Below are 57371 nucleotides of genomic sequence, written 5' to 3'. Positions count from 1 at the left end.
TTCGCCAAACCGACGGTGACTCTCGATATCGACCAGCGCCACCGCCTGGTGCAGGAAGAAATCTTTGGCCCGGTACTGGTGGCGATGCCGTTCGATGACCTCGACGAGTCGAGGTCGAACATGACTCAAAAAGCGTTATGACCTTGATCCGCCAACCAGCGTCGCAGCATGGCTTGCTGCTCTATTGGCCAAGGCGCTAATGCCTCTTGTAAAGCCATACCCGACTGGATGCGCTGCACGAGTGGCGCCAACTCCACCCCCTGCAAATGCCACACTCCCAACGGCTGGTCCGCCGTCACCACCACCTCGGCCTCATCCACCAGCCCATCACGCAGTACAGGCCGCCGCTCTACCCGTACTGCGTTCCAATCAGCGGCCAGGTGCATTGGCTGCGCATCCGGCCAGCCCTGGCGCTGATCCCAGAACGGCTGCCCCGCCCGACTCTGCTCCTGCCCGTAGAAATCCCGCCCGATCCGGGCAAAGCGCAAGAACAGCTGCTCCACCCGCTGCTGGTGAAACTGCCGCGCCAGCTCTGCCCGCTCAGGCCTGCGCAGCAACGTATTGATCACCACCGGCGCCTGCAACGCCGAAGACAGCGACTGGAAAATCCCGTTGCCCGACAGCGGATCAACCGCCATCGCGGCATCACCCACCCGTATCCAGTCCTGCCCGACACACTCACCGGCCAGGATCGCGGTGCTGCTACGTGCATGCACTTGTGCTGGCGCCAGTGCCTGCTGATCGAACAGCTCGGCCACCAGCGTGCTGCAGCCACGCCGGGCCGCACAGTAATCCGCCAACCCGGCCTTGCCCGGCAATCCAGCAGCGTCCAGGGTGACCTGCCAGTAGCAGCGACCATCTTCCAGCCGCGCCATCCACGCCCAGCCATCCGCAAGGCTTTCCACCGCTGATGCTGGTGCCCCAGGACTGCCCTGCCAGACATTGAGCAGGCTGACCGTCTCCGGCCCACGAAGGCGGTCTGCCGCCAATGGAGCCTGGCGGCCTCGGGCCTCGACCAGGAAGTCGGCCTCCAGCACCTGCCCATCCTCCAGACGAACACGATGACCACCTTCGTGAGCGACCTCGCGCACCCGCCCCTCGACCACGCTCACGCCCGCGCGTTGAAGGTCGCCCCGCAACGCCCGGTCAAACCGTTGCCGGTCCAGCAAAAATTCCTGGTTCATTTGCAGGTGTTGGCCGTTCCAGCGTACCTGTCTGCTGGCCGGCATGGCCGCCTGGCTCAAGGCCCCGCCAAGGCCTGCGTGACGCAAGCCTTCCAGTACCCGCTGGGATACCCCTTCGACTGCCGCAAAGCGGCGCCAATCCGACACCACCGTTACGGCGTATCCTAGCCGACGCAGGCCAACAGCAGTAGCTGCACCGGCAGGGCCGGCGCCCAGCACCACAATGCGCGGCTCAGGCATGGCCGGCTCCTCGTCGCTCGGGGCCAGTGAAGGCCGCATGGTCACGCAACCAGTCATGCACCTGCTGGCGGTTCATGCACGGTTGAGCACACAGCAAGGCTGCAATCCTGCCGCTCAAGGCCGCACAGCCGAGGCTCGCCCCCGCCCTGCCGCCCTCGCCCACGTAACCGCCAAAATCCGCTTGCCGAGTACCCAGCCACGACCATTGGCCCGGTGTACAGCGGGCATCGCCGGTAACCCGGATGATCCCGGGGTAGCTGGCCGGGAATACCGGCCCACCCTGCGCCGGGCTGGAAGCGCACAACAGCACACCGGCGGCCAGCGCTTCGGCACAGGCCTGGTGCAGCACCGGCCGGTCCTGTTGCAGGCCAAGGCTAAGGTTGACCAGCGTAGCGCCCGCCTCCACCAGCCACAGCAAGGCAGCTGCCACCTGCAAGGCGCTGGTACTGGCCTGGGCGCTGAACACCTGGGCCATCAGTACCGGCACCGCCCCGGCCTCACGTTGCACGCCGGCAAGCACCGCACTGCCATGCCCCAGCTGGTCAGGCAGCATATCCCCTTCACGCAGATGGCCACCTTCCAGCCAGAAACGGCGGGCGGCGAGCAAGCCGCTGGCCTGCTCCGGCGAGCAGCCACTGTCGATGACGCCGATGCGCACGTCAGTGTCCATGCTGGGTTGCCTCCTGCGGCAGCACCTGCAACTGGCCCTCATGCAAGTACAGGTGCAGGTCGGCATCGGCCAAGGTCGAAGCGCGGTGGCTGATCAGAATGCGCGTGCGGCCGGCGAACAGTTGGTCAATGGCCGCGATCACTTCGCGCTCGGTGGCTTCGTCCACCGCCGATGTGGCCTCGTCCAGCACCAGGATCGCCGGGGCCTGCAGCACCGCACGGGCGATGGCAATGCGTTGTTTCTGCCCGCCGGACAGCTGCTGGCCACGCTCGCCCAGCAGGCCATCCAGTCCCAGCGGCAGGCTGTCGACCAGGTTGTCCAGGCGCGCCAGGCGCACCACCCGCTCCAGCTCCTCACGGCTGGCCTCAGGCACGCCGTAGGCCAGGTTCTGCGCCAGGGTGCCGCGGAACAGCACGATGTCCTGGCTGACCACCGCAATGCGCCGACGCAGCGCGGCCAGGTCCAGTTCGCGAAGGTCTGTGCCATCCAGCAAAATGCGCCCGGCGTCCGGGTCATAGAAGCGCTGCAGCAGGTCGATCAGGGTCGACTTGCCCACCCCCGAGGCACCGCTGATGGCTACCTTGAGGCCACCCGGCACGCACACCTGCACGTTGTTCAGCACTGCGCCCTGGCGCCCCTCATGGGCAAAGCTCAGCGCCTCCAGACGCAATTCGCCTGGGCCATCGGGTATAGGCTGCGGGTTGACCGCCTGATGCACGGCAACCACCTCCTGCTTCAGTTCCATCACCCGCCCCAGGCTCACGGCCATGCGCTGCACCGCCACGTACAACCCCAGCAGGCTTTGTACCGGGCCCACCGCCATGCCCATGTAGGTGGAAAACGCGATCAGCGCGCCCAACTGCCAGGTGCCCTGGATCACCCACCAGCCGCCGACCAGGAACGCGCAGGCGCGGCACCAGGAAGTCAGCGTGCCAGGGATGGCCTGGGTGAAGAATTCGGTCACCTGCACTTTCAGCAACTGGCGCATGTAGCCCTGGCCCAGCTGGTCCAGGCGCCCCGCCTCGCGGCCTTGCTGGCCGGCCGCCTGGATGAACTTCATCGCTGGCAGGGTCTCGACCAGGAACGACGACACATCCGCCGAGCGTTCGCGCAGGTTGCGCACTTCGCGCTCCACCTTGCGCCGCATCCAGCGCAGCCACAGCACTTCGATCGGCACCAGCAGCGCCAGCAGCAGCGATAGCTGCCACGACAGCATCAGCATCAACGCCACCGCGCCAACCAGGCCGATCACCGCCGAAACCGCCGAGAACAGCGAGTCCACGGCAAAGCGCTGGATCTCCGCCACATCGCCGTCCAGCCGCGAAAGAATGTCGCCGATGCGCCGCCGTCCGTAGAACGTCGGCGACAACTGCTGCAGGTGGCGGTAAAGGTCATCGCGCAGGGCAAACAGGATTCGCCCCGACAAACGTGTATGCAGGTAGCGGTTGACCCCGGCCAGCATGGTACCCAACAGGCCCGCACCGATCATGATCGCCGCCATGTGCCAGAGGGTGTGGTAATCCTTGGCCAGCAGCCCCTCGTCGATCAGGGTCTTGACCAGCCAGGGTTGCGCCAGCGCCAGCAACGAGGCACCCAGCGACAAACCGAGCAACAGGCCGATGGCACGTCGATGGGGGCGCACGAAACCATACAGCCAGGCCAACGCCTGGCGCATGAGTACAGGGTCGCTGGATTCCACCAGCCGGGCGAACAGGCCGCCCATGTCAGCCGCGCAACTGTTTGAGCTTGCGGTACAGCGTCGCTCGGCTGATACCCAGCGCCTCGGCCGCCGCGGACACGTTGCCCTGATGGCGCGCCAAGGCGCCACGGATCAGCTCCAGTTCGTTGTCCTTGAGGCTGCCGGAGGGTGCCGTACCGCTGGCCAGTTCGTCCAGCAGGCAGTCAGTGAGGTGATCGAGGGTCAACACCTGCTCACCGTCCTCGCGCATGGCCAGCGCCGTGCGCACGACCATTTCCAGCTGGCGGATGTTGCCCGGCCAGTCGAAGCCTTCGAGCAGCGCAGTCAGGGCCGGGTCCAGGGTCACGCCCCTGGCTTCAGACTTGTCCAGCAGGCCCTGGATGATCGCCGCCAGGTCGTCGCGCTCGCGCAATGCCGGCAGGCGCAGCGATACGCCGTTGACCCGGTAGTACAGGTCTTCGCGGAAGTGCTGCTCCTGCACCAGGCGCTTGAGGTCGCGGTGGGTGGCGCAGATCAGCGCCACGTCGATGTCCTGTTCTTCCCCTGCACCCAACGGGGCCACCCGCCGCTCCTGCAATACGCGCAGCAGGCGCGCCTGCAGGGCCAGCGGCATGTCGCCGATCTCATCGAGGAACAGCGTGCCGCCATGGGCCTGCATCAGCCGCCCGACCATGCCGCCCCGGCGCGAGCCGGTAAAGGCGCCCTCGCGGTAACCGAACAGTTCGGATTCGATCAGGCCTTCAGGGATTGCGGCGCAGTTGACTGCCACGAACGGTTTGTCGGCTCGCGGGCTGGCCTGGTGCAAGGCCCGGGCAACCACTTCTTTACCGGTGCCCGTCTCACCCAGCAACAACACCGGCAAGCCATTACCCCAACCCTTGGCGGGCCATGCGCAGGTTGCGTGCGAGCCGTGTGTCGCCACCAGCCAGCGCATCAAGTGCAGGCGACTGCTTGCTCAGCGTCGGCTTGCTGACCGGCGTGCTGCCGTTGACCCGGCCATGGCGCGGCAACTGCAGTGCGCGGAAGTAGAACTCGCCTTTGGCCGTTTGCACGCTGCTCACCCCACCCTGCCACAGGCGCGCGATGAAGGCCGGTGAACGCTCCCCCAGCAAATCGCTGCTGCGCCGGCCCAACAGCTCATGGCGCGGCACCTGCAACAGCTGGCAGGCACTGTCGTTGGCCGCCAGCACTTCGCCGTCCAGGCTCAGCGCCAGCAGGCCATGCCAGGCGCTGTTGAGGTATTGCGGGCGGCTATGGAAGGCCAACACCAATTGCTCCGGGTGGCACAAGCCAAACATCCGGCTTTCGATGTTGCCGGCCGCCAGCATGAGTGTCGACAGGCTGTCTTGTGGTTGCGCCATTACCCCTTCGCGGGTGATGTCGAGCACACCGATCACCTCGCCACGCGGGTCGCGCAGGGGTACCGAGGTGCAGGAGAACGGGCTGAGGCGGTCGAGGTAGTGCTCGCCGCAGTTGATCAAGGTCGGCCGGCCTTCTACTACGGCAGTGCCGATGGCGTTGGTGCCACGCAATGATTCGCTCCAGCAGCTGCCCGGGTGCAGGTCGCGCAGGCCTTCGCGTTGCAGCACGTGCTTCTGCCCTTCGATGGCCAGCACGTTGGCCTGGGCATCGCCGAGGATGACGATGCCGGCCTTGCCCTGGCGCGCCACCAGGTAGTCCAGTTCGGGAGTAACGGCGTCGACCAGCAGGCGGTTGCGCTCCAGCAGCACGCGCAGGTCATGGCCCTGTTCCAGGCCCAGGCCGACTTGCTCGCCTTGCAGGCAGTCCAGGCCATGGCCCAGGCTGCGGCGCCAGGAGGCGTCGATCTCCTCGCGCAGCATGCCCAGCGGCAGCTCGCCTTCGCTGGCCATAGTTTCAGACGGGCCTGGCGGGAATCGTGCAGCGGGTCGTGGGCGTTTGTTATGAGTTGTCGCGCCATTTTCTACTCCGGCTGTGCCCCGCAAGGTGGCGGGGAACGGGCTTGGGAATTTTCCGCAGTGTGCGGGAGAAATGGCTAGGCGTCATCTGGTTGATGGTTTCGGGGAGGCGCCGGGGTGTACGGCTTGGATTTTGCGCGGGGGCTGAAACCGAGCGCCGCCCGCGCGGCGCTTCGCGGGACAAGCCCGCTCCCACATTTGTTGCAACGTGCCGAACCTGTCAGGCCATGGTTGCCAGCTTGGTGAGGCTGGCTGGATTTCTGAGTTGGCACCAATGCCGCCCCACCTGTCTCAAGCCTTGCACCAAGGCTGACAAAGCCTCTCCCACAGGCATGGCCACGTTGCAACAAATGTGGGAGCGGGCTTGTCCCGCGAAGCGCCGCGCGGGCGGTGCTCGATCCCACAGGCGCCAAAACTCTATCGCCAGGCACCTCGAAACTAATCACAGGACCCAGGCCAGCGCGCCCTCCAGCTAAGGAGCCTTCCCCCGGCCAGCCAGCTGCTGCCTCTCCACCCCATCCAGCAACGCCTCCACCACCGCCTTGGCCGAATCCAGCCCATGATCATTGCTCAACAACAGATCACGACAGGTCCCCTTGGCCAGCTCCAGCGCCTTGAGATCGGTCGCAAACGCACCTTTGAGCAGCGTGGACAGGTGCACCAGCGCATTTTCGTAGTCCACCCCCGAACGCACGGCAAACAACGGCGGATGGCTGCATTCGCAGGTGGAGAAACTGGAGGACGCCGTGGTGGCGCGTACGGGAGGATCAGATAAGCCTTTTGTCTGCGCTTCCTCACCCGCTGGCGCAGTCGATGGAAGAGCGGTCTTGCCGAGGCGCCGGACCGGTCGAAAAGGGCCGCTAAGAGAACTGAACAGTCCGTCTTCATTGCCCCCACTGATAAAACTGCCAGTTCTCCAAGGCGACTTCGCCACCTTAACCTACGCACACTACATCGGTTCAGGACGTTGACACATGACTATCGACATCCGCTACTTCTATCAGGGGACACAACCCAACGTTGCGGCGCGCTTCAGGGTGGTAACGCGCTTTCTCCGCGCAGGGTCGTTGCCACTGGCTGAAACAGAACATGAAGCTCTGCAAGCTCAAGCCACCCTTCTGACCGCCGATAACAACCACTCAGTATTGAATCGGCAAGACGGAGATTCAAAACCCTCAAGTGAAATCAGCTACACCGCCTATGGGCTCGACGGCACCCTTCTGCCACTACAGCAAAGCTTCAATGGACTACTAAAAAACGTCGTCCATTCCTTATACAGCTTAGGCAATGGCGCCCGTACTTACAGCCCCGCACGCATGCGTTTCTACCAAGCAGATGCTTATAGTCCATTCGGGGCAGGCGGTATTAACGCTTATGTCTACTGCCACAACGACCCCATAAATTTTATAGACCCCTCTGGCCATGTTCGAGGCAGGTCTCCCTCCCGACTGAACACTCCGCCCTTGAGTCCTGTAACTACTCGCCGCCCCCTTCCGTCGCCAGTTTCTACGCCTGACTGGGGCAGCGTTTTTGAGTTTACACAGGAACGTAGCCGTTCTAGATCTCCCATCACTGTGCAGGGCTCGCCAAAAACGTCCTCCGCCTCTCCTGCACCGCCACAATCAAGCTTGGCGGAGTACCCTATTAACCCAGGAAACGGCGACAGAGTCTTGGCGAAGCAGATCTTTCAAAACCTGCCCAGGGCTTCTAGGCCCCGAATCTCTTCAACATTGACTCTCTCACTAGATGAGGCTGTGGATCTAAGCTTGAAGAATACGGCTGAGTTCAACGCTTACCGTAGCGAGAGCGCGAAGAAAATCGCTATTTTTCGACAGGCTTTGATATATAGCAGATACACAAACCTAGGCATAACAAAGATTACAAACTCTATGCTAATCGAATACAATTATGCAGATATGAGAAACACATCAGCGGGATTTTCCTACTGGGTGAACCAAAATATCCGCGGCCAGTAAAACAGGCGCTTACTTATTAGCAAGCCAGCCGCCACCTCAGCGCAAATTCTGAGGTGGCGGCTGGCTTCATGAGCCTCTTTTACGGCCGCTGATTCTGGCTCAAATACTTGTCCACCGTAGCCTGCCCTGCCCCCGCATCCCCCGCCACCTGCCACAACCGCCGCTCGATCCCCTGCGCCAGCAAATGCCCCACCGCCGCCTCGATCGCCGACAACACGTACAGCTGCGCCGGCTCGTTGGTGGTGTACCCCACCTCGGCCTCCAGCAACTTCTTGAACTCGATGAACTTGAACACCCGGGCACTGCGCCCGACCGAGTAGATGGTCTTGCTGGTCATGACGTTGACCAGCAGTGGAATCATAACTATCGAAGTTAAACTCAGCCTCAAGCGTAATCGACCGCCAAGATCTGCGAGTCGGCCTGTACCGCATAAAATGAATGCGGGACCCAAGAATCAATGAAAATCGAGTCTCCAGTCGACAGTACATCAGTGCGGCGGTGCCCCGCTCTGCCGGACCACAGGACGCCAACCACACCTGAAAGGACGTACACAAACTCTTTCACCTGATGGCCGCCGTTTAGCGGGGCATCATCGACTCTGGTGAAGAGTGGAGAGGTTCGGAGCACCATCAGATGCTTGTCTGCCATCGTTTTCATCACATGCCGATACAAGTAGGCCGGCTGATCTTGCACACCCACAACCCTCAAGCGCTCGAACTGCGCCTGTTTGCGACAAATTTTCACTTTGTCCCGTAGGTCATCACCCTCTCCGCCAAGCTCATGAACGGCATGTGCCAAGGGAACATCCAGCATCTTAGCCAGACGAGTGAGTTGGCCAAAACCGATGCGAACCATGCTGCCTGCGTCATGATAAAACTCCTGGGCGTTCTCCAGCGTCATCTTGCGGGTTTGCAACAGCAGGGCCAACGCCTGCCTACTGACCGTTAACGTGGCTTGCATCGGGACTCCTTCAATTCAACGTCGAATGCAACAGTGCCACATCATCAAAGCTCAAAGCGCGCGACTTGATCATCGATACCTCGCGCACTAACTGCAGCAGTCTTGGAAGCTCATCCTCCACATAAGCGACTTGTAGATAATCCAACGCATATTTCAATGAGGCCCGCCCAGAATGCTTGCCCACCACGATCTGCCTATCACGCCCCAATAGCTCCGGCGCGAATGGCTCGAATGCACCACCGTTGTTGATCGTGCCGTTGGCATGAATACCCGACTCGTGGGCGAAGACATTGGCACCCACCACAGGCTGCCAAGGGTAAATGCGAGAATTGGTGGCCTCAGCTACGACCGCGCTCAAATGCTGCAGTTTTTCAAGCTTGATTCCGAGATCGACGCCATATTGTACCTTCAAGGACATCAGCACTTGGGCAATATCAGGCATACCTGCTCGCTCGCCGACACCATTGACAGTGACATGGAAGTACCGCGCGCCCGCCAACCAACCCAGAAATCGTGTTGCTGACTGCATAACCGAAGTCATTGTGCGCATGACACTGCGTGTCAATAGACGTCTGCGTCGAAACAACCTTGACCACATGATGGTACTGCTGCGGCGTCATCACGCCAACGGTATCGGACAACCGAAGCCTATCAGCCCCGGCCGCCTGAACATGCCCGGCATATTCAACAACGAAGGAAAGATCGGAACGCCCTACATCCTCGGCACTGATCGAGACGAAGGCGCCCCGCTGCTTTGCATAATCGATCAAGTCACAGGCCTGCTGGATCAGCCAGCTTTTTGACTTGTTGATACTGTCCTTGAGGTGGACATCCGAAGTTGGCAGACCGATATGAACGTACTTATACCCCAGATCCAAAGTCTTCCTGATATCTTCCTTCACCCCTCGATTCCAACCGACCAGATTGATGTCCGTCGCCTCGGTTCGCTCCAGCATCTCGCGCAGGGTACGAGTCTCGCTGCCACCCATAGCGTTTATACCACCCTCAATCCACCTGACCCCCGCGTCCACCAGTGCATCAAAGATTCTCAGCTTAGTTTCTCTGTCGAAAGAAACGCCTGGGGCCTGCTCGCCATCGCGTAACGTAGTATCCTCGATGATCACATCATTGCGAATATTCATGACGCCCTCCTTGCTTTGTTGTTGGATAGAATGAGAAATATTGGCACTGGTCTCCTTGCTCACCGCACACCTGCTTAACCTTGTGAAAGGTCGTCATCGCCAAGTTTGAAAACGGATATTCCTGACCGCTCGGCAATCGCTCCTGCGCCAAGTCTAAGTCCTTACAGCGCACGGTAAGGCTGACATTACTGGTTGCACCACCCGACAGTGCATAACCTAGCGCGACATCCATATACGCAGACCGCCCTCGGCAGGACGTGAAAACTTCTGCCATGGACTTCAGATCTAGTCCTTGGGCCAATCCTTGGCTAATGACCTCTATAGCACCTGCAAGGTTGATGCTTTCAGCCAAGTTATTGAGGATCTTCAGACGCTGCGCCTTACCTGGCTCCGTCACATAGGAGACCGTCGCACAAAAGACCTTGAGTAGCGGCTGCACCAACTCATAAGCCTCTGCCCTGCCCGATACTATGGCACTCAATGTCCCTGCGAGCGCTCCCTCCACACCGCCTGAAACTGGGCACTCGATGTAATCCGACCCCTGCTCGACAAAAGCAGCATGCAATGCTTTGGCTGCTTCGGGCGCGAGCGTGCCGATGTCAACTACTACACTGCCAGCTCCCAGACAAGAAAGCAGGCCCAGATCGCGAGCATAGTAAACGTCCTGCACCGCCTCGCTACCGGATGTGCAGATGAACAGGAGTCGTACTTCTCTCACCAGAGCAACCATATCCGTTGCCCAAATTGCACCCTGCCGTATCAGATCAACAGACTTTTCCTTCGTTCGATTATGAATGTGCACGGGCACCTGGTTGGCCAGCAACCGTTGACAGATAGCCTGCCCCATACGCCCCAGTCCCGATGAGACCCACTGAGCGGTTCATCAGCAATCCCTCAGTAAGGGAATCAGAATTTCCCTCAGGGCAGCGGAGACGATGGGCTCTGACTGGTTGGCATCGATAATCGTCCAGCCCATACTCTTCGACCATCGATCCATCAATCCCTTCAGCCCCGTTTGGTGCATGCAGAAAGCCTCTCGGCTCACGGCGTTCCGCCCGCACTCATAAGGGGTATAAGCTTGCTTTCTGACGCTAGTGCGTGAAACATCGACGTTGAAATAGAGCACTTTATCGACAGGCGGCAAGACCGATGCCAGCCCCAGCAGCCATTCTTCGTCATTGCCGTACAATATCTCGGACGCCATGTGTTTCATCCAATAGCCGTCGAGAATGTAAATCTGCTCTGAGTTATCCTCGCACTGCTTCATCACAGTTGCGATTGACCACATCAGAAACAATGCACGGGAAGCCCCCTGCATTTGTGCAATACATGTCCTCAACTGTTCAAGGTCCGACTTTAGAAACCGACATTCTGGAAACGTGTCCTCCTTCAAAATCTCCCACTTATCGATGACTTTGACACGCAACCCCTTGGACACCAGAAAGCGTTTAAGGTGTCGGCATTGCGTGGACTTTCCAGACCCATCAACACCAGCAAGTGCAATTAACATATGGCATCACCCGCTCGAAAATAACGTCCCAAATTGACACAGCCCGCATAGAGACATATCCACTTCTTCAAAAAAATCGAAGGAGAGAACTTCGGACACAACCCCCCGACTCGCGAGCAACCGCTGCTGCATAAACTTATTGCGCATACCGCCGGTCAAATCCGTCAAGGACGAGCCACTTACGAACCTCTCAACTTCTGAAGCATTGGCATCATCCACCATGGAAATTAAATTACCAGCCCCATCATAAACGCCAGAAACATCAGAGTAGTACAGCACCCTACGGACCTCAAAGTCCACCGTAAGTAGCGCAGCAATATTGTCACTAGAATAAATTTCCGCCCGCCGCTCACCCTGCAGCAATAAGTCACCTGTCAGCAAAGGTATGTATCCCGCCGCCATAGCAGCAGTTAGCGAGCGCGTGTTAATCATAATTTGACCGCGTTCATCAACCCCCAGTAAGGCACCGCTTTGAAATGGATACACACGAAGCGAATGCTCGACAAATATCCGTGTGATATCTAACAACATCGAAAACATCACAGATGTCATCATCGGCAGATTGGCGGAAGGCAACCCTACCTGCTGCTCAAATATTCGATAATCAGTGGGAGCCACATTCCCGAATGACCCTCCTCCAAAAATCAAAATTACAGGCAAATCAATATACGCCAGCTTGGCTTTCAATACCGATGCGATCTTAGAGATCACATCGCACCTCAATACATAGCGCTCCCGCTTTTCCGTTGTAACGCTTCCTCCCAGCTTTATCACATAACAGCGCGGACTCATATAGCTGCCTCCCAAACCGAGCAGCGCTCAACGATAATTGATGGCAATAATCTCGGACTTTTCACCTGCTATATGATTGGTGAAACTATGGGCGACATTTGGCAGGATAAAAATAGAGTCCCCCTCACTCAACACATCTTCTTTAAGCTCATCATTGTCACCCAGCCAGCAAACGCGAACAACGCCCCGTGCCACATAAACGATTTCTTTGGAACAGTGCCCTTCATTCAGACGCAAGGGCTGATCATCGTCACTATGCAAATCCAGACGCAACGCCATCAAACCGGGATCCTGGTTAGTCTTGACCAGATGCTCGTAAGTGTAATAGTGCACACCATCCCTAATTTCCTCGCGCTTGAACGAGCCATTGCGCCTCGCAATTTTTACTCCATCATCCAGATCGCTTTCCGTCTGCCCCACAAAGAACTCACTCAACGGAACAGCCAAATGCTCGGCCACCTCGCTCAAGTGCCCAAAACCACAAAAATAAACATACGTTGCGTCATAACTTAGATCCTGAAAATATTCAAGCGTCATCTTCCTGGCGGCCAGGATTTCTTCAAGATGGGCTTTTCGTACAGGCAGATTGCAAGCATTAAAGTTCATACTATTAACCTATCAGTGATTGACGATATATATTAGACATAGCTACTAAACGCGGAGCCTGCTCGGTATAAAAGTGGCTGGTCTTCTTGCTTGCAATCCATTGCTGTGCTGTGCAACCCCGAACAGTCTCCGGCGCCTCGAAAACGGTGTGGCATGCCCCTACCTGAATGAAAGTATGTGCATCAGACCCGCCCGTGGTGTCGAGCCTGAGCGTCTCGGCAAGCGATACATATTTTTCAACATTCAGAAGATCCTTGGCCGGAACTTCAATAGCATCCACATATTGAGCCAACTCCTTAAGGTCGTCGCACGTCTTACCCGGCCAGAATATGTGGTGAACCACCAATTTAAAGGGCTTCCCCTTTTGCACCAAGGCTGTATGAATACCCTCGAGAGTGTATGCACCCGCCTCACGGTCCAGCACCATCAAAACATCCAAGTCAGCATGCACACCCACATTGCACCTGTTGGCCAACTCAAGTTCTGCACCGGGAAAAATTGCCACCCCCTTATAGGTTAGCCTGCCGTCTTCCCTTGAACTACCTTCCAGGCTTTCATCTACGAACAATCCCTCCATCAATGCTTGATAGGCATTGGCCTCGATATGCTCTGTAATACATAACGCATCCAGGCCAATGAGCGCTGCCACATCCAGCACTCGCCTCACCGAATCCCAGTCGGGCACTTTCTGTTTCTTGCTCAACAATAAGTGGACATGCGAATCTACAGATTTTTTTGGCATAATCACCTCATAACTGATACGACGATTGATTCATACCATAAGTAAGGCGACAGGGTTTCTCCATTGAATGGCACGTCGTCAAACTGTCTGACGAGCAACGCACTTTCAAAATGCTCGGCGCGACGAAATTCAGAGACTTCCTCTGACGTCATCACTCCCCCCTGATTGTTTAGACTCTGCAGCGAGCCAGCCCCAAGACGCTGGCGGTAATCGGCATCGACAGTCACCAGGTAGCGCTTGGCATCGACATGCAGCTCGACTGGGGCGCACACCGCCAGTGGAAACCAGCGAGCCAGCCATCGCGCCCCTAGCGTTGCGTGTTCGCGATCCCTGTGATAGTCCGCTAACTCTGGATCACCAGCACATAGGTAGTGCCCTATATCGTGAAACAGCGCAGCCACAACAACCGGGCTATCACAGTGTGCGTTCATCGCTTGGTGCGCACACCATAGCGCGTGATTAAGCACAGTTTCACCGTCACTTAGTTTGATACTCGCACAACCTTCCATCGCCATGCGAAGCACTTTCAACGTCGACTGAGAGTCTGCGCTACTGCCCATACATTCGCTCGGCAGTTTTCAACTCGTCGTAATCAAGTAGAGAAAAAACCTCTTCTAGCGAGGAAATATCCGAATTTATCGCACTTATGCTATTATCTTTTCTTATCTGCCCGGCCACCTTACGCATTGCGTGAATAGAGGCCCGCATCATATGATTTGCACAGATATAAATAGAAACACCAGCCTGCTCCAGCAACGCCAATGGTGTGTCAATATAAGTCGTTGGAGCGACGACCAACGGTGATCGTTTCCCCCACTGCCTACCAAACTCCAGAACATCCAACCCATCGACAGCCTTGGAGTGAATAAATATTCCATCAGCCCCTGCCTCGTGATAGCACTCGGCTCTTTTCAGCGCGGCTTCGACACCCAGCCCCGCAATCAATGCTTCCGTGCGAGCAATGACCGTGAAATTGCAGTCGCACTTTGAGTCCTGGGCAGCTTTTATCTTCCCACAGTATTCATCCACTGAACTCAGCGCTTGCGCACCAGCAATGAACGAATTCATTTTCGGAAATAGTTTATCCTCAAGCGAGATGCCAGCGATCCCGTAATGCGAAAGCCGCTTGACGACATGCCTGACATTATTAAAGTTCCCAAACCCTGAATCACCATCGAACAGTATAGGAATGCTGACGGCGTCATGAATCGACTGCGCAACTTCAACAATCTGACTCCATGATGCCTCATTGCAATCCCTCACCCCTAGCGCCGAAGCAATGGATAAGCCCGATGCCCATATTGCTGAGAAGCCAGCCTCCTCCACAATGCGTGCTGACATCCCATTGTGCGCTTCCAAAATCAGCTCCAATTTACCATCCAGCAAAGTTCGCCGAAACCTCTTTGCGTATGACATTGTGAATACCTACCCCCGACATCAGCATTGCGACACCCAATTAGTCTTAGCTAACACGAACACGAATTTCAACCCCTTTTTTCCGCCACCCAACAGCAGCCCTGAGCAACTCCCTCTCGACAACCGCTCACAATTTCCTACAAATATTTCTTACAATGAACACCTCACGAATACTTCCTACATCCCTTTCCTACAAATACGCGCACACAATAAACACCCAAGACTCGAATTGAACATCTAAAGTTGACAATCACAAATCAAGTTCCTAGCCTGACTCCTGCCTAACCCTAGGCGATCTCAATCTCCAGGAGAACTTATGAAAATCGTAATTTCTAGCAGCATTCCCGCCGTGACCTCCAATGGTGTACAAGTTCGCAGCGCTGGCGGAGGCTCAGCACCTTTGAAGTAACAAATAAACCTCAGCCTTACGGCGGGGCCCTAACCCCGTCGTAAGTCCAATCACTTCAAGGTAATGACATAGTCATGGAATACGTCATTGAGCTCTATCGTGGGTGGCCAGAATCCCCATTACCCACCCCAGCCCAAATCGAGCTGGCAGGAAACATTCCCACCCGGGCGCACCAGTATTGCGAACCCTTTTTGGTGGCTAACAGCATGGGCTACCTAGTTTACCCACCAATCGATTTTAATTTGTACTGGGACGGTACGCAGACGCTGATCCAATTTGAAGGAATCAGCGACTGGATCATCGTGGACAGAATTTTCCTGCCCAATTCGATGGCACACTGGTGTGGAAACGTCGACACCGAACTGGTGGACACCCTGCCCGTTTTTTTGGAGTCGTTTCCCGAGCGCGGAGTGCTACAGGTATGGTCAGGCTATTTTGCAAGCACACCACCTGGCTCCAGTCTGTGGATTCGAAGCCCAATCAATCGCGCATCCTCTTCTGCCTACACGATCATCGAAGGGATTGTGGAAACGGACTGGTGGGCCGGCCCACTGTTCACAAATATCGAAATCACCAAGACAGATGTTCCTATCGCGTTTCGGAAAGACAAGCCATTTCTGCAAGTCTTTTTGATCCCTCGGGATTTCCACCAACGCGATAAACGTCCCCCCCTTTTGGTCAGCGACCTATCCTCGAGCACCCCGAGCCCCTTCCTAGAACGGATGAAGGAAACGGCAACCAGACGGAACACGCAGAAACCAGGTTCTTATCGAAAATGCGCAAAGCAAATGAGGACATAATGGCCAACCCAGAGAATTTAATTACTTTCTTGCCAGGCTTGCTCGACTCGATCGCACTAAATCGCCCCGTCATCATTGAAGGCATGGAAGAAAAGCAACTAGTTGCGATGCTACCAACACTCATTCGCCACAAAGTAGAAAGCATCGCGTTGCTTTCAATACCTGCAACGGCCGGAATGAACGATTTTTATCTGGAAACATACCGTGCACAGTTCTCGGCAGTTGAATCCAAGCTCGCTAAAACATTAAAAATGCACAACTGCATGTTCTTACAGGGGTTTCCGAGATGCTTGGAACACGCGACCTTCTTCACCCCCGGCATGCGCACCGACATTGACATATATGTACCTGCGGCGGCCCACCGCTCTGTGTGTGCCGCAGCGAAACGAGTAGACTTCGACTACTACGGCTTTGACAGCGAGCGCATATTCATCATCACTGACCAGCAAGCTAATGCACTGACGGCGCGACATTGGGCCAATAAAGACGTTGCATTGACGCTGCTCAAGGAAGTCGAGCTCCCAGCAAGCCTACCCATCGAGATCCAAGATTGCTATCTGCCCTACGTTCTACGCAATGGCAAGGTCTACCTATTTGTCTCGCTAGAGATACATCACCTGTATACAGATCACTCAGATATTGCCGTCCTGGAAGCGAACCGCGAGCCTTGGAGAGAAATGGGCGTGGACCGCTGCAATGCCGAAGCCACGCTGTATTTCAATCTCATCAGGCTCCACCGCGGGGTGCTTGCTGGCGAGGCGCGCATGCGTCTGATATTGGACACAGCATGCCTCATTACCAACAAACCTCACCCACTTGACATGGTTCGATTCTGGCAACTGGTCGACACCTCTCCCTGTAAAGCGGCCATCATTGCTGTCTGCAACGCACTCGCAACGCTTCACACTCTGTTTGAGGCGCTTGCCCAAGCTTACCCTGAACACCGCGACAGCTCTCTTAGCCAACAGTGGCTAAGACAACTGCGGCACAGCTTGCAGGTGGGCTCTGACGATGAGTAAGCTCAACCCGCTACACCTGCTGATCTCAGCGTTCGGCATCGAGATCTTCTGTACTCAAGTGCTTTTCATCTACACCCCGCTCTTTTTTATCTTCAACGGCGGTGACGGCGTGCTTGGATCATTTCTGCGCGCACTCGCATACATCGGCCCCGTGCTTTTCGGCTATTGCATTGGCGTTTTGGTAGACCGTTTCGAGAAACGCCGACTTGGCTGCACCATCGCCATCGCACTTTTCGGTGCGTCGGCGTGCTACAGCATGCGACTGCCAGATCAGACGATCGCTGAGACGTTCATCTTTCTCACCGCCATATCAATCGGCACGTACTTCCTCAACAACCTGCGCTCATCAGTTCTGCCAAGTGTTGCCCAGGCTTCACAACTCCCCAAACTGAACGCCACATTACTGGTCACTGAAAACATCGCACTGATTTTCGCCCCTTTGATCGCCTCGCTACTCCTGTCACTGAGCAGTCCCAAGATAGGCTTTTTCGGGATCGCAGGTCTGTTCTGCATCTCTGGACTGATCTACCTGCTCGCACTGCCCAGCAGCCAGCCCACCTCTCACCCGAGACAACGGAGAGGCTCTTTCTTGGAAAGCATCGGCATCCTGACAAGCAACAAACCACTGCTCCGCCTTGTCCTTGTGGTCATGGGTAACAATGCCTTCACCGGAGTGTACTTGCTGAATGTGCTCATCTACGCAGTGGGGACCGGCCATTTCAGCGCCCAGAACGCACCTAATCTCTTGGTGTGGCTCGCCGCAGGCGCAATCATCTCGGGGCTGACAGCATCAAGGGCAATTGCATTTTTTGGCAATCGCAAACTTGCACTCCTGTGCTGCCTGCTAATGGCCGTATCCGGCGCACTGCCACTGCTCCTGCCCAACCAAGCTGTGTTTTTCACCTCGTGCTTTCTCGTCGGTTTTTTCGAGTCCTACGTAGTGATTGCGGTTTGGACACTTCGCCAAACCGTCGTCCCAGCCGATGTGTTGGGCAGGGTCACCGGTATAACCAGCGCGCTTTTCAAAGTGTCAATGGTGATCGCCATTCCTGTAGCAGGACTGCTCGCCGAGTATTACACCAGCGCAGTTGCGATCCTGTTCGGCATCGGCACCACTCTCCTCGGCGCCACCCCCTTGGCGCTCAGCCTGCTTCACGACTTCATCAAGAAATACCGGAAAACACAGGCGCCAGACCTGGCTACTGCCAGGCGGCGCAAGGCCGCTACAGAGGCGAGCAAGCAATGAGGTCATCCCCGCCGCCAAGGGTATCAACAGTGATGAAAATAATGTGTCGCCTGTACCGGGCTCTTCGCGGGCTTGCCCGCTCCCACAGGAATCGCGCCAAGCCTGAGGCCAGCGCGGTACCTGTGGGAGCGGGCAAGCCCGCGAAGAGGCCCTCAAGCTCAATCACGGCTGCTGATTCTGGCTCAAATACTTGTCCACCGTAGCCTGCCCCTCCCCAACATCCCCCGCCACCTGCCACAGCCGCCGTTCAATCCCCTGTGCCAGCAAGTGCCCCACCGCCGCCTCGATCGCCGACAGCACGCACAGCTGCGCCGGCTCGTTGGTGGTGTACCCCACCTCAGCCTCCAGCAGTTTCTTGAACTCGATGAACTTGAACACCCCGGCACTGCGCCCTACCGAGTAGATGGTCTTGCTGGTCATCACGTTGGCCAGCACCTGCCCGGTGCGCACGTCCACCGCGCGCAGGTTCACGGTCACCTGGTCGACCCGGTACTCGCGGGAGATGTCTATCCCTAAGTAGCGGGCGCCTTCCCCACCGCTGCGCACGTTGGTGTCGTAGGCGATGATGCCGCCCTCCAGCATCAGGTTGGCGGCCTGCAGCGGCGGCAGCTCGCCCATGATGTTTTCCGGCACGTCGGGCTTTTTCTGCGAAGCACGGATGATCTTGCGCTCGGTCAGCAGGTTCTGCAGGCCTTCACGCTCCAGTACCACGAACCAGCCACTGGCGTTCAGGGCGTCCATCAGCATGCTGGCCGCGCCTTGGGTGACGCTGGTCGAGAACGAGCTGGCCGGGGTCGGCTTGTACTGCCCGGTCTGGTCGCGGAAGCCGTACACCACCGCCATCAACCGGCCCTTGGGCCGTGGCATGTTGATCAGGTCGTAGTAGGTCGAGGCCCGGGGGGTCAAGGTCGGGGTTTCCGAGTCCTGTTCGGCGGGCATCGGTTCGCGCAGGCCACAACCGTGCAAACCCAGGGCGGTGAGGATCAGCAGCGTGCTCAGCAGACGTTTCATGGTGTTCACTCCCCAACGAAAAGCCTTCCCCCCTCAGGGGTTCAGGCCACTGACCTCAATGATCGAAATTTCTCCTGTGGCGCGATCGGTGACCTTGATACTCAAGGCCCCGGAATCGTCGATGACGTCGATGAGAAACGCATCGGTCGCCATGCTGCCGGTGTTGCCGTTACTGATGTTGTCCAGCAACTGCGACAACATCCGCGACTCCAGCTGGTTACTGAAGCGCTCAAGGGCCGTGGTACCGGTAAAGGCCGAGGCGCGGTCCTTGAGGTCGGGGTCGTCGTAGTCGTTCTGCGCCTGGGCGTTGTTCAGCAGCCAGGTGCCATTGAGCGGGTTGCCGCCAAAGGCCGGGTTGATCGGGGTGTACACCAGCTCGGTAGCCTGAGCGGCCCATGCGCCGGCCAACAGGCAAGCGGCGATGCAACAAGGTATGCGGTGCTTCATAGCTCGTCCCTCTCCAGATCGGTGGTGTCCTGCAGCAGGCGTTGCAACTTGCGTTGAATGATTTGCTGCTTGACCAGGTCGGCTGCTGCAACGGCCTCGTCCTTGAGCTCGGTGGTGTTCGGTGGCAGGAAGCGGCGGTACACCACCTCACGCTCGAATTCCACGGTGACCAGGCTGCCCCAGCGGGCATCCGGGCGTTCGCGCACCACCAGGTTGAAGTCCAGGCGGCTGGTGGCGCGCAGGCGATCGGCGAAGTAGTAGTAAAAGTCGTGGCCGATGTGCGAGATGGTGTTGTCGACGATGAAGCCCTGCATCTCGTCCTCGGCCTTGGCCGAAGTGGCCAGCACTGCCACCAGCAGCAGGCCCAGGCAGTGCACGGCCAGGCGGCTCATGGCCTGTCTCCCGGGCCGGCATGGGTCTGCACGCCACCGGCACTTTCGGTAAAGGCCTGCTCGGCGACGAACTGCCAGTCGCTGTAGTGCTCCAGCCCTTCGAAACCGCTCCACTCGGCGCTGAAGCCACTGCGCTTGAACGGGGTGGCGTCGGAACGGCTGTGCACACCGGTGATGCGGCCATCGATCGAACGCAGCAGGCCCCATTCGTCACTGTTGGTGATGGGGTCGGGGTACATCCGGCGAATGTGCCGCCTGGCCTGCGGGAAGCGGTTGTCCTGCAACAGGTCGGCGAGCTCCTGCGGATACTGGGCCAGGCCTGGCGAGGCGCGGTAGTAGCTGCGCAGGGCCTGGGCATACTGGCTGCCCACCCACAACAGCTGGCGTTCGCGGTCACGCTGGGCAGCACTGGCCCAGAGCGTACCGGTAGCGGCCAGGGCCACGCTGCTGACCGCAATCAGCAGCAACACACCGAGGTAGGTGAAGCCACCGTTGGCCTTACCATTCCGCGTACAGGCTGCCATCGCGCGCCCTCCCTGTGGCACCACTCTTGATATCGGCTACGCCGCCGGCCACGCCTTCGGGCGGTGGCAGCAGCTGCCAGGCATCGCTGCGTTCGGTGATCGGGTCGATGGGGGTGTTGCGCAGGTAACGCTGTTCCACCAGTTGCTCCAGCGAGTCCGGGTAGTGGCCGGTGTCGCCGTAGTAGTGGTCCAGCGCTTCGCGCAACACCGCCAGGCTCTGGCGCAGGGTGGCTTCGCGGGAGCTTTCCAGGCTGTTGAAGTAGCGCGGCATGGCGATGGTCATCAGCGTGGCGATGATCGCCAGCACCACCAGCAGTTCGATCAAGGTGAAGCCTTGGCGGCGTTTCATGGCTGTCACCATTGCCCGTAGGGGATGTTGTTGAGGCCTTTGCCGCGGGCCTTGGAATACACGTCGAACACGTCTTCGCCTTCACGCGGGTTGTCGGGGCTGCTGTCGTAGGCGCGCAATCCCCACCCGCCTTCGTCCTCCCCTTTGGCCGCCACCAGCGGGTCGTGCGGGATGCGCCGCAGGAAGTAGAACTTGGCGCCCTTGGCACTGCGCACATCACGCACGCCATCGACCAGCACCTGCAGGTTCGGCGGGTAGCCACTGGCGTCCAGGCGCTTTTCGATGTAGCCGGCATCGAACGCTCGCTTGTAGGCGTCGATGGCGTCGCGAATCTGGTACAGCGCCTCGCGCAGCTGCTGTTCCTTGCCGCGGCGCACCACGGTTTCGGTCAGCGGCGCGGCCATGCTGGCAAGCAGACCGAGCAGTGCCAGGGTCAGCACCACCTCGATCAGGCTGAAGCCCTGCATGCGGCGCTGCGCGATCATGGCCGCGGGCTCCCTTTGGCCGGGGCGACCGCCATCTGGCTGTCCAGAACCGGTGCATCGTTGGTCGGGGCATTGCCTGGTACATCTGCTGGCGGCAGCGGCGCCATCTGCCGCACCTGCATGGCCGACTCGGTGCCGGTGGCGAACTCCATGTCTGACGGGCTCTGGTATGGCAGGTTGCGCACGATGCGCGGGGTGATCGCCAGCACCAGCTCCGACTTGCTCATGTCGTCCTTGTTGCTGCCGAACAACCGGCCCAGGCCGGGGATGTCGCCAAGGCCGGGGATCTTGTTGCCACTGGCGTTGTGGTCGTTGCGCACCAGGCCGGCCAGCACCTGGGTTTCACCATCGTGCAGGCGCAGGGTGGTCTGGGCGTTGCGGGTGTCGACCTGAACCGGAATGGTGCCCTGACGCGTGGCTTCCAGCGGGGTGGCGTTGCTCACCTCCAGGGCCACCTTGATCGCCACTTCGTTGTTCAGGTGCACGGTGGGCTGCACTTCAAGCTTAAGACCCACGTCCAGGTAGGTGACGCTTTCGGTAATCACCGGGCCCTGGGTCGAGGGCACCGAGGTGGCGCTGATGATCGGTACCCGCTGACCAATGTGGATGCGCGCCTGCTCACGGTTGCTGACGCGGATCACCGGGCTGGCCAAGGTGTTGATGTCTTTGTCCTGGGCGTTGATCTTCGCCTGCGGCGCCGGCGCGATGCTGATGCGGCTGGAGTCGATGCCCTTGAGCTGGTCGAGCACGCTCACCGGCTGGCCGTCGGAGCTCAGCACGCCGAAGGTGTTGGGCCATTGCAGGCCGAGGTCGAGGATGCGTGAGGTGGCCACCTCCATCACCTCCACTTCCAGTACTACTTCGGGGTTGGACTGGTCCTGCGACTGCAGCAGCTTTTCGGCCATGCGCACGGCATCGGGGGTGTCACGCATGGTCAGGGTGTTGAGGCGTTCGTCGACGAACACGTCGCGGGTCTTGAGCATGGTCTTGACCATGTTCAACGCGGTGTTGGCATCGATGCTGGTCAGGTAGAAGGTACGCATGACCAGTTCCTGGTAGTCCTTGGTCTTCTGCGGCGAATCGGGGTAGATCATCAAGGTGTTTTCATTGACGATCTTCTGCCGCAGCTGGTTCTGTTCCAGCAGCAGCGCCACGGCGTCCTCGATGCGCAACTCGCGCACGAAGATGGTGGCCTTCATGTCCGGGCGCATGTCCTTGTCGAAGATGAAGTTGATGCCGGCAACCTGGGACAGCACCTCGAAGATGGTCTTCAGGTTGGCATCGCGAAACTCCAGGGTCACCGGCCGCTCCAGCTTGCTGCGCAGCTGAGGGAACGGTTGTGCGGTGCGTGCCTGGACGTTCTCGATGTCGCTGCGCAGGGCCACGCCCTTCTGGTTCTGCGGGTCCAGGCGCAGCACTTCGCGCATGTAGCGCTCGGCGCCGAACAGGTCACCCTGGCGCAGCGCCGCCTGGCCGAGCGCCACGCGCTCGTCGAGGGTGCGGATCAGCTCCAGCTGGCGGGTGCCTTCCTGGGCGCGGCGGTTGTTCGGCTCCAGGGTCAGCACCCGGCCATAGCCCATGCGGGCGCCGGCGAAGTCATGGCGGATGCGGTCGGCATCGGCCTGGGTCAGCAGCGCCTCGACCGCGGCCTGTCGGCTGTGGGCCAGGGCGATGTTCAGCTCGGTGTCACGCGGGTCCTCGCGCAGGGCTTCTTCCAGGCTGGCGATGCCGGCTTCGTACTGGCCCTCCTTCATCAGCTGTTCGCTGTCTTTGCGTACCGCGCTGGAGCCGCAGCCGGCAATCGCCACGCACAGCGCTACAAGCAGGAACGGAGCCGGTTTGCACAGCTTTGACGACTTCATGGTGCGCTCCCTACAGACAAAGTCTGCGACTGATGCAAAGGCAGGTAGACCAGGTGCAGCTCGCTAGCCGATACCCGATCCAGGCGGTAGGTGTCTTCGATCACGTCGCCCTGGCGCACGACGTAGAGTTTTTCGCCGCTCTGCAGGAAGATCTGCAGGTCGTCGCGCTCGCCCATGCGGCCGATGAACTGGAATGGCAGGTCCGGCGCGGTTGGCGCTGCGGGTGCGACCGGGGCAGCGTTCACGGGTTGTTCGGTGACAGTGGCCAGGGCCTGGGGCCTGGTCCATTGCTGGGTTGGGAAGAGATCACGAGAGGCCTGTTCCGGCCCTTTCGCGGCGGTTCGGCGCCCCGACGCGCCCGCTCCCACGGGGTCGGCGGCGCCCACGGGCCCTGTGGGAGCGGGCGAGCCCGCGAAGGGCGCCACGCTGTCGTCCTGGCCGAACCAATGCCCAGGCGCCCAGGCCAGCGCTGCACTCACGCCGAGAAAGCCTGCCCAGATCGCTGCACGTTGTGTGTTCATCAGGACCTCGACAGGTAAAGGGTCATGCGCAGGCGGGCGTTGAGCTCGCTGTCGCCAATGCGTTTGCGTTGCAGTTCGAGGTCTTCCAGCACCAGGGTCGGCAGCTGCTTGAGCAGGCCCTTGAGGAAGCCGCGAATCTGCGGATAGCTGCCGCGTACCGGCAGCACGATCTGGTAGCGCGCCAGCTGCGTCTTGGGATCGACGCCCAGGGCATATTCGCCACGCGCCAGGCTGATATGCTCGGCGCTGGCCAGCTGGTAGAGGCGCTCGATCAGCGCGCTGGCCTGGGGCTGCCCGGGCAGTTGCTGGCGCAGGCTGTCGAGGGCCTGCTGCTCGGGTTTGACGGCGATCTTCAGCTCGCCACGCCTGACCCGCTCGAGCTGCACGCTGGCGTCCGCTTCAGTGGCGCGTAGCTCGCGCAGGTTCTGCCATTGCGGCAATACCCCGGCGCACAGCACCCCCACGGCCAGCAAACCCACCGCAACCGCCGCCAGGCCGACCGGGCCGACGCGACGCAGGCGCTCCTGGAGGATCAGGCTGTTCAGCGACTCACGGGCGCGCATGGCCGGTCTCCCAAGTGGCGGTAAGGGTGAAGCGCACCGGGTGCTCGGGCTGCGCGGCCAGTACCTCGTGGTTGAGCAACGACACATCGCTGAGCTCGGCACTGGCTTCCAGGCGCTGGTGGTACTGCAGCATCGCTTCCAGGTTGCGCGCCTCGGCGGTGATGCGCAGCTGGCCTTTGCGTGCGTCGGGGGCCAGGCTGAGCAGCGCCACGTCGTCCTGCGGCTGCGCTTCGAGCATGGCGAACAGCTGCTGCCAGGGCCGTTGCAGCTGCTGCGAGACGCTTTGCATCTGCACCAGGCGCTCGGCCTGTTCGCGGCTGGCAGCGGTGCCCAGCGGTGCGACGGTAGCCGGACGACGGCCCAGTTGCTGCTCCAGGCTGTGTACGCTGGCCTCTCGTTCGACCTGCTCGGCCTGCAAACTGTGTTGCAGCAACACCAGGCCAGCGACCATGGCGCTGCCCACGGCGAGCAGCGACCAGGCCAACGGGCTGCTGCGCCGGGGCTGGAATTCCAGGTCGAGGCGGCGCATCTCAGGCCACCGCTTGCCACATGGCGCACAGCGGGTCGGCATCGGTGGCCGGCTGGCACAACTGCACCGCCGCCAGCTGCGGCACGTCGCCCCGGCCCGGAGCATGCAGGTAGACCCGTGGCAGGTGTTCGCCATACAGCTCACAGGTGCGCTCGATCAGCGCTTGCAGGGCCTGGTCACTATCTGCGCAACCTTGCGCCAGCACTTGCTGCCAGGCCCCGCCGGCAGCCAGCAGCAGCACGCTGCGGCGCGGTTCGGCCAGAACGAACAGGAAGTCGCCCTGCTCCAGCTGTGCCGCGCAGCGGTTGTAGGCAGCCATCAGGTACGGCTGCACCGAACGCAGGCTCAGGTGGCTTTCCCGGCCCAGCGCCTGCAACCGCTGCAGCAGGGCTTCGGGCAGCGCCGTGGCGATGCGTGCGGCACCGGCCGGCTCGGGCGAGAGCACGATGCGCCAGTCGTCCAGCGGCTGCCCGTAGAGGTTTTCGAAACAGGCGCGGGCGTAGGCGTCCAGCTCGCGCGGGTGGCTGATGGCATCACTCCAGGGCACCAGGCAGAAGCGGCTGTAGCGGGCCGACAGCAGCACCCGCAACTGGGCACCGCGCGCGGCATGCTCGGCCAGCAAGGTGGCCAGGGCGTCGACGGCGGCTTGCCACGCCGGTTGGGCGGTGTCGCAGGTAAAGTCGCGGCTGCCCAGCCATTGGTGGTGGTTGGCGTGCCAGCAGCCCAGGCCCACCCCTTCGGCGCCGAGTACGGCGCTGTAGCGGCAAGCACCATGTTCAGATGAATGTGACACGGTTGATCTCCTCGAGGGTGGTACGGCCATCACGGACCAGGTCCAGGGCCGAGGCCCGCAGCAGGCGCAGGCCGCGCTGGCAGGCGAGAGTCTTGATCTGCGACAGAGGGCGACGCTCGACGATCATCTGCCGCAGGTCGTCGTCCAGGTGCAGCAGTTCGGCGATGGCGCTGCGGCCGCGGTAGCCACTTCCACGGCACTGGCCGCAACCCTGGGCGCGGACGAACTTCCAGCCAGCCACACCCTCGCGGGTCAGGCCCGAGCCAAACAGGGTGTCGTCATCGTGTTCGCAGGGTGTAGCGCAGTGCGGGCAGGCCAGGCGGATCAGGCGCTGGGCCAGCACTGCATTCAGTGCGGAAACAAAGCTGTAGGGGTCGACCTGCATCTGGCTGAAGCGGCCGATCACATCGAACACGTTGTTGGCGTGGATGGTGGTGAACACCAGGTGGCCGGTGAGCGCCGACTGCACGGCGATCTGGGCGGTGTCCGGATCGCGGATTTCGCCGACCAGGATCTTGTCCGGGTCGTGGCGCAGGATCGAGCGCAGGCCGCGGGCGAACGTCAGGCCCTTCTTTTCGTTGACCGGGATCTGCAACACGCCGGGCAGTTGATATTCGACCGGGTCCTCGATGGTGATGATCTTGTCTACGCCGTGGTTGATCTCGCTGATCATGGCGTACAGGGTGGTGGTCTTGCCGCTGCCGGTAGGGCCGGTGACCAGGATCATGCCGTAGGGTTCGGCGGCCAGCCGGCGCAGGGCGCGCAGGGTTTCCTCGGCAAAGCCCAGTGCCTGCAGCTGCACGCCACTGACCCGGTCGGACAGGTCCTGTTTGTCGAGCACCCGCAGCACCGCGTCTTCGCCGAAGATGCTGGGCATGATCGATACCCGAAAGTCGATTTGCCGGTCGCCCACGGCAACCTTGAAACGGCCATCCTGGGGCACCCGTTTCTCGCCAATGTCCAGCTCGGCCATTACCTTGATGCGCGAGATCACCTGGTCGGCGAAGGCACTGCCGCTGGCCTTGCCGGCGCCGTTGAGCACACCGTCGATGCGGTACTTGATGGTCAGGCCCTGGCCGGTCATGCCCAGGTGGATGTCGCTGGCGTGCAGCTTGAGGGCGTCGTACAGCGTGGAGTTGACCAGCTTGACCACGCGGCTCTGGTCTTCGCTGATGCTGGCCAGCGACAGACGTTGCAGCGGGTCGCTTTCGCTGCTGGCTTCGATATCGTGGTCGAGGGCGTCCACGGCGTGGAAGCTTTCTTCGTGGCGGGCCAGGAAGGTGGCCAGATCTGCGGCGTGGGCCAGGTACAGCGGTGCGCCTTGCAGCACATCGTCGATCCAGGCCAGGCGGGCGTGGTCGAAGGGGTCGGCGAACACGCCCAGCAGTTGGCCGCCCTGCTCGATCAGCACGCACTCACGCTTCAGGCACATCGCCAGGCTGACCTTGTCGAAGCGTGGGCTGCTTGCCAGCAGGGTGTGGCTGTCCAGCACCGGGTAATGCAGGGTCAGGCCCAGGCGCTGGGTGAAGGTATCGGGGGTGTCGCAGGCCAGGCGTTCCAGGCGGGTGAGCAGGCGTTCATCGCTGGTTTGCAGGCGGGCCTGGGCCAGCAGGTCGCGGGGGTAGGCTGAGAATGGTGCTGGATGCTTCGCGGGCGTGCCCGCTCCCACAGGTTCACTGCGAACCTGAAGACCACGCGAATCCTGTGGGAGCGGGCAAGCCCGCGAAGAGGCCGGTGCAGGCTGTAGCAAATCCCGGGTTGCATCGAATGCTTCTGGCATGGCCTGCGACTCCGCTCAGGGGCGCGTCGCAGGCTGGCTCGGCCAGGGGTGCGGGCGCCGCTATTCCCCTGTGAGCAGTTGTTCGTCGTCGGGCCCTGGGGGCTTGGCGCCATTACGGCGGCGGTCAGCCAACACCCAGCTTCCATCGTACAACTGCAGGGGGAACGATTCGTTCCTGTTCTGGCGTCGTTCGACGAACCCTTCAGCCGGGTTGTCCTCGGCCCTGCGCCGGCGCTCGATGCCCATCAGGTCGAAGACCGCACGGGCCAGTTCCACCAACGGGAACGGCTTGAACAGGACATGGCTCACACCCAGTTCGGCGGCCCGCTCACGTACTTCTACGGTGGGGTGGGCGGTAATCAGCACGAAGTGGCACTGCCTGTTCCTGCGTACGCTCTCCAGAACCTGAAAACCCTCCATGTCGGGCAAGCGGTAATCCAGCACGATCACTTGCGGTGCCAGGCTTGCAGCCTGCTCGATACCACTGGCACCGTCGTGGGCAACATGAACTTCCAGGCCTTGCGCCTGCAGGTACGCTTGCAGGTTCTGCGCAAGGGTCTGTTCGTCATCGACTACCAATACTCTGTTCACCAAGGTCGACTCCCAAGAACTGCCCGGTAACCCGGTCTGCGAAGTGCGCCCCTGTACAGGCTTGAGCAGGCTTCGTGCCAGGCGTGAATAGTCATGCTGCACCACTGTAAATCATTGATTTACCAAAGGTATAAAGCAACATCTGGACCGCGGCAGGCAGGCGCACCCGCGGCGTTCCCCATATGCGGGGAAACTGATGGCACCATGCCATTTCGTTATTCCCCAGTATTGGGGAAACGCCATCAGCGACCTCAGTCGGCAATCTCCACATTAGCGGACGCGCGCAAACGTTGGCGCACGGACTGACGCGCCTGCGCCTCTCGCTGCCCGATGAGCGTGGTCCTGGCCAGGACCAGGCCCTGTTCGCGTATGACCGAAGGCTTGTCACTTTGTTGCGCTCCCTGCAAGGTTTCCCGGTTGGCATCATAGAATGCCTCGACTTCGGCCTGGCTGGGCGCGGCGACCGCACTCGAGCTGGGCATACACCTGCTGCGCGGCCAGCTCGCGCCGGGTGTACTCATTGTACTGTGCCCTATCGAAGCCCGCTTCCGCCAGCCGCCGTTCAAAGATTGCCGGGCTGCCAAGCGCGGCCTCGACCTCGCTCACATGCGCCGACACCTGTTCGTCGCTGATGGCTATGCCGCGGCGCTGGGCCTCTTGCCACAACAACTCCTTGTCGATCAGCTCACCCAGCGCCTGGTCGCGCAGGCGCTGGTACAGGGTCGGGTTGCGGATGCTGGCAACCGCGCGGCCCTGGGCGTCCAGGTACTCGCTGAAATAGCGCTCCAGGCGCGCCCTTTCGATCTCCACGCCATTGACCCGCGCCACCGCCATATCGGCCCAGCTTGCCTTGGCCAACACCTGCAACAGGCACAACAACAGAACACGCATGGCAACCTCCGCTCAAGGGCTGTCCGGCAGTGGCCGGTACGGGGTAACCGCGGTGAAGCGCGGCCCGGGCAGGGCCACCGGCCACCACATGGGCACCGGCCATGCCCTGGCGGCGACCGGGGCCGAAGCCCAGGGCCGGGGTCAGGCCGGTAGACACATCATGCAGGCCTTCCAGCGCGGCAATCAGCTGCTCGCGGCTGGTGTCACGGCCAGTCTGCTTCAACGCTTCGCTCAACAGGCGCAGGGCGCACAGGGTGTCGACCTGCAACGACGCCTGGCGAGCATCGAGGCCCTGGCGCTGCTGCAGGCCGGCAAGCGTCGCCAGGCCCTGCTCGGTCCAGTCCTCGGGCACATAGGGATAGGCCAGGAACACCTGTTGCGACCACGTCTCGGGCAAGCGCGCCACGGCGCCGGCCACTTGGCTCGAGGCGGCAAACAGGTAGGGCCGGCGGCCGGCGGCCTGCAACGCCGAGGCCAATTCGGCAAAGGCCTGGGCACGGCCCAGAAAGACAATGCCTTGCCCGTCCACAGCCTGGCCAGCAAAGGCCTGGACAGCAGGTGGTGCCCAGCCCTGCTGAAGCAGGCGTTCGCGCACTTGCTCGGCCAACGCCGCTTGCTCGTCGCCGGCATACACCACACGCAGGTCACCCGTGGCCAGGTGCAACACCGAGCGAGCATGGCCCGCCAGGCTCAGCAATTGCGCTGGCAAGCCGGGCAAGGGGTCGAAAATCTGTACGCTGCCGCCGCTGCGGGGGGTGCTACCGATCAGCGGTACATTGTGGGGCGCCAGCAAGCTGGCCAGGTGCTGATCGAGCATAGGTGCCAATGGCGCGATCAGCGCAAACACCCGCTCCTGCTCCAGCAACTGCTGCAGTGCCCGTTCGCCACTGGCCGGGTCGGCGCCAGGGTCAAGGGCAACCAGTACCAGGCGTCGCCCGTGGATGCCGCCTTGCTGGTTGAGCTGGGCCAGGCCGTCTTCCAGCACCGCACGCACCACTTGCCCGGCCTCGGCCAGCGGGCCGGATCCCGGCAGCAAGGTGCCCAGGCGCAACACGTCTTCCTCCACACCGGGGTCGCGCTCCTGGGCCAGGCGCTTGAGGTAGGCCGTGAGGTTGCGCTGGTCGGCCAGGGTCAGTTCGAAGCGTGGCATGGCCGGGTCCAGGCGATTGCCGGCCGGGTCGACACCGCGTTGAATGGCCCGGGCCAGGCTGCTGTCGCTGTAGGCCGGGTAGCGGCGGCCGTTGACCTCGCGTTCGCCCTGGCCTTGTGCCAGGCGTTGCCAGTCGAGGCTGGGCGGGCGCACACCACCTTCGGCCCGGCCGCGGCCATCGTTGCCGTGGCAGCTGGCGCAGGGCAGCACGCTGGCGGGGACCGTCATGTCGCTGGCGCCGACCCGGGCTTGCAACTGTGCGTCGCTGCTGGAGACGCCCTCGCGGTAGAGGCGTTTCCCGGCTTGTTCAGTGGCGGTGAGATCGAGGGCAAAAGCTGGAGTACCGACCACCAGACCAACAAGCAGCGCCAGGATTGTGTTCAAGACTCTTCCAGCCTGTTCTGGCCTCATCGCCGGCAAGCCGGCTCCCAACAGGGACAACATTGCCTTCAGGGGCACTACGGTCCCTGTGGGAGCTGGCTTGCCGGCGATGAGGCCGGCAGCAACAGCACAAGGCCGCCAAGGCATTCATGATGCTCACCGCCCTGCCAAAGGCAGGGCCAGCAACTGCATGCGCTGGGCAATCGCCGCAGGCGGTGCATCCGGGCGGATCTTGCTCCAGCGCTTGCCAGCCACATCGCCGGCAATCAGCTGTGTCGAATGCTGCTCAGGGCTGGGCAGGAACTGGCCGATGCGGCCGAGCACCAGGTCGACATTGGCCTTTTCACCAGTCAGGAACAACCAGTTGGGCCCGTCCACGCCCTGCTTCTCGGCAAACGCCTTGAGCACCTGCGGGCTGTCGTTCAGCGGGTCGCTGCTGATCGACACGAAGGTCACCTGGCTGGCCAACTGCGGCCCCATGGTCTCGCGCACTTCGCGCAACTTGCGGGTAATCAGCGGGCAGGCGTCGGTGCAGTGGGTGAAGATCACGTTGAGCATCACTACCTTGTCCTTGAGCACATCGCTATAGAAGCGCAGCTCGCGGCCGTTCTGGTCCTGGAGCACAGTGTCGGTGAACCAGGTCTGGGCATCACGGGTGCCACCGCCACTGGTCATCGCCTGCGGGGCCGGCTGCGGTTCTGGCGCCTGCGGGGCATGGCCTTGATGGGCCAAGGCCACCGAGGCGAGGATCCACAGGCAGCCGCCCAGCACCAGCCAGTCAAAACCGCGCATGCCTGCGCGGCGGGAGCTTGTCTGACTCATGGTTGCACCTCGTGATGGTCGGCAATCGCCGTGCTCTTGGCATGCACCCGGCGGGCGCCGAGGCGGTTGATTTCGTCGATCAGCACTGCCGGGTCGGTGAAGCCGTAGTAACGCGTCCAGTGCCCGCTGCGACCGTCACCTACCAGGATCAGCGGCGGGTGCTGGGTGAGGTCGGCGCTGAAGCTGCCCAGGCCCTTGAGGGTTTCGCTGATCGCATACGGCGTGCCGGTCAGCCAACTCCAGCCCGGCCCCTTCTGGAAAGCCTTGGCGTAGTCCTGCAGGCGCTTGGCGTCGTCACGTTGCGGGTCGACGCTGATCGATACCAGATGAATGTCCTGCCCTACCCGGCCACCCAGCTGCTGCTGGACCTTGCCCATGATCGACGACACCACCGGGCACACCGTGGTGCAGCTGGTGTAGATGAAGCCCATGACCACCAGGTGGTCGCCGACGAGGTCTTTTTCCAGGCGTACCGGCATGCCGTCCTGGTTCAGCAGCGAGACATCGGCAAAGCGCACGCTGGCCTTTTCCTGGCGCGCCGCCGGCGGCTTTGCGCCGTGGCCATCATGATCGTGGCCGCCATGGGCCAGGGCCAGGTTGCCGGCAAAAGCCAGGCTCAGGGCCAACAGTTTGCAAACATGCTTGGCGTTCATCGCAGGTTCCTCACCTCAATTTCGGAAGCGTTGGACGTTGCGGCCGGCAGGACGCGCAGGCTGGTGTAGTTTTCTTCGGCAAACCTGCGCCCCAGCGACGGCGATTGCACATGCAGGTACCAGGCGCCGGCTTCGGGCAGGTTCAGGGCCGCCTGATAGATGCCCTCGCCCACCTCCTCCAGCTGCAGGTTGCGCGGCATCGACGAAGGCGCCAGGAAGTAGCGCAGGCTCAGGTCGCTCAGGCCCAGGCGCGGTTCGCCGTCGTCGCCGACGATGCGCACCCGTGCAGTAATGGCGCTGTGCTGCGACAACGGCCGGTCCAGGCCGATGAACTCGGCATGCGCGCCCTTGCGCTTGCCGGCATTCGGCGCTACGGCCACGTCGGTGCTGAAGCAGTGGATGATCTGTGGCTGGTTGAGCAGGAAGGCCACGTCGAACTTGCCGGCAGCGGGCATCTTCACTGTCGAACCGTACACCCCCGGCGCCAGCTCCCGCAGGCTGCGGTCGACGACGATGGCGGCGCGGGCCTGGTGGCCACGGTTGTTGTAGCCGGACATCGGTGCGTTCATGCCTTCGGCATAGAAGTAGGTGGTGTTGTCCACCGGGTTGACCACGAACACCGAATTGTCGTCGCGGGACACCGACAGCCCCTGCGCCAGCGGCAGCTCCCCAGCCTGGCGTGGCGCTGCCGGGCCGGCCTCGAAGCCCTGGATGATCGGCGAGCGCCCTTCGCCCAGGCTGGCCAGGTTGATCATGCTCACCTTCGGCGAAGCCAGGCCGCGTACGTAGGCATAGCCCTTGGTGAAGGTCAGCTGGTACGGTTCGGCCGCCACCGGGATCTGGTGGATCAGCTTGTCGGTACTGGCGTCGATCACCAGTGCCTGATTCTCCAGCGTATTGAGCACGATGCCGTAGCGGCCATCGCTGCTGAAACGCATCGGCCCCAGGCCCTGTTCGGCCTGGACCGTGTGGCGCAGCTGGTGGTTGTGGGCGTCGAACACGCGCACGCTGCCCTCCTCGCCATCGACCACATACACCGCCTGGGATAGCGCCGAATAGCTGACCGCCAGCGGGTGCGGGCCAACCTTGATGGTCTTGGCCAGGCGCATTTGCGGGATGTCGATGACGCTCAGGGTGCCGCTGTCGCGGTTACTGACATAGGCGTAGCGCGAATCGGCACTGAAGGCGATCTCGTGGTGCCCGCTGCCGGTGTTGAAGGTTTTCAGGGTGTCGCGCCCCGGTACATCGATCACTGTTACCCCGCCCTTGGTCGGATCGCTGCTGTTGTTGCCTACCCACAGCCGGTGCTGGTCCGGCTGCAGGGCCACGCGCAGCGGCTGGTCGCCAGCGTCCAGGTCGGCCACGCGAGTGAAGGTTTCGGTGTCGATCACCGAGACCTTGCCGCGCTCGGGAATGGATACGAACACCTGCTTGTCGTCACCGGTGGCCACCCAGTCCATAGGCCGCCCAGGCAGGTCGATACGGGCCAGGGTGCTGGTCACACCGCCCACCGATACAGTCGGGTCGATCACCGTCAGGCTGGCGTCCTTGTTCATCATCAACAGGAAGTAACTGTTCAGGTCGAGCAACGGTCTGGCGCCGATGCTGCTTTTGAGGAACAGCGCGACACGGGCCTTGCAGCTCTGGTCGCGGTCGCCCTCCGGGGCCGACTGCGTCGGGTCGATCCACGCGCCCGGGGCCATGCCCGACAACGGCTGGCCACTGGCCTGGTCGCTGACCTTGAAACGAATGTTGGCGAAGCTGCCCTCCTGCAACTCATCACCCGCCAGCGGCCGAGCCTCGAACTCCACGGTCACACCGTCGCGGCTGAGCCGGTGCAGGGCCTGCGGGTCGGCAGAGCCCTGCAAATACTCGCGCGGATCGCACCAGAGGCTTTCATAGGCCACGCCCAGGCCGATCAGCACAGCCCCCAGTGCTACCCCCATGTACGCAAGGCGGGTCTTCTTGTTCATTTTCGCGCCCCCATTTGCCTTCACTGCGCCGGTGCCGTTGCCGGCGGCGCTTCATTGGTCACCCGCAAGATCCCCCACAGCCCCGAGAGGTTGCCGTAGGCGGCGTAGTCGCGGAACAGGTAGTCACCCGCCACCGCGTTGGCGCCGCCAGCACTGGGCAGCATGAAGCTGAAGTGCGCGGCCGGCAGCACACTCTCCTGGGCCCCGATGAACATGGCCATCGGGTTGTAGCCGAAGCGCACCGAGCCGATGCCGGGCAGGCTCAGCGGGTAGCCGTCGACGTCGTTCTTTTCGGCCTGGTAGTTGTGCAGTGGCCAGATGTGGCCGTCCAGCTGGTAGACCATGCCGCGGCTGCCACCACTGGGCATCACGATATGGTTACGCACTGGCTGGCCAGGCTTGGCGTACAGCACCGGGGTTTGCGGGTCGCCACCGACCAGGGCGTTGGCGTAGGCCATGTGGGCGTTGGGAACATCCCCAAAGCCAAGGCCATTGGCGCGGCCGAACGGCGAGTCGGGGGCCATGCCGAAGCGCAGCCACAGCGGCTCGGTCTTGTAGTTGACTGCCATGTTGCCGTTGTCCTGCGGGTCACCGGCAGCGCCGTTGCCTTCGGTGTTGATGCCTTCTACCGGGCGGCCATCGGCCCAACGCATGTTCAGCGCGCGCTGCCACACCGTGACGAAGTCGCGGTAGTCTGGCTGGCCGGTAACCTTCACCGTGGCCTGGGCACGGGTAGCCGTGTCCTCGGTCCAGGTGGCGGTTTGCGGCAGGATGCTCATGGCACCTACCAGGCCTTTCTGCGGCTGCTTGATGAAGTCCGACGGGGTCAGGTTGAGGCCGCCGAACTCAATGGCGGTGGTGTTGATGTTGTCCACCGTACGGCCCAGTTGCGACACTGGCTTGCCTTCACGCTCCAGGTGGCCGGCGTAGTACTGGTAGGTGCGGGTCGGGTAGGCACCACTGGCACCAGCACGGGGGGCCACGGTCTGCACCGGGTTCAGGCCTACGTTGGCGCCGTCGGACTTGGTGATGTCGTAGGCCAGCAGTTGCGCATGCAGGCCAACGTGGCTGGACGGCCGCATCAGGTTGTTGGCAAAGGCGGTGGAGCCCTCGCTGTCGAAGCGGTCACGCTTGACCACGTTGTGCATCACTGCTGTGCTGGGCAGGTCCGGCATCACCAGCGGCAGGCGGTTTTCCAGGGTGATGCTGATGCACTCGCCGGCGTTGGCGCGCAGCACCAGCGGCTCCACGGGCACGCCCGCCTTCAGCTTGCCGGTGTTGGCGTCCAGGTCGGCCTTGCGCACGTACAGGATCGCGGTCGGGTCGTGCAGCGGCGCGCTGTGGCCACCGATGGTGAAGGGTTCCCCATCTTCGGGGTCTACCCCACTGACCAGCGGGATGGTGGTCTTGCGGCTGTTGAACACCAGAGTGCCGCCATTGGCCTTGAGCGGGCCGCCGACATGCTGGCCGACACCGGCCGGGTCGTTGATGCTGACCCCGTTGCGGTTCTCGAGAATGTCGTTGGCCAGTGCCGCGACGATCTCGTAGCTGCGCTTGACGGTGGGACGGCTGCCGATGCCGTTGGGGTTGGCCGTGGTTTTCGGGCAGATGCCGTCGAAGTTGACGGTGTTGCGCATGGCCACCGGCTGCGGGTTGTTGGGCAGCGGGAACAGGTCGGCACGCTGCGCGGTGTAGTTGCGCATGATGCCCCAGATGCCGTTCCAGTAGCCCTCCAGGGCAGCATCCAGCGAATACAGGTAGTCACCGTTGCTGGCCGCCGAGCTGGAAATCAGCGACACCGGCGCCATGAAACCCAGTTGTTCGGAAATACCGATCATCTGCGATGACTTCCAGCCGGAGTTGGAGCTGTTGCCGTAGCCGGTGCCGTTCTGCAGCCACTTCACGCCATGCAATGTGACGTTGTGCTCCTCTTCATGGCCGCCGGCGTGCATGCGCAGGCGTACATTGTCACCGGAGTAGGTGCGCAGCATCGGGGTGAACGGGTCGCCCGGTTCGCTGCCGGCCGTGTTGATATGCGGCGGGAACAGCGTGGTGCCGCCGGTGGGGCCGACCGCCGAGGTGATTGCCGACGGTGCCAGGTTGGAGCGCCGGGATGGCGCGGTCGGTACGGGTTTGCAGGGCGTAGCTGAGGTCGCCGGCCAGGCCGTCGGCCTGCATGCCACGCTTGCCGTCCGGGCCGACCTTGTTTGGGTCGTACACGCGCAGGGCCAGCGGCTCGTTGCGGTAGTTGACGACGAACATGCCCGGGTCATCCACCGAGATTGCCTGCGGGCAGGGCCGGCTTGGGCAGCCCGGGTTGATGCCGCCGCGTTCCTCGACGATGGCTTCCAGCAGGTTCGACGCCTTGCCGCGCACCGGTGGGTTGATGGCGTAGCGGAAGCTGTCGGCAGTCGCCGGGTACGACTGGGCATCAGGGATGCCGTCCGGCCCGGCGCCGACGTACACACCGGCCTCGTAGGCATGCTGGAAGTCGCTGTATTCCAGGAAGAACTCGCGGTAGCTGTCGTTCTTGCCGTCGCCATCGCGGTCACCAGTCTGGATCACCGCCTGCCACGAGGTCGGGCCACCGTCCTGGCGCGTGGCCGGGTTGTACAGTTTTTCGCCGGTTTCGGCGTGGTACCAGGTGGAGCCGGCAGGTTCGGCCAGCACGGTGGCATACAGGCCCAGTTGCTGGTGGGTCGATGGGCCAAGGTGGTCGTGGGTGAAGATGGTGCCCAGGCCACGGTCGACGTTGTACACGTTCACCAGCGGGTCGGCGAACCAGCGCTGCATGGCCGTGCGTGCGCCCAGCCAGTCGGCCCGGCCGAAGCGGCCGAAGTATGGGTGCTGCCGGGCTTGCGGGCAGGCGGCGGTGCCGTCGCGGCTATCACCCTGGGTGCAGCCGTTGTAGGCACGAATGGCTTGCACCCGCTCGACCACGCTGCCGGGCGAGAGAATGCCGTCTTCGTAGTTCCAGCCGTTGGCCGAGCCGTCGGCAGCGGTCAGGTCCCACTTGGGCAGGTGGATATGCTGGCCGATCACATCGGTCGGGGTGCGCACCTGGTAGTCGTCCATCTCGTAGATGTTCGGGATCAGGTTGGTGTGCTGGTACATGGTGCAGTCAAAGGTGTTCATGCGCATCACCAGCGGCTCTGGCGGGCGCTGCTTGGTGATCACCGGCCAGGCGTCTTCCCACAGGGCGATGATGCGGGCTTGCGGGAAGTGGTAGCCGACCTTGTTGTACACCGCGTCGAACTGGATGTTGGCGCCCTTGTAGATGCGGGGGCGGTCGGCGGTGAAGGCCGAGGCGCCACGGAAGTTCAGGCCCGACAGGTTGTCGCCGCTGAAGTACTCACCAGCCCCGGAAGACTGGGTCAGGCGCTTGCCCCGGTCATCCATGCACGGTTCGTAGAACGGCGCGCCGGCAGTCGGCAAGGCGCCGTTGGTGCGGAACGCCTTGGCCACCGGCGCGCTGCCCGGGATCAGGGCAAAGCTTGAGTGTTCGGCCAGCGCATGAAACTGCATGGCCGCCTGCTCGACATCGGTACCCTCTTCCGGCAGGTAGATCGGCTTGGCCTTGTGTACCACCTTGGTGAAATCGAGCTTGGTGGTGGTGGTTTCCGCTTCCCCGCCAGCAGATACGCCGTCCAGCGCGTGGCGCCCCAGGCCGCCGTCCCAGCCATCGACCTGGTTCGGGTCGAGGTTGGCCCAAAGTGCCTTGCCGCTTTCCTTGAGCTGGCGTGCCATGGCCGGGTCGAGCATGTCCAGTGGCGGGGTGGGTGGGCGGTTACCCACGCTGCTTTCCATGCCGCCAATCCAGAACGGATAGCCAGGGTTCTTCAAGGTGCCGTCGGCGTTGCGGTTGGCGTCGCTGCGGTCGACCAGCACCAGCGAGCCGATGGCCTTGCGCACCGGCGCCTGGTTGGCTGGCTCGTCATCCTCGTCTTCTTCGGGCTCGCCGTCATCGTTGGCGGCAACCAGCGCTTCGGACAGCTTCGGTACCACCACCACCTTGCCTGGCATCGGCGCCATGGCCTTGCCAGGCAGCGGCACGATAGCCGGGATCGGCGTGCCGGCAACGATCTCGCCATCGGGCAGGGCCCGGGCGCCAACCGCCGGCTTGCCGCTGCGCAGGGCGAACGGGGTGCTGTGGAAGCCATTCTCGCCCTGCCCGCTCACCTCCAGGCGGGTGCCTTCCTCGAACACATCGTGTACCCGCCACATGGCCCACATGCCCTGGGCAAAGTGCGGGTAGAAGTGGCAGTGATAAATCGCATCACCCGCCACCCGGTTGCGGTTGCCCGAACCGCCGTTGGCGATTTCGTAGGTGTAGCCGACCCCAGCGCCAATGCCCTGGGCATCGATGTAGTCGGAGTTGTCGTCATTGGGGTTGAACAGCCACTGGTGGCCATGCAAGTGGAAGATGTGCTGCTCATGGCCGTTGTGGGTGTTGCGGAACTTGGTGAAGTCACCGATGTAGCTGTGGTGCACGTTGGCCGGTTCCGCCGGGAACAGGGCCATGCTGGCCTTGACCCCGACGGCGCTGGCCGGTGGCACTTCACCCGGGCGGATGTGCTCCAGGCCGACGTTGGCCGGCACATCCACCAGGGTACCGACGTCACCGACAGTGTGCGCACTGAGGAAGAACTCTTCATAGGCGCAGGAAAGGCAGTCATGCATCGGGCCCACGCCCAGGCGGTTGGCCACCACTTCCGCGCCCATGCCACCGGAACCGTAGTTGATCATGAACGAGTCGCGGGTGGGTTCCAGTACATGGCCCATCACCGGGTCGGCCCAGTAGCCAGGGAATGCCTGGGTGCCGGCGACCTCGTCGGCGAACTGCGAGGCGAAGTCACGGAACGCCTCCAGGCGGTTGGGCAGTGCCGGGTTGCGCTTGCCCAGGCTTTCCAGCGGGTAGGTGGATTTGGGGAAGCTGCCATCGGGGTTGGGGCCCATGACGATGGCATCGGTTTCGCTGTTGATGATCTGGTTGCCGTCGACCATGGCAATGATCGGCTTGCCGGCCTTGCCTTCGGCGATCCAGGGCTGCATTTGCGGGTAGCGGGCTTCGTAGTCGATCACCGGCTGGCCGGTGGCGGTACGGCCGGTGGTGGCCAGGCGCATTTCTTCTTCGGTGAGGGTATTGCGGTAGGTGCGGCCAAGCTTGGGCACCACCACGACCTGGCCGAACAGGCCGTTGGCAACGTTGCCCGCAGTGCCCTCGCCGCCGAAGGTGGCGGCTTTGCTGGTAGCGGCAAAAGCGCCTTCGCGTTCAGCGTACAAGGTATAGCTGCGGGTGCTGCCGGGGCTGACGAAGAAGTTGCCGTTACGCCCGGTATAGGCAGAAATGTCGGCGATGCTGTTGACCGCCTGCATGCCGTTGACCTGGAAGCCGACCATGCGCTCGGCCACCTGTTCGTCGGCGACGAAGCCTTCAGCGGCTTCATTTTCGAGCTCCGGCCCCTCTTCTGCGCCCTCGGGTTCTTCAGCTTCGATGCCGTGCTTGTTGGGGTTGGCCTTGTAGTCGAGCAGGTTGGTCAGGTTGACCGTAAGGCAGTCACCGGCGGCCACGCGCAGCACGATGGGCCGTGGGCGCTTGTCCGGGCGCAGGGTGACCTTGCCCGGTACTGCCGCCCCGCCCATGCTGAGAGGGACGTTTTTGTCGTCCACCACGTCCTCGCGCAGGGCGAACATCATGCCGTTCGCGTTTTGCGCGCCAAGGCGGTTGAACATCAGTGGCTGGTCCAGCGCCACCACGTTGGCGACCAGGGTGCGCTGGCACTGAACGGCCGCCTCGCTGGTCGACGCCCAGCCGAGCAGGGCCAGAACGAGTGATGACAGGATGGGGCCTTTGAGTGGTGTAGACATGCCGCACCTCCGGGACACAGGATCTCTGCGGGGAGCTGGAGCAAGGTGTATGCCAGGAGCGGATTGCTTTTGTTTTCAGTTGGTTGCAGCGGCAAACGAAACAGGTTGGGGAGGATTCCCCAGCGGTTTTCCCCGAAACGGGGGGTGGGTTGCAGGTGCTTGTCACGAGATTTTCAGCGCCTGTGAGATCGAGCGCCGCCCGCGCGGCGCTTCGCGGGACAAGCCCGCGAAGCAGTTCACCGCTATGGATGGCACCAGCTGCGCCGGTGTTCGCGGGCACGCCCGCTCCCACAGGGACCGCGCAGGCTTCCGGGTTTGCGTTTGTAGTCAACCGACCAAGGCGCGTACGCAGAAATACAGGATCGATGGCCCCATCAGGCAGCCCAACCCGGTATGGAAGGTAGCCGTCAGCGCCCCATACGGCACCAGGCGCCGGTCAGTCGCCGCCAGCCCGGCCGTCACCCCCGACACCGTCCCCGCCAACCCGCCAAACACCATCGCCGAACGCGGGTTGTCCAGCGCCAGCAGGCGCGCCGACACCGGAGTGAATACCATCACCAGGATCGCCTTGATCAACCCGGTGGCAATCGACAAGGCCATCACGTCCGAGCTGGCACCCAACGCCGCTCCGGTAACCGGCCCGACGATATAGGTGACCGCGCCCGCGCCAATGGTGGTCATGCTCACCGCGTCGCGGTAACCGAAGGTATAAGCCACCGCCGCGCCGACAATGAACGGCAGCACCGTGCCCAGCAGCAACGCCACCGCGCCGATCATGCCGGCCTTGCGAGCTTCGGTGGCCTGCACCTCGAATGCCGTGGCAACAATGGCGAAATCACGCAGCATGGCCCCGCCCATCAGGCCGATGCCGGAAAACAGCGCCATGTCAGCCAGGCCTTTCTGGCCCCCGGTGATGGTACCGCCGACCCAGGCCAGCACCAGGCCGATGACGATGGCGATGGCCGAGCCGTGCACGCGGCCAAAGGTCAGGTACTTCGACAACAGCACCGACAGCCACATGATCCCGCCGACTGCCGCAAAGGCAGTGATCAGGCCGTTGTGTTCCAGGGCATTATCAATGATCGGCCACATGTTCAGCGTCCTCCTGCAGGGGCAGCCTGCACATTGGTTTCGCGGCCCGCCTCAACCGCTGGCAGAGGCTCGCCGCGGTGGCTGCGGCTGATCAGGGCGATGGTTGCGCCGCACACCAGCACCGCGCCTATCGCCGCCAACAGCGCCACCGGCCCGCCGTGCAGGGCGGTAACCACGTTCTGCTGGGCGGCCATGGACACCACCACCGGGATATACATGGCGCCCCAGAATCCCACACCAAATTCGCACTCCTTGCTCATGCCGCCGTTGCGGTGCATGTACAGGCGTGCGCAGATCAGCAGGATCATGGCGATGCCGACCCCGCCCACATTGGATTTGACGCCCAGCAGCACGCCCAGGAAGTCGCCGACGATGACGCCGGCAAGCGTGCAGACGGCCAGCAGTGCCACACCATAGATGATCATTATTGTTTTCCTCGGGTAGTGTCGAAGTTGCTTGTTGTTGTTCTTCGTAAACACACTTTTCTTGCAGCTTTCGCGGTCAATGTGGGAGCGGGCGGGCCCGCGAACACGGGCAAAGCCCGTGCCACTCACCGAGGTGCCTGCTTCGCGGGCACGCCCGCTCCCACAGGGATCACCATCCGCCGCGGTGTTGCCATCATCGTTCGTCGGCCACCTCCTGGCGCAGCAGCGCATCCAGGGTGTCCCAACGGGTGCCTTCAACAGCAACCACCCTGCCCTGTTCGAACACCGGCCGGGCCAGCCCGCTGAGCACATTGCCGGGCGGCAGTTCAAGGTGCAGGCGCACGCCACGCTCATAGGCGTTGCGCAACGTGGCACGCCAGTCGACCACCCGCGCCATGTTGCCGGCCAGGTCGTCGCGCAGGCGCTGTGGGTCGAATATCGGCCGCGCGCTGCTGCCGCTGAGGTAGGTGATACGCGGTCGCCGCAACTCGACCGTGGCGAAAGCACTGGCCAGTTCGGCCGCCGGGCCATCCAGCAGCGGGCAATGCGACGGCACGCTGACCGCCAGGCGCCGGGCAACGCCCTGGCCAAGGCGGCGTGCCCTGGCGGCGAGCGCGGCCATCGCGGTATCGCTGCCGGCGATGACGATCTGGTTCTCGCTGTTGAGGTTGGCGACATACACCTCGCCGTCCGTATCGTTCAACAAGCGTTCGACACTGGCCAGGTCCAGCCCGCTGAGTGCCGTCATGCCGTACCCTTGCGGATAGGCGCGCTGCATCAGTTCGCCACGCAGGGCAACCAGGCGCACGGCATCGGCAAACTCCAGGGCATCCGCCACGACAGCAGCCGGGTAAGCCCCGATCGACAAGCCCGCCACATAGTCCGGCGCGGGGCTGCGCTGCATTAGCCAGCGCGCCCAGGCCACGCCGCTCAGCAGCAGGCACAGCTGCACGGCGCGGGTAGATTGCAAGGCTTGCTGGCTGTCCAGCGCGAGTGCTGATTGGCCGAGACTGTCGCTGGCCTCCTCCAGAATTTGCCCGGCACCTTCAGGCAGGTACTGCAGCATGCCTACCTGCTGGGCGCCCTGGCCGGGAAAGGCAAACAGGCTACTCATGCGGCACGCTCCAGCGCTGACCATGGGTCGCTGACCAAAAGCGGGCCATGTAGCGACTTGAGTAGCAAGCGACGGGCGAAGCCAGCCCATTCACGCAAGGCGACAGCACCCGCCGGGGTTTCCAGCTGAACGTCGATACGGCACGGCGCGCAGTCGAGGATATCCAGCAGTTCTCGTGCCTGCGCACGGGCCAGCGGTTGTGGTGTATGCAGCAGCAGGTCGAGGTCGCTGTCGGCATGTATCACGTCGATACCGGTAGCAATCTGGTACCCAACCCCGCCTGTTGGCCCCCAAGCCAGGCCGCTGGCATTCAACACCGGGGCAACCGAGGCCAAAGCCCGCAGCGCAGGCCAAGGGCTTTGCGTTTGCCAGCGCAGCGCTTCGGGGCCTAGCTGACGCTGGATATCTGCCAGCCGCATCAACGCCCCCAGGCGCTGCGCCCGGCCCTGACCACGCAGCCCGACCGCCACCCAACCTTCCTCACAGGTGGCACGGCGCACCACCACCGGCCGGCCGCTTGCCAGCACTTCCCGCGCCCATTGCGGCGCATCAGCGGGCAAGCCCGAGGCAGGCATCCCCCAGAGCAAATCGTGCGGCCTTGGCGCGTTCATCTCAAGCGCCCTGCCACTGGCGGCGCAGTTGCTCGCGTACCTGGCGCGAGGCGCTGCGGTTTTCCCCTGCCAGCCGCGACGACAGATCGGTAGAGCTGCCAATGTCGCGCACCGCGTCGGCCAGGCAGGCGCGCACCTGGGCGATGTCGGCGCTGCTCGGCGCCTCGGCGTTGTCCACCGTCAAGCGGCGCCACAGCAGGCCCAGCGAGGCGTAGCTGGCCAGGTCATAGGCCATGGGTGGTACCTCGGCGGCCAGGGCTTCCAGCTGCTCGACGCTGCGCAGGGTGATCCGCGCCGCTGCCGCTTTGCCCATGGCGTGCACCATTACCCCGGCATCGTCCAGAGCGATCAGGCGCTGGGCCTGGTAGCCGTGGGCCAGAAAGGCACCCGACATGGCCTTGCCGACCAACAGCCCGATCACCGGGTGCCCGGCCAGCCGCGCCTGGGCATAGGCTTGCACGGCAGCGGCCAGCGCCTGGTGAATGCCCAAAGCCTCCTCGCGGCGGCCATAGGCCTGGCTGGGTACATCGATCAGCGCAACGATGGCGCGCTTCTGGCCGTTGCGGTCAGCCTTCACCGCCTCGCTCACGGCCTTGGCCAGGCCCCAGCCCTCCAGCAGGCCGACCTCGCCCGAGCGGGCGCGGGGGAACGGATTGTCGGCATCCGGCACCACGGCGATGAAGCGCGCCAGGCGGTTGTCCAGTTCGCCGTCCATAACCCGCAACGACGCGGGGTAGCCCGGCAAGGCTTGCCCGCCGGCCAGGCCCGGCAGCCAGTTCAAGGCACGGTTCATTTGGCTTCTCCTTGATAAAGGTCACGCACCGCAGCGGCGTCCAGTTGCGGGCAGTCACTGCCCAGCCGGGCCAGACGCTCGAGGAACCAGGCGTGCTGGCTGGCGCGGTCTGTGGAGGGTGCGTCGAGCAGTTGCAGCAAGCGGTCGCGCAAGGCTTCAATGTCGTCAGCGACATAGCCATCGACCAGCCCGCTGGCATGGCGCTGCTCGCCACCGCTCAGGCTCCAGATGAAGGGGCGGTCCTTGGCGTCGTATTCGCCGATGCCGGCCTCCTGCTCGATCACTTGCGGGCCGTTGAGGCCCAGGCGGGCTTCACGGGTGACCAGCAAGTGGCTGCATAGCCCGGCAGCGATCGACATGCCGCCGAAGCAACCCACCGAGCCTGCAATCAGGCCGATTACCGGCTGCCAGGTACGCAGTTCGACAATCGCTGCCTGGATTTCGGCAATTGCCGCCAGGCCGAGGTTGGCCTCCTGCAGGCGCACACCGCCCGTTTCCAGCAGCAACACCGCGCAGGTGGGTATGCCGTTGCGGTTGTCGTCGATGGCCAGTTCCAGGGCGCCAGCAATCTTGGCACCGCCCACCTCGCCCATGCTGCCGCCCTGGAAGCCGCCTTCGATGGCCGCTACCACAGCGTTGCGCCCGTTCAGCCGTCCCTTGGCGATGACCACGCCATCGTCGGCCTGCGGCACGATGCCCTGGCGCGGCAGCCACGGCGATATCAGCCGGTCGAACGGGCCCAGCAGTTCGCGGAAACTACCCGGGTCGAGCACAGCGCGGGCGCGCTGACGGGCGCCCAGTTCGACAAAGCTGCGGCTGCGCAGCAATCGTGCGGTGTCAGTCATGGGCAATCTCCTCGAAGCCTTGCTCCAGGCGCAGGCGCACCACGCCTGGGGTGGCGCCGAAGTCATGAATGTCGATGTTCACGGCCGGCCAGGCGCGGCCTTGGAACAGGCGCTGGAACAATTGTGCCCAGCGGGCGCCACTGCCGTTTACCGAAGTCACTACCTGAATCTGCAGGTTGCCGGCAGTGCCGGGCTCGATCAGCACTTCGAGGTCGCCGGAGCTGACACAGCCCACCAGCGTGCGGCCACGCCCAGGTTCGGCGGCGGGGAAATTGAAGGTCAGGGTTTCCATGTCACAGGCTCCCGGCTTTGTCGATGAACAGGCAGGCGGCCAGCAGATCGGCGGCGCCGCCTGGTGAGGCATTCAGGTGCAGCAGCTGCTGGTCGAGGTGACGTAGTTGGCGGCGCCCTGCCAGCGTGGCACTACCGCCTTCGGCGAGTACGGCCTGTGCACCGCGCTGGACAGCAGCCAGCCCGGCCGGGCCGCTGCGCCAGAGCACGCAGGTATCGCTGAGCACGGCCATGATCGCCAGCAAGGCGTCGAGCCGCGCGTGGGCCTCGCTGGCACCAGCGGCGCGGCTGCGCTGCAGTTGTGGCAGGCCGTGGCCGACGACGGCGGGGAAGCCTTGTTGTGCCTGTTCGCGGGCGCCGCTGGTGCCGTAGCGGCGGCTTACCTGCTGGCCGTGGCTGTCTTGCGGGGTCATGGCAGGGTCGTCGAACAGGGCGATACGCCCGGCGCGGGCGGCCAGGGTGGTGGCGTCGGTATCGGGGCCAAGAGCCCTGGACGCTACCAGCAGGCCCAGGGCCCAGATTGCGCCGCGGTGGGTGTTTACCCCGTGGGTGGCGGCCAGCATTGCGGCTTCGCCTTCGCGGCCGAGCTGGCCCAGGGTGGCGCGCAAGGGCTGGCCAATGGTGCCGATGGCCTGGGCGGCTGCGGCCATGTTGCGCAGGCATGGCCACAGGGCCAGGGCCGAGGCGTGCATCAGGGCCAGGGTCATGTCGCGGTGGGCGCCGTTGCCGCGGCGGTCGACCAGGCCGGGTTTGGGGGACAGGTCGGCTTCGTCGATCAGGGCTTCCACGGCCAGGTCGGCCAGGTGGTCGGCCAGGGGTATTTCGGTTGCCTGTGCTGGCCTCTTCGCGGGCATGCCCGCTCCCACAGGGATGATGCAAATTTCCAGTGCGTCACTTTTCCTGTGGGAGCGGGCGTGCCCGCGAAGAAGCTCATGCGGTTGCAAGTCGAGTGCTTTCATCACCAGCTCCTGAACCGTGCAGGCGGGTTGTAGAGGCCGCCGGACCATTCGACCAGGTCAGCGATGCTGCGCGCAGCCAGCAGTCCGCGGCTGGCGTCGGTGCGGCGGATGCCAAGGTCTTCGGGCAAGGCGACCAGGCCTTGCTGGCGCAGGCGCACGGTATCCTTGGGGTCGTGCCGCAGGCCGATGGCGGTAACCCCAGCCACGGCGGCGATCATCTGCTGGCGTTCTTCCAGGCTGCGGGCCTTGTACAGGTAGGCAATGCCCTCCTCGGTCAACAGGTGGGTAACGTCGTCGCCGTAGATCATCACCGGCGCCAGTGGCATGCCGGCCTTTTTGGCCACTTCCACGGCATCAAGGGTTTCCACGAAGGTGGGCTTGCCGCCTTCCTGGTAGGTCTCGACCATCTGCACCACCAGCTTGCGGCCGCGTTCGAGCATGGTTTCCGGCACGGTCATGTCGAGCCAGGCCGGGGTGGCATGGCGCCGGCCTCGTGGGTCGTGGCCCATGTTCGGGGCACCGCCGAAGCCGGCCAGGCGGCCGCGGGTCACGGTCGAGGAATGGCCATCGCCATCCACCTGCAAGGTAGCGCCAATGAACAAGTCAACGGCGTACTGCCCGGCCAGCTGGCACATCATGCGGTTGGAGCGCAGCGAACCATCACGGCCGGTGAAGAACACATCCGGGCGCTGGGCGATGTAGTCCTCCATGCCCAGTTCGGTACCGAAGCAGTGCACGCTTTGCACCCAGCCGGTCTCGATGGCCGGGATCAGGGTCGGGTGCGGGTTGAGTGCCCAGTTGCGGCAGATCTTGCCCTTCAGGCCCAGCGACTCGCCATAGGTAGGCAGGATCAACTCGATGGCAGCGGTGTTGAAGCCAATCCCATGATTCAACGACTGCACCTGGTGCTTTTCGTAGATTCCGCGAATGGCCATCATCGCCATCAGCACGTGCACCGGCTTGATATGGCGCGGGTCGCGGGTGAACAGCGGTTCTATATAGAAGGGCTGGTCGGCGACCACCACGAAATCGACCCACGACGCCGGGATATCGACCCGTGGCAGGTCATCCACGTGCTCCACCAGCTGGTTGACCTGGGCGATGACGATGCCGTCGCTGAAGGCGGCCGGCTCCACCAGTGCCGGTGTGTCTTCGGTACTGGGGCCGGTGTACAGGTTGCCGTCGCGGTCGGCCATGAAGCCGGCCACCAGGGTGACGTTGGGGATCAGGTCGACCAGCAACCGCGAATACAGCTCGATATAGGTGTGGATGGCACCGACTTCGAGCAGGCCGTCTTCCAGCAGCTGGCCGATGCGCAGGCTTTGCGGGCCAGCGAAGGAGAAGTCGAGCTTGCGGGCGATGCCCCGTTCGAACAGGTCCAGATGCTCGGCGCGGCTGACGCTGGGCATGATCATGTGCAAGTCGTGCAGGCGCCCCGGGTCGACCTTGGCCAGCGCGCGCGAGAGGAAGTCGGCCTGCTTCTGGTTGTTACCTTCGAGCACTACCCGGTCGCCAGGAGCGAGCAGCAACTCCAGGGCTTCGACGATACGCTCGGTGGGCAGCACCACGCCGTCGGCGAGGTGGCGGACCCGGTCAAGGCGGCGCTGCTTTTCGGCGCGCCGCCGCGACCATTGCGGCGGTGGGTTCCTGGTTGTTGTCATGATGACTCCACGGGTTCGCTGTCGTGGGGTCACCTTAGGGCCGGTGTGGCTGGGGGATCAATCAAGCTACTGGCACTTCCGTTACTGTCAGGTTAATGATTCAAGGGCGCTTTGGTTTTTGTAGGAGCAGCCTTGTGCTGCGAAGAGGCCCTTACCGCCATAGAATGTCATCAACCCTACGGCCCTTTCGCAGCACAAGGCTGCTCCTACAGGAGTGGCGGTATCGTTGCACATCGCAAAAATGCAGAATCCCCCTGCAGATTTGTCGATTGTGCAAGGCAAATTCGCATGACAGGATCCTGCGATCCTCCAGCGAACTCCAGACTTCACTTGGAAAATCAATAACAAAGCAGGGAGAACGCAATGACTGCGCACGCTCATACCTCGGCTACCGACCATGTGCTGGCCGAGGTCCGCAACCAGGTCGGCCACCTGACCCTGAACCGCCCCGCCGGCCTCAATGCCCTGACCCTGGACATGGTCCGCAGCCTGCGCCAGCACCTGGACCAGTGGGCCGAAGACCCGCAAGTGCTGGCCGTGGTGCTTCGCGGCGAAGGCCCCAAGGGCTTCTGTGCCGGTGGCGACATCCGCTCGCTGCATGACAGCTTCAAAGCCGGCGACACGCTGCACGAAACCTTCTTCGTCGAGGAATACGCCCTCGACCTGGTCATCCATCGTTACCGCAAACCGGTGCTGGTGCTGATGGACGGCTTCACCCTCGGTGGCGGCATGGGCTTGGCCCAGGGTTGCGACCTGCGCGTAGTGACCGAGCGCAGCCGGCTGGGCATGCCCGAAGTTGGCATTGGCTACTTCCCGGATGTTGGCGGCAGCTACTTCCTGTCGCGTATCCCCGGCGAGCTGGGCATTTACCTGGGCGTCAGCGGCGCGCAGATCCAGGCGGCTGATGCCCTGTACTGCGGCCTGGCCGATTGGTACCTGGCTAGCGACCAGCTCGCCGCCCTCGACCAAGGCCTGGACCAGCTGAGCTTCGGCGACCACCCGCTCAAAGACCTGCAGAACTTGCTGGCCAAGCTCGGCACCCAGGTGCTGGGCGATGCACCACTGGAAAAACTGCGCCCGGTCATCGACCACTTCTTCGCCCTACCCGACCTGCCCGCCATCGTCGAGCAACTGCGTGCGGTCAGCATCGGCGACAGCCACGCCTGGGCGGTGGCCACCGCCGATCAGCTGGAAAGCCGCTCGCCATTGGCCATGGCGGTTACGCTGGAGATGCTGCGCCGCGGTCGCCACCTGGGTCTGGACGACTGCTTTGCCATGGAGCTGCACCTGGACCGCCAATGGTTCCAGCACGGCGATATCATCGAAGGCGTACGCGCCCTGATCATCGACAAGGACAAGCAGCCCCGCTGGAACCCGCCGACCCTGGCCGCGCTGCAACGCCAGCGGGTCGACCAATTCTTCGAAGGCCTGTGAGCCCGGGAGTACACAGATGCAAGACCTGGAACTGAGCGAAGAACAGATCATGATCCGCGACATGGCCCGGGACTTTGCCCGTGGCGAAATCGCCCCGCATGCCCAGGCCTGGGAAAAGGCCGGCTGGATCGATGATGGCGTGGTGCGCAAGATGGGCGAACTGGGCCTGCTGGGCATGGTGGTGCCAGAAGACTTCGGCGGCAGCTACACCGACTACGTCGCCTATGCCCTGGCGGTGGAAGAAATCGCCGCCGGTTGCGGCGCCACCGGGGCGATGATGAGCATTCACAACTCGGTCGGCTGCGGCCCGCTGCTGGCCTATGGCACAGCCGAACAGCAACAGCAGTGGTTGCCGCGCCTGGCCACCGGCGAGGTGATTGGCTGCTTCTGCCTGACCGAGCCGCAAGCCGGCTCCGAGGCGCATAACCTGCGCACCCGTGCCGAGCTGGTGGATGGCCAGTGGGTGATCAACGGCGCCAAGCAGTTCGTCAGCAATGCCCGCCGTGCCGGCTTGGCGATCGTCTTTGCCGTGACCGACCCGGAGCTGGGCAAAAAGGGCCTGTCGGCGTTTCTGGTGCCTACCGACAACCCGGGCTTCAAGGTTGACCGCAGCGAGCACAAGATGGGCATCCGCGCCTCCGACACTTGCGCGGTCACCTTCGACAACTGCCGTATCCCTGCGGCCAATATGCTCGGTGAGCGTGGCAAGGGCCTGGCCATTGCCTTGTCCAACCTCGAAGGCGGCCGTATCGGCATTGCTGCCCAGGCCCTGGGCATTGCCCGCGCCGCGTTCGAGGCAGCGCTGCTTTATTCGCGCGACCGCGTGCAGTTCGGCAAGCCGATCAACGAGCACCAGAGCATCGCCAACCTGCTGGCCGACATGCAAGTGCAGGTCAATGCCGCGCGCTTGCTGATCCTGCATGCCGCACGCCTGCGCAGCGCCGGCAAGCCGTGCCTGTCGGAGGCCTCGCAGGCCAAGCTGTTCGCCTCGGAAATGGCCGAGCGGGTGTGCTCGATGGCGATCCAGGTGCATGGCGGGTATGGCTATCTTGAGGACTACCCGGTGGAGCGTTACTACCGCGATGCGCGGATTACCCAGATTTATGAAGGGTCGAGCGAGATCCAGCGCATGCTGATTGCGCGGGAGCTGAAGCACTATCCGCTGTAACTGGCTGGAATAGTGGGGCCGCTGTGCGGCCCATCGCCGGCAAGCCAGCTCCCACAGGTACTGCACCGCTCTCAGGACCTGTGATGAACCTGTGGGAGCTGGCTTGCCGGCGATAGGGCCAGTGAAGGCAGTGCAAGAAGTTGCCTCAAAAAACAGATCAGTGCTTCAACGCCAATAGCGCGAATCATCCACCACCCTGGCATGCCCCTCGAACAACGCCGGCAGTTGCTCCTTGAGGTAGTCGATCCAGGTGCGCACCTTGGCATCCAGGTAATGCCGTGACGGGTACATCGCATACAGCGCGCTCTCCCTCAGCCGATACGGCGCCAGCAGCCGGCACAAGCGCCCCTGCTCGATCGCCTGGCTGGCGGTATAGAACGGCAGCAGGCCAATGCCCATGCCCAGTTCGCTGGCCACCAGCATGGCGTCGGCGACGTTGGTGGAGAAACTGTCGTTCGGCGCGATCACGCACTGGTCAACCCCTTGCGGGAACACCCAGTCACCTTCATACATCGGGTAAGCCATGCGCAGGCAGCGATGGCTGTGCAAATCTTCGGGACGTTCCGGCACACCATAGGCCTCCAGGTACCCCGGGGCCGCGCAGGGGATGCTGAAAATGTTGCCCAGCGGCACAGCGATCAGCTGTGAATCCGGCAATGCCCCATCAACGGTAATCACCACGTCATGCCCTTCGGCCAACGGGTCGGGGTTGCGCTGGGACAAGGTCAGCTCGATCACCACTTCCGGGCACAGCGCGTTGTAGCCGGCCACCAGCGGCATCAGCAACAGGCCCATGCCGTGCGGGCAATGCAAGCGCAGGCGCCCGCGCGGCGTGAGGTGCGCGCCTCGGGCTTCGCCAACCGCCTCTTCGGTCAGCAGCATGATCTGCCGCGCCCGCTCCAGAAACCGCTCGCCCGCCTCGCTCATACGCAGGCGCCGGGTGGTGCGATGCAGCAAGCGTGTCTGCAGCTGGTTTTCCAGTTCGGCGACGATGCGCGACACCTGCGCCGCTGAAATATCCAGGGCATTGGCGGCCGCAGCAAAGCTGCCGCATTCCACCACGCGGGCGAAGGTACGCATGGCATGCAGCATGTCCATGTAGGTGTGCTCCTTGTTCGGCCTTATTCTTACGTTACAGGCAGGAATCTATCACGGCTTAGCCCATTTATTGTGTGTGACCAATGAATACATCATTAGCCATACATTGAAAAAAGGAGCCTGCCATGAAACGTTCGATCGCTGTCCTTGCCGTTGCCGCTACCCTCGCCTCGTTCGGTGCCTTGGCCGACGCTGGCAACAACCAGCCGGTCAGCAGCAGCAACTACGAATACGGCATGCCACTGGACATTGCCAAAGTCATCTCCATCACGCCAGCCAGCAACGCCGCCGACTGCCAGGTTGGCACGGCGCACATGGTCTATGTCGACCACCAGGGCCAGAAGCGCGAAGTCGACTATCGGGAAATGGGCAACTGCTCGCAGCAGTAAGTCAGGCCAGCGCCTCGGTGATCCAGCCAACCTGTTGCCGGAAATCGTCGACTTTCGCCTGAGGCACCGCATCGCGGGCCCGCTCGAAGTTGGCCAGGGTCTGCTGCTTCTGCCGCAGCATGCGCCGCCACTTGACCAGGAACGCCTCGCTTTTCTCTTGTAACAGCACCGGGCCGAAGTACAGCTGTTCAGCGGTGTATGCAGCCCCGCCCGGCTCGGCGACGATGATCTCGTAGTCGAAGCGGTTTTCCCGCAGCAGTTCTTCGCTGACGATCTGGTAGCCATTGCCTGCCAGCCACTGGCGCAGTTCGCGCTCAGCACCGTTGGGCTGCAGCACCAAGCGCGCGACGCCGCCAAGGCGCTGTTTACCGGCCTCCAGAATCTGGCACATGGTGTCGCCACCCATGCCGCAAATGCTGACCACCGAGATACGGTCTTGTGGCTCGACCGCAGCCAGGCCGTCGGCCAGGCGCACGGTGACGCGGTCCTCCAGCCCGTTCCTGCGGACAGTGCGCTGAGCCGAAGCGTACGGCGTCTGCGCCACCTCACCCGCCACCCCTGCCTCGATCACCCCGCGTAGCATCAAGGCCACCGGCAGGAAGCCATGATCCGAGCCGATGTCAGCCAGGCGTGCGCCCTGCGGCACATGGGCAGCCACGCGCTCCAGGCGCCTGGACAAAGTCTGTTCGTTCAACGTAAACCCCTGGTTTTGCAATCGGCCGCGATTCTGACGGCGAACGCCGCGCATTTCAAACACCGGGGCACCCTCGACCCGACCAGTGTGCTCGCGTAGGCTTGCCGCTTTCCTTCCGTTGCAAGGCAAAACACACCATGGCAAATGCAGACATCATCTACACCCCGGACCCGGACGCCGAGTCGATTTCCTCCGACGTCGCCGAGTACAACGGCATGCTGGTTACCACGCAGATCCCGACTCACGCCGATGGCAGCCTGGAGCTGGGCGGCATCGTCGAGCAGAGCGAATGCACCCTGCAAGCACTGAAAGTGGCGCTGGAGAAGGCCGGTAGCGGCATGGACCGGGTGCTGCACCTGACCATCTACCTCACCGACATGGCCGACCGCGCGGCGTTCAACGAGGTGTATCAGCGCTTCTTCAGCAAGCCCTGGCCGGTACGCGCCGCCGTGGGTGTCGCTGCACTGGCGTTCGAAGGCATGCGCGTGGAAGTGACCGCAATGGCTGCCAAGCGCTGATTTACCTGCAAGGGCCCTATCGCCGGCAAGCCAGCTCCCACCTCGACCGCGCTGCCCTCAGGCCTGTGCAGTACCTGTGGGAGCTGGCTTGCCGGCGATAGGGCCGGTGCAGGTAGTACACCTCTCGGCACCCCGATGATGCCGCCAGCCCGTTTCGCCGCTACAATGCCCGCCTAAACCGTGACAGCCCGAACCTATAACGACATGTCCCTTCCAAAGAATCACCTGGAACTGCTCAGCCCTGCCCGTGACGTGGCCATCGCCCGCGAAGCGATCCTGCACGGTGCAGACGCCATCTACATCGGCGGCCCGAGCTTCGGCGCACGCCATAACGCCTGCAACGAAGTCAGCGATATCGCCGAACTGGTCGAGTTCGCCCATCGCTACCACGCACGCGTGTTCACCACCATCAACACCATCCTCCACGACAACGAGCTGGAGCCGGCACGCAAGCTGATCCACCAGCTGTACGACGCCGGTGTCGATGCGCTGATCGTGCAGGACCTGGGGGTAATGGAGCTGGACATCCCGCCGATCGAGCTGCACGCCAGTACCCAGACCGACATCCGTACCCTGGAGCGGGCCAAGTTCCTCGACCAGGCCGGCTTCTCGCAACTGGTCCTGGCCCGTGAGCTGAACCTGCAGCAAATCCGCGCCATCGCCGCCGAAACCGATGCTGCCATCGAGTTCTTCATCCATGGTGCGCTGTGCGTGGCCTTCTCCGGCCAGTGCAACATCTCCCACGCGCAGACCGGCCGCAGCGCCAACCGTGGCGACTGCTCGCAGGCCTGCCGCCTGCCCTACACCCTGAAAGACGACCAGGGCCGCGTGGTGGCGTTCGAGAAGCACCTGCTGTCGATGAAGGACAACAACCAGACCGCCAACCTGGCCGACCTGGTGGATGCCGGCGTGCGTTCGTTCAAGATCGAGGGCCGTTACAAGGACATGGGCTATGTGAAGAACATCACCGCCCACTACCGCAAAGAGCTCGATGCCATCCTTGAAGGCCGCCCACAGTATGCCCGCGCGTCCAGTGGCCGTACCGAGCACTTCTTCCTGCCTGACCCGGATAAAACCTTCCACCGCGGCAGCACCGACTACTTCGTCACCGACCGCAAGGTAGATATCGGCGCCTTTGATTCACCAACCTTCACCGGCCTGCCGGTGGGCGTGGTGGAAAAGGTCGGCAAGCGCGACATGCAAGTGGTCACCGACGTACCGCTGACCAACGGCGACGGCCTCAATGTGCTGGTCAAGCGCGAGGTGGTTGGCTTCCGCGCCAACATCGCCGAGCCGCGAGGCGAGTTCGAAGAAGACGGCAACAAGCGCTACCGCTACCGCGTGGAGCCCAACGAAATGCCTGAGGGCCTGTACAAGCTGCGGCCCAACCACCCGCTGTCGCGCAACCTCGACCACAACTGGCAGCAGGCCCTGCAACGCACTTCGTCCGAGCGCCGGGTTGGCGTGGAATGGCACGCGGTGCTGCGCGAGCAGCGCCTGATGCTGACCCTGAGCAGTGAAGAAGGGGTGAGCGTGCAAGTGGCCCTGGACGGCCCGTTCGGCGCGGCCAACAAGCCGCAGCAGGCACTGGAGCAGTTGCACGACCTGCTCGGCCAGTTGGGCACCACCATGTACCACGCGGACAGCATCCAACTGGATGCACCGCAGGCGTACTTCATCCCCAACTCGCAGCTCAAGGCCCTGCGCCGCGAAGCCATCGAGGCGCTGACTGCCGCACGGGTGCAGGCCCACCCGCGTGGCGTGCGCAAGGCCGAGACTACGCCGCCACCGGTGTACCCGGAGTCACACCTGTCGTTCCTGGCCAACGTGTACAACCAGAAGGCCCGCGACTTCTACCACCGCCATGGCGTGCAGCTGATCGACGCAGCCTACGAGGCCCATGAAGAGCACGGCGAAGTACCGGTGATGATCACCAAGCACTGTTTGCGCTTCTCCTTCAACCTGTGCCCCAAGCAGGCCAAGGGCGTGACCGGCGTGCGCACCAAGGTGGCACCGATGCAGCTGATTCAGGGTGATGAGGTGCTGACACTGAAGTTCGACTGCAAGCCGTGTGAAATGCATGTGATCGGCAAGATGAAAAGCCACATCATCGACCTGCCGACCCCGGGCAGCGCGGTGGCGCAGGTAGTTGGGCATATCAGCCCGGAAGACCTGCTGAAGACCATTCCGCGCGGGCCGCATTGATCGGGAGCCTGTAAGGGCCTCTTCGCGGGCGCGCCCGCTCCCACAGGAACTGCGCCATCCTCACGGTCGGTACAGTATCTATAGGAGCGCATGTCTTTTCCGCTGCTGCTCAGCGAATCTGATGCTTGTGCAGCAGCCGGTAGAAAGTTGGCCGCGAAATGCCTAGCACCTTGGCCGCCACGCTCAGGTTGTCACTGTGCCGGTTGAGCACATCGCACAGCGCCTGGCGTTCGGCCCGGTGCTTGTACTCCTCCAGCGTGCCCAGCGGATGCTGCACCTGATCCAGGGGCTGCAACCCCAGGTCCTGCGCCTCGATTTGCCGGCCTTCGGCCAGCACCAGCCCGCGTCGTACCCGGTTGGCCAACTCGCGGACATTGCCCGGCCAGTCATGCCGGCCCATGGCCGCCAGGGCATGGTCACTGAACGAACGCGGTCGGCGCCCGGTTTCCAGGCTGTAGAATTGGGCAAAGTGGCTGGCCAGCATCGACAAGTCACCATGTCGGTCGCGCAACGGCGCGGTCACTACCTGCAACACGTTCAGGCGGTAATACAGGTCTTCGCGAAAGCGCCCTTGCTCGATGGCCCTTTCCAGGTCCACATGGGTAGCCGCCAGTACCCGCACATCCACCGGGATCGGCTGGCTGCCGCCAACCCGCTCGATGTGCTTCTCCTGCAGAAAGCGCAGCAGGTTGGCTTGCAGTTCCAGCGGCAGGTCGCCGATTTCATCGAGGAACAGCGTACCGCCATGGGCCGCTTCGATGCGCCCGGCTTTGCGCTGGTGGGCACCAGTGAACGCACCCTTCTCATGGCCGAACAGCTCAGACTGAATCAGGTGCTCGGGGATTGCCCCGCAGTTGATGGCAATGAACGGCTTCTCGCTGCGTTGCGACTGGCGGTGCAGGATGCGCGCCACCAGTTCCTTGCCGGTGCCGCTTTCGCCGCGGATCAGCACCGGCGATTCGGTCGGCGCCAGCTTGCCCAGCAGCTTGCGCAATTCACGAATCGGCCGGCTTTCGCCGAGCAATTCGTGGCTCGCCTCATCGACCCTGACCGCCCCTTTGCCACGCAGGCGCGCCATGCCAAAGGCGCGGCCGAGGGTAACCTGAACCCGGGAAACGTCGAACGGCAAGGTGTGGAAGTCGAAGAACCATTCACAAACGAAATCGCCGACAGCCGGCATGCGCAGCTGTTCGGCGCTGAGCACGGCAATCCATTCCGTGTTGCTGCGCGTGATCAAGTCCTTGACCCCGTCCGGGCGCCTCAGGTGCGACGCCTGCAAGCGCAACAGGCCCACATCGCAACGATGCTCCAGTGCCGCACCGAGCATGCAGCTGTCCACATCCCAGCCTGCGCTGCGCAAACCAGGCAACAAACGGTGGCAGTCGTCGCAGGGGTCGACGATGAGCAAACGGCGTTGGGCGGCAGGCTGTTGCATGACCGATCCTTGGCGCCAGTTTTTGGTTTTCTGAAATAAAACAGCAAGTTGTGGCGCCCGATTAACAGTAGCAACGAAGTTGACGGTTCCCAGTACCGTCTGTCTGCCGAATCATTTTTTTACAATACGTGACGGGAATTTTCGCACTTTATCGACATCACATGGCGGCATGGGCAAGAACGGATTCGACCTTGGCAAAAATTTTTACAACCAATGTGTGACTCGCCCCCGGACAACGAGCATCAGTACACATAACCCCGCGCTGCACATCGCGATAACCGAGGCGACCCTGAAGCAACGCGGACTTAACCTGGATGTTTGGGACCATAGAGAGACCGAACCATGAATGCCCCGCTCCGTGTCAACGAAGCACTGCTGATTGCCGACCACGCCTTCGAACCCTTCCAGTGCGTAGCCTGGGATGCACCCAACGGTACTGGTGAACTGAGCCTGGCAGTGATCGACCGGACCAGCACCCGCATCGGCAGCAAGCAAGTGTCTTCGCGCATCTACTCCGACCCGGCCCAGTGGGCCAGCCTGATCGAGGAAGTGCGTGCCGAACTGTGCGAAAAAGGTTACGACCTGCAACCGTGGTCGATGCCGAAGTAATCTCGGCTGGCAAAACAAGTGCGTGCATTGCCACGCACTTGTACAACTTCCGGGTTGCTGTTCTGGCAACTTTTCTTATTGCGGCATAGTGACGCAC

The 57371-nt window shown here is 62.6% G+C and carries 52 protein-coding genes and 6 pseudogenes (1 of these 58 only partly in view); 11 read left to right on the top strand and 47 right to left on the bottom strand.

Translation table 11 applies throughout. The features are described from left to right. Positions 1 to 108: pseudogene (locus QIY50_22815) on the top strand (aldehyde dehydrogenase family protein); it begins 45 nt to the left of the window's first position. 17 nt (positions 109 to 125) lie between these two features. On the opposite strand, the gene QIY50_22810 reads toward QIY50_22815, so the two are convergent. The 5 genes and pseudogenes from QIY50_22810 to QIY50_22790 all read right to left on the bottom strand — a co-directional run bounded on the left by QIY50_22810 (position 126) and on the right by QIY50_22790 (position 6433). After that, positions 126 to 1424 (bottom strand): tryptophan 7-halogenase, encoded by a 1299-nt coding sequence (locus tag QIY50_22810; GenBank protein WGV20098.1) that lies wholly within the window; start codon positions 1422 to 1424, stop codon positions 126 to 128. Further along, positions 1417 to 2094: a peptidase S8 and S53 subtilisin kexin sedolisin gene (locus tag QIY50_22805; GenBank protein WGV20097.1), complete on the bottom strand. Its 678-nt coding sequence runs from the start codon at positions 2092 to 2094 to the stop codon at positions 1417 to 1419. The genes QIY50_22810 and QIY50_22805 overlap by 8 nt, the downstream gene beginning before the upstream one ends. After that, complete coding sequence (locus QIY50_22800) at positions 2084 to 3817, bottom strand: ABC transporter ATP-binding protein (protein ID WGV20096.1); 1734 nt, start codon at positions 3815 to 3817, stop codon at positions 2084 to 2086. The genes QIY50_22805 and QIY50_22800 overlap by 11 nt, the downstream gene beginning before the upstream one ends. Position 3818: 1 nt before the next feature. Next, positions 3819 to 5732, bottom strand: a pseudogene (locus QIY50_22795) (sigma-54-dependent Fis family transcriptional regulator). Positions 5733 to 6202: 470 nt separating this feature from the next. After that, the gene (locus QIY50_22790) at positions 6203 to 6433 is read right to left on the bottom strand and encodes a hypothetical protein (GenBank protein WGV20095.1); all 231 of its coding nucleotides are present in this window, start codon (positions 6431 to 6433) and stop codon (positions 6203 to 6205) included. 271 nt (positions 6434 to 6704) lie between these two features. Here QIY50_22790 and QIY50_22785 point away from each other — a divergent pair, with 271 nt between their 5' ends. Then, a complete protein-coding gene (locus tag QIY50_22785) occupies positions 6705 to 7706 on the top strand; it encodes an RHS repeat-associated core domain-containing protein (protein ID WGV20094.1) in 1002 nt (333 codons plus the stop codon). A gap of 79 nt (positions 7707 to 7785) precedes the next feature. On the opposite strand, the pseudogene QIY50_22780 reads toward QIY50_22785, so the two are convergent. The 11 genes and pseudogenes from QIY50_22780 to aepX all read right to left on the bottom strand — a co-directional run bounded on the left by QIY50_22780 (position 7786) and on the right by aepX (position 14829). Then, a pseudogene (locus tag QIY50_22780) lies at positions 7786 to 8058 on the bottom strand (CsgG/HfaB family protein). A 32-nt stretch (positions 8059 to 8090) separates the two neighbouring features. Then, positions 8091 to 8666, bottom strand: a complete 576-nt coding sequence (locus QIY50_22775; protein WGV20093.1) for a cupin domain-containing protein — start codon at positions 8664 to 8666, stop codon at positions 8091 to 8093. A 10-nt stretch (positions 8667 to 8676) separates the two neighbouring features. Then, entirely contained in the window at positions 8677 to 9195 is a 519-nt protein-coding gene (locus QIY50_22770; protein WGV20092.1) for a hypothetical protein, read from the bottom strand. Continuing rightward, complete coding sequence (locus tag QIY50_22765; GenBank protein WGV20091.1) at positions 9101 to 9808, bottom strand: hypothetical protein; 708 nt, start codon at positions 9806 to 9808, stop codon at positions 9101 to 9103. The genes QIY50_22770 and QIY50_22765 overlap by 95 nt, the downstream gene beginning before the upstream one ends. Then, a complete protein-coding gene (locus QIY50_22760; protein ID WGV20090.1) occupies positions 9792 to 10655 on the bottom strand; it encodes an NAD(P)-dependent oxidoreductase in 864 nt (287 codons plus the stop codon). The genes QIY50_22765 and QIY50_22760 overlap by 17 nt, the downstream gene beginning before the upstream one ends. Positions 10656 to 10691: 36 nt before the next feature. After that, positions 10692 to 11318, bottom strand: a complete 627-nt coding sequence (locus QIY50_22755; protein ID WGV20089.1) for a hypothetical protein — start codon at positions 11316 to 11318, stop codon at positions 10692 to 10694. 6 nt (positions 11319 to 11324) lie between these two features. Continuing rightward, a complete protein-coding gene (locus tag QIY50_22750) occupies positions 11325 to 12110 on the bottom strand; it encodes an isopentenyl phosphate kinase (GenBank protein WGV20088.1) in 786 nt (261 codons plus the stop codon). Positions 12111 to 12137: 27 nt separating this feature from the next. Continuing rightward, positions 12138 to 12716: a hypothetical protein gene (locus tag QIY50_22745; GenBank protein ID WGV20087.1), complete on the bottom strand. Its 579-nt coding sequence runs from the start codon at positions 12714 to 12716 to the stop codon at positions 12138 to 12140. Positions 12717 to 12720: 4 nt separating this feature from the next. Then, positions 12721 to 13401 carry a PHP domain-containing protein gene (locus QIY50_22740; protein WGV20086.1) on the bottom strand — a complete coding sequence of 227 codons (681 nt, stop codon included), beginning with the start codon at positions 13399 to 13401 and terminating at the stop codon, positions 12721 to 12723. Positions 13402 to 13460: 59 nt separating this feature from the next. Beyond that, positions 13461 to 13973 carry an HD domain-containing protein gene (locus QIY50_22735; protein WGV20085.1) on the bottom strand — a complete coding sequence of 171 codons (513 nt, stop codon included), beginning with the start codon at positions 13971 to 13973 and terminating at the stop codon, positions 13461 to 13463. Positions 13974 to 14007: 34 nt separating this feature from the next. Further along, positions 14008 to 14829 carry a phosphoenolpyruvate mutase gene (gene aepX, locus QIY50_22730; protein ID WGV20084.1) on the bottom strand — a complete coding sequence of 274 codons (822 nt, stop codon included), beginning with the start codon at positions 14827 to 14829 and terminating at the stop codon, positions 14008 to 14010. Between the two features lie 528 nt (positions 14830 to 15357). Here aepX and QIY50_22725 point away from each other — a divergent pair. Genes QIY50_22725 through QIY50_22715 form a run of 3 tightly spaced genes read left to right on the top strand, consistent with a single transcriptional unit; the run spans position 15358 to position 18348 of the window. Further along, positions 15358 to 16083: a DUF6065 family protein gene (locus QIY50_22725; protein WGV20083.1), complete on the top strand. Its 726-nt coding sequence runs from the start codon at positions 15358 to 15360 to the stop codon at positions 16081 to 16083. After that, positions 16083 to 17102 (top strand): hypothetical protein, encoded by a 1020-nt coding sequence (locus QIY50_22720; protein ID WGV20082.1) that lies wholly within the window; start codon positions 16083 to 16085, stop codon positions 17100 to 17102. Before QIY50_22725 ends, QIY50_22720 begins: the two co-directional genes overlap by 1 nt. Then, positions 17095 to 18348 carry an MFS transporter gene (locus tag QIY50_22715; protein WGV20081.1) on the top strand — a complete coding sequence of 418 codons (1254 nt, stop codon included), beginning with the start codon at positions 17095 to 17097 and terminating at the stop codon, positions 18346 to 18348. Before QIY50_22720 ends, QIY50_22715 begins: the two co-directional genes overlap by 8 nt. A 162-nt stretch (positions 18349 to 18510) precedes the next feature. Here the strand turns inward: QIY50_22715 and QIY50_22710 are convergent, their stop codons facing one another. The 28 genes and pseudogenes from QIY50_22710 to mdcA form a co-directional block, all read right to left on the bottom strand. Then, the gene (locus QIY50_22710; protein ID WGV20080.1) at positions 18511 to 19359 is read right to left on the bottom strand and encodes a CsgG/HfaB family protein; all 849 of its coding nucleotides are present in this window, start codon (positions 19357 to 19359) and stop codon (positions 18511 to 18513) included. 33 nt (positions 19360 to 19392) lie between these two features. Next, on the bottom strand, positions 19393 to 19806 hold the full coding sequence (locus QIY50_22705) for a curli assembly protein CsgF (GenBank protein ID WGV20079.1): 414 nt from the start codon (positions 19804 to 19806) through the stop codon (positions 19393 to 19395). Continuing rightward, complete coding sequence (csgE, locus tag QIY50_22700; protein WGV20078.1) at positions 19803 to 20198, bottom strand: curli production assembly/transport protein CsgE; 396 nt, start codon at positions 20196 to 20198, stop codon at positions 19803 to 19805. Before csgE ends, QIY50_22705 begins: the two co-directional genes overlap by 4 nt. Further along, on the bottom strand, positions 20195 to 20722 hold the full coding sequence (locus QIY50_22695; GenBank protein ID WGV20077.1) for a type II secretion system protein: 528 nt from the start codon (positions 20720 to 20722) through the stop codon (positions 20195 to 20197). The genes csgE and QIY50_22695 overlap by 4 nt, the downstream gene beginning before the upstream one ends. Beyond that, the gene (locus tag QIY50_22690) at positions 20697 to 21071 is read right to left on the bottom strand and encodes a type II secretion system protein (protein ID WGV20076.1); all 375 of its coding nucleotides are present in this window, start codon (positions 21069 to 21071) and stop codon (positions 20697 to 20699) included. The genes QIY50_22695 and QIY50_22690 overlap by 26 nt, the downstream gene beginning before the upstream one ends. Positions 21072 to 21076: 5 nt before the next feature. Beyond that, positions 21077 to 21556 carry a type II secretion system protein gene (locus QIY50_22685; protein WGV20075.1) on the bottom strand — a complete coding sequence of 160 codons (480 nt, stop codon included), beginning with the start codon at positions 21554 to 21556 and terminating at the stop codon, positions 21077 to 21079. Then, on the bottom strand, positions 21553 to 23418 hold the full coding sequence (locus QIY50_22680; protein ID WGV20074.1) for a secretin N-terminal domain-containing protein: 1866 nt from the start codon (positions 23416 to 23418) through the stop codon (positions 21553 to 21555). The genes QIY50_22685 and QIY50_22680 overlap by 4 nt, the downstream gene beginning before the upstream one ends. Continuing rightward, the gene (locus QIY50_22675; GenBank protein WGV20073.1) at positions 23415 to 23939 is read right to left on the bottom strand and encodes a hypothetical protein; all 525 of its coding nucleotides are present in this window, start codon (positions 23937 to 23939) and stop codon (positions 23415 to 23417) included. Before QIY50_22675 ends, QIY50_22680 begins: the two co-directional genes overlap by 4 nt. Next, complete coding sequence (gene pilO / locus QIY50_22670) at positions 23939 to 24502, bottom strand: type 4a pilus biogenesis protein PilO (GenBank protein WGV20072.1); 564 nt, start codon at positions 24500 to 24502, stop codon at positions 23939 to 23941. Before pilO ends, QIY50_22675 begins: the two co-directional genes overlap by 1 nt. Then, the gene (locus QIY50_22665) at positions 24489 to 25031 is read right to left on the bottom strand and encodes a pilus assembly protein (GenBank protein WGV20071.1); all 543 of its coding nucleotides are present in this window, start codon (positions 25029 to 25031) and stop codon (positions 24489 to 24491) included. The genes pilO and QIY50_22665 overlap by 14 nt, the downstream gene beginning before the upstream one ends. A 1-nt stretch (position 25032) precedes the next feature. Continuing rightward, a complete protein-coding gene (locus QIY50_22660; GenBank protein ID WGV20070.1) occupies positions 25033 to 25824 on the bottom strand; it encodes a hypothetical protein in 792 nt (263 codons plus the stop codon). Next, on the bottom strand, positions 25808 to 27604 hold the full coding sequence (locus tag QIY50_22655; protein ID WGV20069.1) for a GspE/PulE family protein: 1797 nt from the start codon (positions 27602 to 27604) through the stop codon (positions 25808 to 25810). The genes QIY50_22660 and QIY50_22655 overlap by 17 nt, the downstream gene beginning before the upstream one ends. Positions 27605 to 27664: 60 nt before the next feature. Further along, the gene (locus QIY50_22650; protein ID WGV20068.1) at positions 27665 to 28198 is read right to left on the bottom strand and encodes a response regulator; all 534 of its coding nucleotides are present in this window, start codon (positions 28196 to 28198) and stop codon (positions 27665 to 27667) included. Between the two features lie 248 nt (positions 28199 to 28446). Beyond that, a pseudogene (locus QIY50_22645) lies at positions 28447 to 29086 on the bottom strand (SurA N-terminal domain-containing protein). Between the two features lie 12 nt (positions 29087 to 29098). Beyond that, positions 29099 to 30647: pseudogene (locus tag QIY50_22640) on the bottom strand (ABC transporter substrate-binding protein). 126 nt (positions 30648 to 30773) lie between these two features. Further along, positions 30774 to 31439: an SCO family protein gene (locus QIY50_22635; GenBank protein WGV20067.1), complete on the bottom strand. Its 666-nt coding sequence runs from the start codon at positions 31437 to 31439 to the stop codon at positions 30774 to 30776. After that, complete coding sequence (locus QIY50_22630) at positions 31436 to 32092, bottom strand: SCO family protein (GenBank protein WGV20066.1); 657 nt, start codon at positions 32090 to 32092, stop codon at positions 31436 to 31438. Before QIY50_22630 ends, QIY50_22635 begins: the two co-directional genes overlap by 4 nt. Beyond that, entirely contained in the window at positions 32089 to 34065 is a 1977-nt protein-coding gene (locus tag QIY50_22625) for a YncE family protein (protein ID WGV20065.1), read from the bottom strand. Before QIY50_22625 ends, QIY50_22630 begins: the two co-directional genes overlap by 4 nt. A gap of 20 nt (positions 34066 to 34085) precedes the next feature. Then, a pseudogene (mnxG, locus tag QIY50_22620) lies at positions 34086 to 39933 on the bottom strand (manganese-oxidizing multicopper oxidase MnxG). Between the two features lie 327 nt (positions 39934 to 40260). After that, the gene (gene madM / locus QIY50_22615) at positions 40261 to 41025 is read right to left on the bottom strand and encodes a malonate transporter subunit MadM (protein WGV20064.1); all 765 of its coding nucleotides are present in this window, start codon (positions 41023 to 41025) and stop codon (positions 40261 to 40263) included. A 2-nt stretch (positions 41026 to 41027) separates the two neighbouring features. Further along, positions 41028 to 41450, bottom strand: coding sequence for a malonate transporter subunit MadL (gene madL / locus QIY50_22610; GenBank protein ID WGV20063.1), 423 nt, complete (start codon positions 41448 to 41450; stop codon positions 41028 to 41030). Between the two features lie 193 nt (positions 41451 to 41643). Then, a complete protein-coding gene (gene mdcH / locus QIY50_22605) occupies positions 41644 to 42564 on the bottom strand; it encodes a malonate decarboxylase subunit epsilon (protein WGV20062.1) in 921 nt (306 codons plus the stop codon). Continuing rightward, complete coding sequence (locus tag QIY50_22600) at positions 42561 to 43175, bottom strand: malonate decarboxylase holo-ACP synthase (protein WGV20061.1); 615 nt, start codon at positions 43173 to 43175, stop codon at positions 42561 to 42563. The genes mdcH and QIY50_22600 overlap by 4 nt, the downstream gene beginning before the upstream one ends. Before the next feature lies 1 nt (position 43176). After that, a complete protein-coding gene (gene mdcE, locus QIY50_22595) occupies positions 43177 to 43968 on the bottom strand; it encodes a biotin-independent malonate decarboxylase subunit gamma (GenBank protein WGV20060.1) in 792 nt (263 codons plus the stop codon). Then, entirely contained in the window at positions 43965 to 44813 is an 849-nt protein-coding gene (locus QIY50_22590; GenBank protein ID WGV20059.1) for a biotin-independent malonate decarboxylase subunit beta, read from the bottom strand. The genes mdcE and QIY50_22590 overlap by 4 nt, the downstream gene beginning before the upstream one ends. After that, positions 44806 to 45105 (bottom strand): malonate decarboxylase subunit delta, encoded by a 300-nt coding sequence (locus QIY50_22585; protein WGV20058.1) that lies wholly within the window; start codon positions 45103 to 45105, stop codon positions 44806 to 44808. Before QIY50_22585 ends, QIY50_22590 begins: the two co-directional genes overlap by 8 nt. A gap of 1 nt (position 45106) precedes the next feature. Then, complete coding sequence (locus tag QIY50_22580; GenBank protein WGV20057.1) at positions 45107 to 45958, bottom strand: triphosphoribosyl-dephospho-CoA synthase; 852 nt, start codon at positions 45956 to 45958, stop codon at positions 45107 to 45109. A 104-nt stretch (positions 45959 to 46062) separates the two neighbouring features. Then, complete coding sequence (gene mdcA, locus QIY50_22575; GenBank protein WGV20056.1) at positions 46063 to 47724, bottom strand: malonate decarboxylase subunit alpha; 1662 nt, start codon at positions 47722 to 47724, stop codon at positions 46063 to 46065. A 363-nt stretch (positions 47725 to 48087) separates the two neighbouring features. Here mdcA and QIY50_22570 point away from each other — a divergent pair, with 363 nt between their 5' ends. Next, positions 48088 to 49158 (top strand): enoyl-CoA hydratase/isomerase family protein, encoded by a 1071-nt coding sequence (locus QIY50_22570; protein WGV20055.1) that lies wholly within the window; start codon positions 48088 to 48090, stop codon positions 49156 to 49158. A gap of 16 nt (positions 49159 to 49174) precedes the next feature. Continuing rightward, the gene (locus QIY50_22565; GenBank protein WGV20054.1) at positions 49175 to 50326 is read left to right on the top strand and encodes an acyl-CoA dehydrogenase family protein; all 1152 of its coding nucleotides are present in this window, start codon (positions 49175 to 49177) and stop codon (positions 50324 to 50326) included. 165 nt (positions 50327 to 50491) lie between these two features. On the opposite strand, the gene QIY50_22560 is transcribed toward QIY50_22565, so the two are convergent. After that, entirely contained in the window at positions 50492 to 51424 is a 933-nt protein-coding gene (locus QIY50_22560; protein ID WGV20053.1) for a LysR family transcriptional regulator, read from the bottom strand. Between the two features lie 125 nt (positions 51425 to 51549). On the opposite strand from QIY50_22560, the gene QIY50_22555 reads away from it, so the two are divergent. Further along, positions 51550 to 51813, top strand: a complete 264-nt coding sequence (locus QIY50_22555) for a DUF2790 domain-containing protein (GenBank protein ID WGV20052.1) — start codon at positions 51550 to 51552, stop codon at positions 51811 to 51813. A gap of 1 nt (position 51814) precedes the next feature. On the opposite strand, the gene QIY50_22550 is transcribed toward QIY50_22555, so the two are convergent. Next, a complete protein-coding gene (locus QIY50_22550) occupies positions 51815 to 52507 on the bottom strand; it encodes a tRNA (adenine(22)-N(1))-methyltransferase TrmK (GenBank protein ID WGV20051.1) in 693 nt (230 codons plus the stop codon). Between the two features lie 137 nt (positions 52508 to 52644). Here QIY50_22550 and QIY50_22545 point away from each other — a divergent pair, with 137 nt between their 5' ends. Both QIY50_22545 and QIY50_22540 read left to right on the top strand, forming a co-directional pair. Continuing rightward, positions 52645 to 53025: a RidA family protein gene (locus tag QIY50_22545; protein ID WGV20050.1), complete on the top strand. Its 381-nt coding sequence runs from the start codon at positions 52645 to 52647 to the stop codon at positions 53023 to 53025. Between the two features lie 204 nt (positions 53026 to 53229). Continuing rightward, a complete protein-coding gene (locus tag QIY50_22540; protein WGV20049.1) occupies positions 53230 to 55230 on the top strand; it encodes a U32 family peptidase in 2001 nt (666 codons plus the stop codon). A gap of 109 nt (positions 55231 to 55339) precedes the next feature. On the opposite strand, the gene QIY50_22535 is transcribed toward QIY50_22540, so the two are convergent. Next, positions 55340 to 56665: a sigma-54 dependent transcriptional regulator gene (locus QIY50_22535; protein ID WGV20048.1), complete on the bottom strand. Its 1326-nt coding sequence runs from the start codon at positions 56663 to 56665 to the stop codon at positions 55340 to 55342. A gap of 342 nt (positions 56666 to 57007) precedes the next feature. On the opposite strand from QIY50_22535, the gene QIY50_22530 reads away from it, so the two are divergent. Continuing rightward, entirely contained in the window at positions 57008 to 57274 is a 267-nt protein-coding gene (locus tag QIY50_22530; protein WGV20047.1) for a hypothetical protein, read from the top strand. Positions 57275 to 57371 lie beyond the last annotated feature (97 nt).

It is taken from the genome of Pseudomonas putida (assembly GCA_029953615.1).
In the GTDB taxonomy this organism is placed as follows: Bacteria; Pseudomonadota; Gammaproteobacteria; order Pseudomonadales; family Pseudomonadaceae; genus Aquipseudomonas.
The sequence above is the reverse complement of the archived record's forward strand: the minus strand, read 5'-3'. Positions and strand labels throughout refer to the sequence as shown.

Coding starts and splice junctions, on each gene's coding strand:
- QIY50_22555 (WGV20052.1), top strand. CDS start 51,550: ATGAAACGTTCGATCGCTGTCCTTGCCGTTGCCGCTACCCTCGCCTCG.
- QIY50_22760 (WGV20090.1), bottom strand. CDS start 10,655: ATGGGGCAGGCTATCTGTCAACGGTTGCTGGCCAACCAGGTGCCCGTG.
- QIY50_22680 (WGV20074.1), bottom strand. CDS start 23,418: ATGAAGTCGTCAAAGCTGTGCAAACCGGCTCCGTTCCTGCTTGTAGCG.
- mdcH (WGV20062.1), bottom strand. CDS start 42,564: ATGAGTAGCCTGTTTGCCTTTCCCGGCCAGGGCGCCCAGCAGGTAGGC.
- QIY50_22725 (WGV20083.1), top strand. CDS start 15,358: ATGGAATACGTCATTGAGCTCTATCGTGGGTGGCCAGAATCCCCATTA.
- QIY50_22715 (WGV20081.1), top strand. CDS start 17,095: ATGAGTAAGCTCAACCCGCTACACCTGCTGATCTCAGCGTTCGGCATC.
- mdcE (WGV20060.1), bottom strand. CDS start 43,968: ATGAACCGTGCCTTGAACTGGCTGCCGGGCCTGGCCGGCGGGCAAGCC.
- madL (WGV20063.1), bottom strand. CDS start 41,450: ATGATCATCTATGGTGTGGCACTGCTGGCCGTCTGCACGCTTGCCGGC.
- QIY50_22745 (WGV20087.1), bottom strand. CDS start 12,716: ATGAACTTTAATGCTTGCAATCTGCCTGTACGAAAAGCCCATCTTGAA.
- QIY50_22590 (WGV20059.1), bottom strand. CDS start 44,813: ATGACTGACACCGCACGATTGCTGCGCAGCCGCAGCTTTGTCGAACTG.
- QIY50_22690 (WGV20076.1), bottom strand. CDS start 21,071: ATGAAACGCCGCCAAGGCTTCACCTTGATCGAACTGCTGGTGGTGCTG.
- QIY50_22630 (WGV20066.1), bottom strand. CDS start 32,092: ATGAACGCCAAGCATGTTTGCAAACTGTTGGCCCTGAGCCTGGCTTTT.
- pilO (WGV20072.1), bottom strand. CDS start 24,502: ATGCGCGCCCGTGAGTCGCTGAACAGCCTGATCCTCCAGGAGCGCCTG.
- QIY50_22735 (WGV20085.1), bottom strand. CDS start 13,973: ATGGCGATGGAAGGTTGTGCGAGTATCAAACTAAGTGACGGTGAAACT.
- QIY50_22655 (WGV20069.1), bottom strand. CDS start 27,604: ATGCCAGAAGCATTCGATGCAACCCGGGATTTGCTACAGCCTGCACCG.
- QIY50_22800 (WGV20096.1), bottom strand. CDS start 3,817: ATGGGCGGCCTGTTCGCCCGGCTGGTGGAATCCAGCGACCCTGTACTC.
- QIY50_22785 (WGV20094.1), top strand. CDS start 6,705: ATGACTATCGACATCCGCTACTTCTATCAGGGGACACAACCCAACGTT.
- QIY50_22685 (WGV20075.1), bottom strand. CDS start 21,556: ATGATCGCGCAGCGCCGCATGCAGGGCTTCAGCCTGATCGAGGTGGTG.
- QIY50_22695 (WGV20077.1), bottom strand. CDS start 20,722: ATGGCAGCCTGTACGCGGAATGGTAAGGCCAACGGTGGCTTCACCTAC.
- mdcA (WGV20056.1), bottom strand. CDS start 47,724: ATGACAACAACCAGGAACCCACCGCCGCAATGGTCGCGGCGGCGCGCC.
- QIY50_22535 (WGV20048.1), bottom strand. CDS start 56,665: ATGCAACAGCCTGCCGCCCAACGCCGTTTGCTCATCGTCGACCCCTGC.
- QIY50_22565 (WGV20054.1), top strand. CDS start 49,175: ATGCAAGACCTGGAACTGAGCGAAGAACAGATCATGATCCGCGACATG.
- QIY50_22665 (WGV20071.1), bottom strand. CDS start 25,031: ATGCGCCGCCTCGACCTGGAATTCCAGCCCCGGCGCAGCAGCCCGTTG.
- QIY50_22710 (WGV20080.1), bottom strand. CDS start 19,359: ATGAAACGTCTGCTGAGCACGCTGCTGATCCTCACCGCCCTGGGTTTG.
- QIY50_22765 (WGV20091.1), bottom strand. CDS start 9,808: ATGAATATTCGCAATGATGTGATCATCGAGGATACTACGTTACGCGAT.
- QIY50_22625 (WGV20065.1), bottom strand. CDS start 34,065: ATGAACAAGAAGACCCGCCTTGCGTACATGGGGGTAGCACTGGGGGCT.
- QIY50_22755 (WGV20089.1), bottom strand. CDS start 11,318: ATGTTAATTGCACTTGCTGGTGTTGATGGGTCTGGAAAGTCCACGCAA.
- QIY50_22720 (WGV20082.1), top strand. CDS start 16,083: ATGGCCAACCCAGAGAATTTAATTACTTTCTTGCCAGGCTTGCTCGAC.
- QIY50_22540 (WGV20049.1), top strand. CDS start 53,230: ATGTCCCTTCCAAAGAATCACCTGGAACTGCTCAGCCCTGCCCGTGAC.
- madM (WGV20064.1), bottom strand. CDS start 41,025: ATGTGGCCGATCATTGATAATGCCCTGGAACACAACGGCCTGATCACT.
- QIY50_22600 (WGV20061.1), bottom strand. CDS start 43,175: ATGAACGCGCCAAGGCCGCACGATTTGCTCTGGGGGATGCCTGCCTCG.
- QIY50_22635 (WGV20067.1), bottom strand. CDS start 31,439: ATGAGTCAGACAAGCTCCCGCCGCGCAGGCATGCGCGGTTTTGACTGG.
- QIY50_22750 (WGV20088.1), bottom strand. CDS start 12,110: ATGAGTCCGCGCTGTTATGTGATAAAGCTGGGAGGAAGCGTTACAACG.
- QIY50_22770 (WGV20092.1), bottom strand. CDS start 9,195: ATGCAGTCAGCAACACGATTTCTGGGTTGGTTGGCGGGCGCGCGGTAC.
- QIY50_22810 (WGV20098.1), bottom strand. CDS start 1,424: ATGCCTGAGCCGCGCATTGTGGTGCTGGGCGCCGGCCCTGCCGGTGCA.
- QIY50_22805 (WGV20097.1), bottom strand. CDS start 2,094: ATGGACACTGACGTGCGCATCGGCGTCATCGACAGTGGCTGCTCGCCG.
- QIY50_22560 (WGV20053.1), bottom strand. CDS start 51,424: ATGGACATGCTGCATGCCATGCGTACCTTCGCCCGCGTGGTGGAATGC.
- QIY50_22580 (WGV20057.1), bottom strand. CDS start 45,958: ATGCCCGCGAAGAGGCCAGCACAGGCAACCGAAATACCCCTGGCCGAC.
- QIY50_22775 (WGV20093.1), bottom strand. CDS start 8,666: ATGCAAGCCACGTTAACGGTCAGTAGGCAGGCGTTGGCCCTGCTGTTG.
- QIY50_22570 (WGV20055.1), top strand. CDS start 48,088: ATGACTGCGCACGCTCATACCTCGGCTACCGACCATGTGCTGGCCGAG.
- csgE (WGV20078.1), bottom strand. CDS start 20,198: ATGAGCCGCCTGGCCGTGCACTGCCTGGGCCTGCTGCTGGTGGCAGTG.
- QIY50_22705 (WGV20079.1), bottom strand. CDS start 19,806: ATGAAGCACCGCATACCTTGTTGCATCGCCGCTTGCCTGTTGGCCGGC.
- QIY50_22545 (WGV20050.1), top strand. CDS start 52,645: ATGGCAAATGCAGACATCATCTACACCCCGGACCCGGACGCCGAGTCG.
- QIY50_22585 (WGV20058.1), bottom strand. CDS start 45,105: ATGGAAACCCTGACCTTCAATTTCCCCGCCGCCGAACCTGGGCGTGGC.
- QIY50_22675 (WGV20073.1), bottom strand. CDS start 23,939: ATGAACACACAACGTGCAGCGATCTGGGCAGGCTTTCTCGGCGTGAGT.
- QIY50_22530 (WGV20047.1), top strand. CDS start 57,008: ATGAATGCCCCGCTCCGTGTCAACGAAGCACTGCTGATTGCCGACCAC.